The following is a 51,406-nucleotide window of genomic DNA, read 5'->3' on the forward strand; positions in this document are numbered from 1 at the left end:
ACCTGAAACTAGTGCGTCTACCAATTCCGCCACCTGGGCATTTCAGGAAAGATTTAGATTGTATATCAAAAAAAACACCCCCGGCGCTGCGCCCGCACACCTGTCTGACGAAATCGAAGGCAGCATCCAGGGGCACCGTGATGGGCATGGTTTTGTCATTCGTGACGATGGTGAGGGAGATATCTACATCCCCCCGAACGAGATGCGAGCAGTGCTGCACAAAGACCGCGTTCGTGTGCGCATCGTTCGGCAAGATCGCCGCGGCCGTCCGGAAGGCCGGGTGGTAGAGATTATCGAGCGCCCCTCTCAGCCCATGATTGGCAGGCTTTTGCAAGAGAGTGGCGTCTGGCTTGTTGCCCCGGAAGACAAGCGTTACGGGCAAGACATTCTGATTCCCAAGGGTGCAACTGGTGCTGCCAAGCCAGGCCAGGTTGTGGTGGTGGAGTTGACTGAGCCGCCGGCATTGTTTGGGCAGCCCGTCGGGCGCATCACCGAGGTGCTGGGCGAGGTTGACGACCCTGGCATGGAGATTGAGATTGCGGTGCGCAAGTACGGTGTGCCGCATGAGTTTTCTGAAGCGTGTCTGGCCCAGGCCAAGGCGCTGCCAGAAAAAGTCAGGGCTATCGACAAGAAGCGCCGCATTGATCTGACCGATGTGCCGCTTGTCACCATTGACGGGGAAGATGCGCGCGACTTTGATGATGCCGTGTATTGTGAGCCTGCCAAGGTGGGGCGAGGCAAGGGCTGGCGCTTGCTGGTGGCGATTGCCGATGTGAGCCACTACGTGGAAACCGGCAGTGCCATCGACATCGATGCCTATGACCGTGCCACCAGTGTGTACTTCCCACGCCGGGTGATTCCCATGCTGCCCGAGAAGTTGAGCAATGGCCTGTGCTCGCTCAACCCTGAGGTGGAGCGACTGTGTATGGTGTGCGACATGCTGGTCACGGCCAAGGGGGAGGTGCACGCGTACCAGTTCTATCCCGCCGTGATGTATAGCCACGCGAGGTTCACATATACCGAGGTGGCAGCCATCCTGGCGAACACGCGTGGCCCTGAGGCCAGCAAGCGCAAGGATCGCGTGAAAGATCTGCTCAACCTGCACGATGTGTACCGCGCGTTGCAGGTGGCGCGCCAACAGCGTGGTGCGGTGGATTTTGAAACCACCGAAACCCAGATCGTGTGTGATGAAAATGGCCGTATCGAGAAGATCGTACCCCGCACGCGCAACGATGCGCACAAGCTGATCGAAGAGGCGATGCTGGCTGCCAACGTCTGCAGCGCGGACTTCATTGAGCAGGGCGGCCAGCCCGGCTTGTTCCGTGTACACGAGGGCCCCACGCCTGAGAAGCAGGAAATCCTGCGCGGGTATCTCAAGGCCATGGCGGTGGGCATGTCGATCAGCGACAACCCCAAGCCCTCTGAATTCCAGGCCATTGCCGAGGCGACCAAAGAGCGGCCTGACGCGCAGCAAATTCACACCATGCTGCTGCGGTCTATGCAGCAAGCCATTTACACGCCCATCAACAGCGGCCATTTCGGCTTGGCATTTGAGGCCTACACCCACTTCACCAGCCCGATTCGCCGCTACCCAGACTTGCTGGTGCACCGGGTGATCAAGGCCATTTTGGGCAACACCCGGTACCAGTTGCCCGTGTTGCCCACCCCGGGCGAGGCCCATGCCAAGCTGGCCAAACGGCTGGCGGGGCGCGTTGCTGCCCCAGGAGCTAAACCGAAAAAAGACGTCAAACCCCTAAGCCGGGAAATCCAGGCGTGGGAGGCTGCGGGCTTGCACTGCAGTGCCAATGAGCGCCGCGCCGACGAAGCCAGCCGTGATGTGGAAGCCTGGCTCAAATGCAAGTACATGCGCGAGCATCTGGGCGAGGAATACAGCGGCGTGGTCAGTGCAGCCACCAGCTTCGGCATTTTCGTGACCCTGGATGCGATGTACGTCGAAGGCCTGGTGCACATCACAGAGCTGGGCGGCGAATACTTCAAGTTCGACGAGGCCCGACAAGAGCTGCGTGGTGAGCGCACTGGCATTCGCTATGCCATCGGCACGCGCGTGCGTGTGCAGGTCAGCCGTGTGGACCTGGATGGGCGCAAGATCGACTTCCGCTTGGTGCGGGAGAACGAGGAACTGCTCGGGCGGGCACTCAGGGACAAGGGCGTAAGTGCCGATTCCGGCGCGCGAAAAGGTCGCTCGGACACTGGCCGAAAAGAGACTGTGGCAGCCAAGGGGCGCAAGTCCAAGCCGGAAGCGGTCGTTGATGCGGACCCTGCGGGGCGTGGTCGCGCGGCGCGCTCTCCCATCCAGTCGCTCAAGGCTGCGGTCAAGCAGGCGGCGACCTCGGGCAAATCATCCAGGGGCAAGGCCCGCAAACCCCGGCGAGGTTGAATGCTCAGCAAGCCTGAAAGCCGCTGAGAGGGCTGATGGAGTCAGCCCCTGCATGGGTGAAGTTGGCTGGGCGCCTGGCCTTACCCGATTCTGATCCTCCGTGCCAAAGCCCCGGCAGTCAGAGGCTCATAGAGAGGCCACGCATCGGCCACTTCGCCGTGTACAAACACGGCCCGGATAGCCGCCTGCAATGGCGTCATGCCTGTGGCCAGCCCTGCGCCGATGAGCCCCGCGAGCACATCCCCTGTGCCCGCCGTGGCCAGTCTCCCATTGCCGGTGGGATTGATGTGCGGAATGTCGTCGGGGTGGGCAATGACCGTGCCGGACCCCTTGAGAGCCACTGTGCACTGGAATTTTTCTGCCAGTTCGCGGGCCGCCATGAGCCGGTGGGCTTGCACCTGCGCGGATGTGGTGTGCAGCAGCCGCGCTGCCTCCAGCGGATGAGGGGTGAGCACCGTGGGGTGTTGCCTGGCGCTACGCGCTGTCAGCGCCTGTTGCAGGGCACCGTCGGTGCTGATGGCGTTCAGTGCATCGGCGTCCAGCACCAGCGCCTGAGCTCGTTGCAGCACCGCGGGCAACACGGTGCGCACCGCCTGCCCGCCGCCGCAACCGCAAACCACGCTGAGGCTTTCCAGTTCGAGTGCCTCAAATCGGCGCAGCATCAGTTCGGGTTGTGTGTGGATCTCGGTGGCATGGTCTTGGTCCAGCAGGCTGACCAGCACTCGGCCCGCTCCGCCGTGCAATGCGGCGGAGCCCGCTAGCAAGGCGGCGCCGGTCATTCCCATGCCACGCAAGGCCAGACCTTCTCCGCCCACGATGGCTACATCGCCATAGCTGCCCTTATGGCTGGCATGCAGCCTGCTGCCGCGAGGGGATTGGCCGGCCAGCCAGGCGGTGGGGGGCTCGTGGTTTAGCCCGGTCTCAGCGGTAGCTCCCAGGTCGTGCCACCACACCTGCCCTGCGGCGTCCCTGCCGTGGGCGGTGAACAGGCCGGGCTTTAACGTCAACAGGCTCAGCGTGTGCTGTGCTGCGCTGGGTTTCGCCGCCGCAGTGTGATTGGCAGGCTCCAGTCCGGGGGCGTACTGGCCTGTGTCGGCGTCAAGTCCAGAGGGCACATCCACCGCCAGCACGGGGGCCGCGCTACTGCGCAGTTGTGCCAACCACTGGGTCAGCACGGTGTCGTGTGCCGAGCCGGATGGTGTCTGCCTGGTGGATGACCGCACCCCAATTCCCAGCAGGGCGTCAATGCACAGGTCTTGCCCGGTCAGATCGGTGGGAGGTGTGTCGGCCCAGACAATGTTCGCGCAGTGCCGGGCTTTTTCCCAGGATTGGCGCGCGTCGGGTGGTAATGTCTCGGTGGTGCCCAGCCAGCTGATGACAACTTTGCGCCCAGCGCGGGCCAAATGGTGCGCGGCCTCCAGCCCGTCTCCACCGTTGTTGCCTGGGCCGCAGGCAATCCAGATCGTGCGGGCATGCGGAGCAATGGCTTGCGCCAGTTGCGCCACAGCCAGGCCCGCACGCTGCATCAAGGTGTGAGGCGCCAACTGGGCGGCCACGGCTTGCTCCAGGCGGCGAGTGGCTTCGGTGTTGAACAGGGGGTAGGTTTGGTCGGGCGTGATGCGTTGCATGGCAAGGTCTTGCAGTCCCGCAGTTCACGGGAACTGCTGTACCCGACATTGTGCGTGCTGGCTGCGCCCATGGGGTGGGCGCAGCGTGGGCTCAGAAGCGCTGGGCTTCCAGCCCCTGCACGCTGATCTCTGGTGCGCGTTGGCTCAGCATGTCTGCCAAAGCACGAGCGCAACCGCAGGCCAGTGCCCAGCCGCCCGCACCATGACCGGTGTTCAGCCAGATGCCGGGCAGGGCGGTGCTGCCCAGGGCGGGGGCGCCATCGGTCAGGGTGGGGCGGGCGCCGCGCCAGATTTGCAGCGGGCCCGACAACTGCGCCCCTCCCGGAAACCAGTCGTTGACGGTGCGGTACAGCTTTTGGAGCGTGGCGTGGTGGTGGGCAGCCTGGGGCGAGCCCAGTTCAGCGCCGCCGGTGATGCGCACGCGCTGGCCCTGGCGGGTGATGGTGATTTGCTCTTGCACGTCCAGTGCGCTGGTCAGCGGCGCATGGGTGGCTTCGCGCAAGGGGGCGCTCACTGAATAGCCAAACACCGGGGCCATGGGCAGCCGAATGCCGCGCGGGCGCAGCAGTGTGTGCGAGGCTGCGCCTGCGCACACCACCACTGCATCAAAACGGCGCATGTCGGGCTCGCCATCCACCCAGATTCCCGTGGGCTGGCTCGACAAGTTGGTCACCCGGGCATTGAAAACAAATTGCACCCCGGCCCCCTGCATGCCCTGGCGCAGCATTTGCGCGAACAGCCGGCAGTTGCCTGACACGGCGTGGGGCAGCAACACTGCGCTGTGCAGCGGGGCCTCGGGCGAGAGACCGGGTTCTACGTGGCGCGCTGCGTCTGCGTCCATGTCTTGCACTGCCGTGCCCGCCTCGCGCATCCAGTCCAGCAGCGGCTGGTACTGCGCGCGTTGCTTGGCGGTGCGGAAAAACAGCAGTCGGCCCGTGCTGGCTTCAAAGTCCAGCTCGTGGCGCGCAGCAATCGCTTGCGTGCGTTCACGGCTGTATCGGGCCAGGCTCTCCAGGGTAGACAGGGGCGTGTGGCTGCGGCGCCAGCGCCACAGCCAGGCCAGTTCGTGCAGCCCAGCACCCTGGGCCAGACGAATGCCGGTGTGCGTGTGCCAAGGGCGCTGCGCTGTGGGGCTCGGCTTGCCCGCGATGGTGCAAGGGGTGGTCAGGTAGGGCGATAACAGGCCGGCGTTGGCAAAACTGGATTCTTCTGCTGCTGCGCTGCGTTGCTCCAGCACGGTGACTTCATGGCCGTCGTGCGCCAACTCGTATGCAGTGGTGACGCCGATGATTCCGGCGCCCACGATGGCGATCTTCATGGATTAATGGCGAAATTGGGCTCTAGCGCTTTGTAGATAAGCGCCAGCAGCTATTGTTTTTGTAGTAATTCTTCGATGCGTTGGCCAACGTTCAAGACGGCATCGTCACGCCCTGCGGCGTGCCAGACCATCAAGCCCACGGGCAACTCGCCCTGCACATGGCAGGGCAGTGACAAGGCGCACCCATCCAGCATGTTGACCACGCTGGTATTGCGCAGAACCAAGGCGTTGGCCTGGAAGAAGGCTGCGTCACGCGCTTCCCCTGGGGCTACGTCAGACAGCAAGGGCGGCACGATGGCGACGGTGGGGGAGAGCAGGGCATCAAAGCCTGCAACCCGCGCTTCCATTCGCGATATCCACGCTTGCCTTGCGTGCTGCAGGTGGATGTAGTCGGCCGCGCTCATCGCTGCGCCGCGCTCGATCCGGCTGCGCACGCGCGGGTCGTATTGCTCGGCATGCCGGGCCAGCACCGGGCGATGCCAGGCGTAGCTTTCGGCGGCAGCCAGGCTGCCCTGCGCCTGCATGGGGCCCAGCTCGCCCGTTTCTGGCAAATCAATCGACTCGATCTGTGCACCAGCCTGGCGCAGCAGGTCTAGCGTGCGCTGGAAGGCTGTGCTCACGGTGCCATCCAGTGCATCGAGAAATGTATGGGTTGGCACGGCCAGGCGCCAGGCAGACAAGGGGGCCGAGCTGCGGGTGACGCGGCGCGCGGCCAAAACCTCATGCACCACGATGGCATCGCGCACGCTTCGGGTCATGGCGCAGGCGGTGTCTAGGGTGGTGGACAGTGGCACGGCGCCAGTGGTGGGAACCAGGCGGGCTGTGCTTTTGAAGCCTACGATGCCGTTGAATGCGGCAGGAATGCGAATCGACCCCCCAGTGTCTGAGCCCAACGCTGCGTAGCACGCGCCACTGGCGACTGACACTGCGGCGCCGGAGGAAGACCCGCCGGGCACCCGTGCTGCCCCGGGCAGGGGACCAAAGCGGTAGTCGAACGCGGCGGGTGTCGGGAAATGCGGGTTGGTGCCGATGCCGGAGAAAGCGAATTCCACCATGTGTGTGCGCCCGACGATGCTGCCGCCAGCGGCCCGCAAACGCGCCACGGCGGGCGCATCGCTGGTAGCGGCGGGTGCGTCTTGCAAGGCGAGGGAGCCTGCCGTAGTGACTTGCCCCGCCACGTCAAAAAGATCTTTGACAGAAATAGCCAGCCCAGCCAGCGGCAGGTGTGCTGTTTCTGTGTGTTGAAGGCGCTCGCGCTCTGCTTCAAAGTGGGCGGAAACGAAGGCATGGGCAGCGGCGGGGGCTTGCGCCAGGCGCATGGATTCGTCCATCGCCTGGGCGGCAGTCAGGGCGCCCGCCTGTACCAAGGCCCGGGTTGCGATCAGGTCGGCTTGCATGGGTGTGCTAGAATCTTTGGGTTTTGCTGTATGCAGTGGCGCGTGGTCCTTTCGGCCTGAGCGCAGCAGTTGCGGCAAAGCCAATCGCAAACCAGCCCCGTCAAGGTGTTGTCACTTCAGCAGAAGTAACAAATTATGGGGCTGGATTTTAGACCCAACCTTTGGAGTATTTTTATGTCCGTTACCATGCGCGAAATGCTGGAAGCCGGTGTCCACTTCGGTCACCAAACCCGCTTCTGGAACCCCAAGATGGCCCCCTACATCTTCGGCCATCGCAACAAGATTCACATCATCAACCTGGAAAAGTCGCTGCCACTGTTCCAGGAAGCCCAAAAGTTCGCCAAGCAACTGGCTGCCAACCGCGGCACGATCCTGATGGTCGGCACAAAGCGCCAAGCCCGTGAAATCCTGGCTACTGAAGCGCAACGCGCTGGCGTGCCTTTCGTGGATCAGCGCTGGCTGGGCGGCATGCTCACCAACTTCAAGACGGTGAAGACTTCCATCAAGCGCCTGAAGGACATGAAGGCCCAGCTGGAAACCGGCCTGGACAACCTGAGCAAGAAAGAACAACTGACTTTCAGCCGCGAAATCGCCAAGCTGGAAAAGGACATCGGCGGCATCCAGGATATGGCTGCTTTGCCTGACGCCATCTTCATCATCGACGTGGGTTTCCACAAGATCGCTGTGGCCGAAGCCAAGAAGCTGGGCATTCCTCTGATTGGTGTGGTCGATACGAACCACTCCCCAGAAGGCATCGACTACGTGATCCCCGGTAACGACGACTCGGCCAAGGCTGTGACGCTGTACGCCCGCGGCATTGCTGACGCGATCATCGAAGGCCGCGCCAACGCTGTGAACGAAGTCGTGAAGGCTGCTGCTTCGGAAAGCACCGACGAATTCGTGGAAGTGCAAGAGTCGGCTGCCTAAGCACCCGACTGCGCGACTGCGGTCGCGAAGGAAAGCGGGGCTCCTGGTTAGCCCCCTTTTTTTATCCCGAGTTTTGAATACTTTGAACTGAATACGGAAGGAACACAGATGGCTGCAATTACCGCAAGCATGGTTGCTGAACTGCGTGGCAAGACTGACGCCCCCATGATGGAATGCAAGAAGGCTCTGACGGAAGCTGATGGCGACATGGCCAAGGCGGAAGAGCTGCTGCGCGTCAAGCTCGGCACCAAGGCAGGCAAGGCCGCTTCCCGCATCACCGCTGAAGGCGTGGTCGCCAGCTTCATCGACGGCACCACGGGTGCCCTGGTGGAAGTGAACAGCGAAACTGACTTCGTGTCCAAGAACGACAGCTTCATCGCCATGGCCAAGGCCGCAGCGGAGCTGGTCGCCAAGCACAAGCCTGCCAGCATTGAAGCCCTGGGCGCTCTGGCCTACGAGCAAGACGGCTTCGGCCCCACCCTGGAAGACGTGCGCAAGGGCCTGATCGGCAAGATCGGCGAAAACATGTCGTTCCGCCGCTTCCAGTACTTCTCTGGCTCCAAGCTGGCTTCTTACCTGCACGGCTCGCGCATTGGTGTGGTCGTCGAGTTCGAAGGCGACGAAGTGGCTGCCAAGGACGTGGCCATGCACATCGCAGCCATGAAGCCCGTGGCCCTGACCAGCGCTGACGTGCCTGCTGACCTGATCGCCAAGGAGCGTTCGGTGGCCGAAGGCAAGGCTGACGAAGCCAACAAGGAACTGATCGCTGCTGGCAAGCCGGCCCAAAGCGCTGAAATCACCGCCAAGCGCATCGATGGCGCAGTGCAGAAGTACCTGAAGGAAGTCTCGCTGGCTGACCAAGTCTTTGTGAAGGCTGCTGACGGCAAGCAAACTGTGGCCCAAATGCTCAAGGCCGCCAACACCACCGTGAAGAGCTTCACGCTGTACGTGGTGGGTGAAGGCATTGAGAAGAAGGTGGACGACTTTGCCGCTGAAGTGGCTGCACAAGTGGCCGCTGCCAAGGCTGCTGCCTAATCTTCCGACCCCGCTCAACCCCCAAACACCATCAACCATTGGAGAAACTGCCCATGACCACCGCCGCGCCAGCCCACAAGCGTATCTTGCTCAAGCTGTCCGGTGAGGCGCTGATGGGCGATGACTCCTTTGGTATCAACCGCGCCACCATCGTCCGCATGGTGGAGGAAATTGCTGATGTGACCCGCCTGGGTGTCCAGGTCGCGGTGGTGATTGGGGGGGGCAATATTTTTCGTGGTGTGGCGGGTGGCTCAGTCGGTATGGACCGAGCAACCGCTGACTACATGGGTATGCTGGCCACCGTGATGAACGCGCTGGCCCTGGCCGATGCCATGGACAAGCAGGGCCTCACCGCTCGCGTGATGTCTGCCATTGCGATTGAACAGGTGGTGGAACCCTATGTCCGCCCCAAGGCACTCCAGTACCTCGAAGAGGGCAAGGTGGTGGTGTTTGCGGCAGGCACGGGCAACCCCTTCTTCACCACGGACACGGCCGCCGCTCTGCGTGGTGCCGAGATCGGCGCTGAAGTGGTACTCAAGGCAACGAAGGTGGACGGCGTTTATACTGCCGACCCTCACAAGGATCCCACTGCCACGCGTTACACGAAGCTCAGCTTTGACGAGGCCATGTCCCGCAATCTGGGCATCATGGACGCTACCGCATTTGCCTTGTGCCGTGATCAAAAACTGCCAGTGCGAGTGTTCTCCATCATCAAGCATGGCGCCCTGCGGCGCGTGGTGATGGGTGAGGACGAAGGTACGTTGGTGTACGCCTGACCTTCCCCAAGAACCCCAGCAGTCTCGCCCCAAGGAACCCATCATGACGATTGCCGATATCAAGAAAACCGCTGAAACCAAGATGGACCAGTCCATCGCAGCGTTCAAGAACAACCTGCAAAAAATCCGCACGGGCCGTGCCAACCCTGCTTTGCTGGACAGCATTCAGGTCGAGTACTACGGCTCCATGGTGCCCCTGAGTCAGGTGGCCAACGTGACCTTGCTCGACTCGCGCACCATTAGCGTCCAGCCCTGGGAAAAGGGCATGGGCGCCAAGATTGAAAAGGCCATCCGCGAAAGCGATCTGGGTCTGAATCCTGCCTCTATGGGCGAGTTGATCCGCGTCCCCATGCCGCCCATGAGCGAAGAGCGCCGCAAGGAAATGACCAAGCTGGCCCGCAATGAGGGTGAAAGCGCCAAGATCGCCGTGCGCAACCTGCGCCGCGACGCCAATGAAGGGGTCAAGAAGCTGGTCAAGGACAAACTCGCTTCTGAAGACGACCAAAAGCGCGCAGAAACCGACGTTCAGAAGTTCACAGACAAGCATATTGCCGAGATCGATACTTTGGTGGCGGCCAAAGAACAAGAAATCATGGCGGTCTGAGCTCCCCCCGCTGGAGCTGGCTGATCGTTGACATGTCTGATTCCCCGGTGGTGCCACACCACATTGCCATCGTCATGGATGGCAACGGCCGCTGGGCCAAACGTCGTTTTCTGCCGCGTTTGGCGGGGCACAAGCAAGGGGTGGATTCGCTTCGTCGCTGCGTACGTGCGTGCGTGCAACGGGGCGTTTCCGTCCTGACCGTTTTTGCTTTCTCTTCTGAAAACTGGAACCGCCCGGCCGATGAGGTCTCGGGCCTCATGGAGCTTCTCGCGATGGCCCTGGGCCGAGAGGTTCCCCAGCTCAAAAAGGATGGCGTGCAGTTGCACTTTGTCGGGAGCCGCGAAGGTCTGTCTGCCAAAGTGAGTGAGGGCCTGGCCCAGGCGGAGGCGGCCACGGCTGACAACCACCGCCTCATCCTGAACGTGTGCTTCAACTACGGTGGCCGCTGGGACATCGCGCAAGCTGCTGCTGGCTTGGCCGCGAAGGGTATGCCGATTACCGAAGCAAGCCTGCACGCCGCCATGGGCATGTCCCACGTGCCTGACCCTGATCTGATCATCCGTACCGGCGGCGAGATGCGCATCAGCAATTTTCTGCTGTGGCAGGCCGCATACTCCGAGCTGTTTTTCAGTGACCGTCTGTGGCCCGACTTCGATGAAGCCGCCTTGGACGAGGCATTGGACTCCTTCCAATCGCGTGAGCGCCGTTTTGGCAAAACCTCTGAACAAATAGCGTCCGCGCATCGTGATCCGATGCCGGGCTGAAAGGCCCCATGCTGCTACAGCGCGTCATCACTGCCCTGGTCCTGCTGGCCATCCTGCTGCCAGCGTTGTTCTATCCCTCCATCACCCCCTTTGCCCTGGTGGTTCTGGTCTTCATGGCGGCTGGCGCCTGGGAGTGGGGGCGATTGAATGGGCGCGGCAATGCAGCCGCCTTGAGCTTGTCGGCTGTGTGCTTGGTCCTGTGTGCTGGCAGTTGGTGGGCTGGCTGGCTGGATCGCCCGTTGCCGCTGTTGTGGACGCTGGGCGGCGGGCTTTGGGTGGCATGCACCGCTTGGTTGTTGCGCGCCGGTGTACCCGGCTGGCCGCTCATTCCGGCGCCTGTGCGCATCGTTTTGGGTGTGCTGGCGCTATGGCTGGCGTGGCTTGCCGTGGTGCAGGCACGCATCCTCGGTATCAATTTCTTGTTGTCGGTGCTCACCCTGGTGTGGGTGGCTGACATCTTTGCGTATTTTGCCGGCCGGGCTTTTGGCCTGCGCTTTACCCGCAACAAGCTGGCACCCTCCATCAGTCCTGGCAAAAGCTGGGAGGGGGTTTGGGGCGGTCTGGCGGGGGTGTTGTGCCTGGCCGTGGCCTGGGTTGCGGCTGACCGTTACTTCCAGGCAGACGTCGCCAGTTTTTATACCCGCCTGTATTCCGCGGGCTGGTGGTTCTTGGCCATCGCCGTGGTGTTCATGGTGGCCATGAGTGTGGCGGGTGATCTGGTCGAATCGCTGATCAAGCGCAGCGCGGGCGTGAAGGACAGCAGCGGGCTGCTGCCCGGCCATGGGGGCGTGCTTGACCGGGTTGACGCGTTGCTGCCAACGCTTCCCCTGGCGCTGATGCTCACCCGACTTATTTCTGTATGAAGCAAAAAATCACGGTTCTGGGCTCCACAGGGTCCATCGGAAAAAACACGCTCGACGTGGTGGCGAGGCATCCGGATCGCTACGAGGTCTTTGCGCTCAGCGCGGCGACCCAGGTCGATTTGATGCTGCAGCAGTGCGCCCAATTCAAGCCCCGCTTCGCTGTCATGGCGAGCGCTCCCCATGCGCAGTTGCTGGCAGAAAAAATCAAGCAAAATAGGCTCCCAACGTCCGTCCTGCAAGCGCAAGGTGCTCTTGAAATCATAGCGTCGCACGAAGAGGTGGATGCCGTCATGGCTGCCATCGTGGGGGCTGCGGGCTTGTCGCCTTGCCTTGCTGCTGCCCGCGCGGGCAAGCGCCTGTTGCTGGCCAACAAAGAGGCGCTGGTGGTGGGGGGTAATGTGTTCATGCGCGCTGTGCGCGAGGGCGGCGCCACCCTGCTGCCCATCGACAGCGAGCATTCAGCCATTTTTCAGTGCCTGCCTGAAGATCCTGCGTGTTGGGCTGAGCGGGTGGACAGCATTTTGCTCACCGCTTCTGGCGGCCCGTTCCGTACCCGTGCGCCAGAGACCTTGGCGCAGATCACCCCCGAACAGGCCTGTGCGCATCCCAATTTCTCCATGGGAAGAAAAATCTCGGTGGACTCCGCCACGATGATGAACAAGGCTTTGGAAGTCATCGAGGCACGCTGGCTTTTTGATTTGGCGCCTGAGCAGATCAAGGTGGTGATCCATCCGCAGCAGATCATCCATTCCATGGTGCAGTTCAAAGATGCGTCCATCCTGGCGCAACTGGGCACGCCCGACATGCGTGTGCCTATCGCTTGCGGTCTGGCCTGGCCCGAACGCATCGAGAGTGGTGCCAGCCGACTGGACTTTGCAGCGCTGGCGGCCCTCACGTTTGAAGAAGCGGATGTCCGGCGTTTTCCAGGATTGCATCTGTCGTGGCAGGCGTTGAACGCCCCAGAAGGCACCACGGCAGTGCTGAACGCCGCGAATGAGGTGGCTGTGGACGCCTTCCTGACGGGCAAACTGCGTTTTGACCATATCCATGCGGTCAACCTTGCAACTTTGGACGCGGTGCAGCCCTCCAAGCCGGATTCGCTGGAGTCCTTGCTGGCGCTGGATGCCGCCGCTCGTGTGGCAGCGCAACGTGCGGCCGCTGCTCTGGCGCTTTGACTGACTGTTTTTTCAGGAGCGTCTCATGCTGACCGTTGTTGCTTTTTTCGTGGCTCTGGGGTTTCTCATCGCCATCCATGAATATGGGCATTACCGGGTGGCGGTTGCCTGCGGTGTCAAGGTGTTGCGCTTTTCGGTGGGGTTTGGCAAACCGCTGTTCACCTGGAAGGGCAAGGGCTCCGATACGGAGTTTGTCATTGGCCTGTTCCCTTTGGGGGGGTATGTCCGCATGCTGGACGAGCGTGAGGCCCCTGTGGATCCTCACGAGCGCCACCTGGCGTTCAATACCCAGCCGTTGCGCTCCCGCGCTGCGATTGTTGCTGCGGGTCCTCTGGCCAACCTGCTGCTGGCTGTGTTGCTGTATTCCATCGTCAATTGGGGTGGCGTGCAAGAGCCCAAAGCCGTGTTATCGAGCCCTGTTGCCGGTTCGGTGGCGGACAAGGCTGGTTTGGTGGGGGGTGAGCTGGTGCGCCGGGCTGCGACGGGCGACGACGAGCTGGTGCCGATACGTTCGTTCGAAGAGCTGCGTTGGGTATTGACCCAAGGTGCTCTGGACGGCGAGCGTGTTCGCCTGGAGTTGCAAAACACGCCCAGCAGTTCCCCGCGCGAAGTGGTGATGGATCTGTCTGTGCTGGATGTGCGCGATGCCGATGCCCAGCTTTTTAGGAAAATTGGAGTGATTGCCCCATGGACGCGCCCATCCATCGGCGAAGTCATGCCTGGTGGAGCTGCTGAGCGTGCGGGGCTGCGCAACGGCGATGTGGTGCGCCGGGTTGGCAATACCAATGTGGTGGACGGGATGCAGCTGCGCGAGCTGATTCGCTCGTCGGTACAAGAGGGCAAAGTGGCTCCGCAGATCTGGATGGTGGAGCGCGGTGGGCAGATGCTGGAGTTGGAGGTGGTGCCCGATAGCGTCATGGACGGCAGCGTCTCCGTGGGGCGGATCAATGCCTATGTGGGGGATAGCCCCGAAATGGTCGAGGTGGACTACGGACTGTGGGAGGGCCTGGCCCGGGGCTTTGAGCGTACCTGGGATGTGTCAACTCTCACCTTGCGCATGATGGGGCGCATGCTGACTGGCGAGGCCTCCCTCAAGAACCTCAGCGGCCCTTTGACCATTGCTGACTATGCAGGTCGCTCCGCCGAGATGGGATTGATGCAGTACCTGGCCTACCTCGCGCTCATCAGCGTGAGCCTGGGCGTGCTGAACCTGTTACCTCTGCCAGTGCTCGATGGAGGGCACCTGATGTATTATCTTTGGGAGGGAGTCACTGGCAAAAGTGTCTCCGACACCTGGATGGAGTACCTCCAGCGTGGCGGCGTGGCAGTGCTTGCCTTGATGATGTCTATCGCTCTTTTTAACGATATCTCCCGATACCTCGCCAAACTTCTGGCCGTATTTGCCTAGCCATATCGGCTTCAGTTCCATTCATGAAAAAACACATCACTCGCCTTGGCGTGCGCACCGCCTCTGCCGTTGCCGCCATGGTATTTGTTGCCAACGCTGCGTGGGCCCTGGAGCCTTTCAAGGTTCAGGACATCCGCGTGGAAGGCCTGCAGCGCGTGGAACCGGGAACCATCTTCGCTTCCATGCCGCTGCGCGTGGGCGACGATTACAACGATGACAAGGGTGCTGCGGCCATCCGCGCGCTGTTTGCCCTGGGGCTTTTCAAGGACGTGCGCCTGGAAGCGTCCGGCAACGTTCTCGTGGTGGTAGTGGAAGAGCGCCCCACCATTGCCGACGTAGAGTTTGCGGGCACGCGTGAATTCGACAAGGAAGTCCTCAAGAAAGCCATGCGGGATGTGGGTCTGACCGAGGGTCGTCCATTCGACAAGGCGCTGGCCGACCGCGCGGAGCAGGAGCTCAAGCGCCAGTACATCAACCGCAGCCTGTACGGCGCTGAAGTCGTCACCACCGTCACGCCCATTGAGCGCAATCGGGTGAACCTGACATTCACGGTGGTGGAAGGCGAGCCCGCACGCATCAAGGAAGTTCGCGTCAACGGCAACAAGGCCTTCAGTGAGTCCACCCTGAAGGGTTTGTTTGACCAGGATACGGGCGGCTGGCTCAGCTGGTACACCAAGTCTGACCGCTACTCGCGCACCAAGCTCAATGCTGACCTGGAAACGCTGCGTTCCTACTACCTGCAGCGCGGCTATCTTGAGTTCCGCGTGGATTCCACACAGGTGGCGATTTCTCCCGACAAGCAGGACATCACCATCACCGTCAACGTCACGGAAGGTGAGCGGTTTGTGGTAGCAGGCGTCAAGCTCGAAGGCAATTACCTGGAGCGTGAAGACGAGTTCAAGTCGCTGGTTTCCATTCGTGCGGGCGAACCTTACAACGCTGACCAGGTCGCAGAAACCACCAAGGCGTTTTCGGAGTACTTCGGCCGTTTTGGGTTTGCATTTTCGCGTGTCGAGGCGGTGCCAGAAATTGACCGTGAAAACAACCGTGTGACCCTGGTATTGCAGGCCGAGCCTTCACGCCGCGCCTATGTGCGCAAGATCAACGTGAGCGGCAACAACCGCACGCGTGATGAAGTGATTCGCCGTGAATTCCGCCAATATGAAGCAGCTTGGTATGACGGTGAGCGCATTCGCTTGTCCCGCGACCGCGTGGACCGTCTGGGCTTCTTCACTGAAGTGAACGTGGAGACCCAGGATGTACCAGGCGCTCCCGACCAGGTGGATCTCGTGGTCAACGTGACCGAGAAGCCCACCGGTTCGCTGCAATTGGGCGCAGGTTTCTCCAGTGCCGAAAAGGTTGCGTTGTCGTTCGGTATCAAGCAGGAAAATTTCTTTGGCTCGGGCAACTACCTGGGTATCGACGTCAACACCAGCAAGTACCGCCGTACCCTGGTGTTCAGCACCACCAACCCCTATTTCACCCAGGACGGCATTTCGCGCACGGTGGATTTGTACTACCGCACCGACAAGCCTTATGAAGACCAGGGCGGTAACTACGAGCTGGTGACCACGGGTGCGTCGATGCGCTTTGGTATCCCGTTCAGTGAGACGGACACGGTCTTCTTTGGTGGTGGTTTTGAGCAGACCCAGATCAAGGCAGGTACCAATATCCCCGCCACCTATCTGGCCTATGCCAATACGTATGGCGCTACCAGCAACGCCATTCCCTTGACCGTTGGCTGGTCGCGCGACGACCGTGACAGCGCCTTGGCTCCCAACTCCGGGCGTTACCAACGTCTGAACTCGGAGTGGTCCGTGGCGGGTGATGCGCGCTATGTGCGGGGCAACTACCAGTACCAGCAGTACATCCCGCTGAACAAGCGCTTCACCGTGGCGTTCAACGGGGAACTGGGCTACGGCAAGGGGCTCAATGGCCGTCCGTTCCCGGTGTTCAAGAACTTCTATTCGGGCGGCTTGGGTTCGGTGCGCGGCTTCGACCAGGGTACCCTGGGCCCGCGTGACGTGACCGGTGCTTCCTTGGGTGGCCCGAAGAAGGTGACCCTCAATGCCGAGGTGATCGCACCATTCCCAGGCGCTGGCAATGACCGTACGCTGCGTGTGTTCACATTCGTGGACGTGGGCAATGTGTACGGTGAAAACCAGAAGGTGACTTTCAGCGACATGCGAGCCTCTGCAGGGCTCGGTTTGAGCTGGATCTCGCCTTTAGGTCCGCTGCGCCTTGCCTTTGCCCAGCCAGTGCGTAAGTTCGCTGGCGATAAAATCCAGAAACTGCAATTCCAGATTGGAACGTCTTTCTAATGAAATCCCTTTTCCGTCAGACATCTTTGGCCCTGTTGATCGGTACTGCTGCGTTGGCCACTTCGGTCCAGGCGCAAGAGTTCAAGGCAGGTTTTGTCAATACGGATCGCATCTTCCGTGAAGCCAACACAGCCAAGACAGCGCAAGCCAAGCTGGAGCAGGAATTCGCCCGCCGCGAGAAAGAACTGGTGGACATCGGCAATTCCCTGAAGTCCGCCACCGAGAAGTTCGAGCGCGAAGCGCCCACGATGGCTGAGAGCCAGCGCACGACGCGTCAGCGCCAGCTGGTGGACCAAGACCGCGACTTTCAGCGCAAGCGCCGTGAGTTCCAGGAAGACCTGAGCGCCCGCAAGAATGAAGAGCTGGCACAGGTGCTGGAACGCGCCAACCGGGTTGTCAAGCAGGTGGCCGAGGCTGAGAAGTACGACGTCATCCTGCAAGAAGCCGTCTACATCAACCCCAAGCACGACATCACCGACAAGGTGATCAAGGCTTTGAATGCGGCCAAATAGTTGGACGCAGCAGGTGGTGGCGTGAGCTTGCTACTGGGGCACATCGTTGATGTGCTGGGGGGCTCGCTGGAGGGCGGTGCAAATGACACCCCCATCCACCGCATAGCGCCACTGGAGTTTGCGGGGCCGGGTGACATCAGTTTTCTGAGTCACCCGCGCTACCAACAACAACTGGCCGCCTCACAGGCGGCCTGTGTCATTGTGGCGCCCGCCATGCGCGATGCCGCCTTGGCGCGTGGCGCATGCATTGTGGTGGACAACCCCTACGTGTACTTCGCACGGGTCACGCAGCTTTGGAAGCAGCGGCACATGCCTGCGCGTAGCGCGGGGGTCCACCCCAGTGCGGTGGTAGATCCCTCGGCGCAGATTCACCCTACGGCGACTGTCGGGCCCCTGTGCGTGGTCGAACGCGGCGCTGTGGTGGGCGAAGGCTCGGTGCTCACGTCCCGGGTCACGCTGGGCGAAAACTGCCAGGTCGGTGCGCGTTGCCTGCTGCATCCGGGGGTGGTCATCGGCGCAGATGGTTTCGGCTTTGCTCCCCACCAGGGGGCTTGGGTCAAGATCGAACAGCTGGGGGCCGTGCGCATTGGTGACGATGTGGAAATTGGCGCCAACACGTGCATTGATCGTGGAGCCCTGCAGGACACGGTGATTGAAGATGGTGTGAAGCTCGACAACCTCATTCAGATCGGGCACAACGTGCGCATCGGTCGCCACTCGGCCATGGCCGGGTGCGTGGGGGTGGCGGGCAGTGCAACGATTGGCGCCCACTGCACCGTGGGTGGGGGCGCCATCGTGCTGGGTCATCTGGAGCTGGCGGACAACGTGCACGTGTCGGCGGCAACGGTGGTGACCCGCTCGCTCACGCGGGCAGGCCAGTACACGGGCATGTTCCCCATCGACGACAATGCGAAGTGGGAAAAGAACGCTGCAACACTGAAACAACTGCACAGTCTGCGCGAGCGCATCAAGGCGCTTGAGCAGGCTCTTAAAGCAGCATGAACGGAAGAACAACTCGATGATGGATATTCACGCAATTCTCAAGCAACTGCCCCACCGCTACCCGTTTTTGCTGGTGGACCGTGTGCTTGAGCTCCAGCGCAATGAGCGCATTCTGGCCATCAAGAATGTGACCTTCAACGAGCCATATTTCATGGGCCATTTCCCAGGCCGCCCTGTGATGCCCGGGGTGCTGATTCTGGAAGCCCTGGCCCAGGCTGCGGGCCTGCTGGCGTTTGATGCCATGGGCCAGGTGCCGGATGAGAACAACATCTACTACTTCGTTGGCATTGATGGTGCGCGCTTCAAGCGGCCCGTGGAGCCCGGTGATCAACTGCACCTGGAGATCACCATTGATCGCGTGCGCGCCGGTATCTGGAAGTTCAAGGGCGTGGCCCGCGTGGGCGACGAAGTGGCTTGCGAAGCCGAGCTGATGTGCACCATGCGTGCCGTGGGTTGATGTTGACCGACCGTGAGCAATATCCACGCAACCGCCATCGTTGACCCCGCCGCCCGTATTGACCCGACGGCGACGATTGGGCCCTATGCGGTGATTGGCCCTGAGGTTTCCATTGGTGCGCGCACTACGGTGGGCGCCCACTGTGTGATCGAGGGGCGCACCACCATCGGTGAGGACAACCGGATCTTCCAGTTCGCTTCGCTGGGCGCGCAACCTCAAGACAAGAAATATGCAGGTGAGCCGACCGAACTGGTCATCGGCCACCGCAACACCATTCGCGAGTTCTGTACCTTCAACACCGGCACCGTGCAAGATCGTGCGGTCACGCGGGTGGGCGACGACAACTGGATCATGGCCTACGTGCACATTGCGCACGATTGCCAGGTGGGGAACCAGACCACCTTGGCCAACAACACGACCTTGGCAGGCCATGTGGACGTGGGCGACTGGGCCACGGTGGGCGGCCTCACGGGCGTGCTGCAACGCATGCGCATTGGCGCCCACACCATGATTGGCTTTGCAAGCCACGTGGGCAAAGATGTGCCGCCCTTCATGGTGGTGGACGGCAACCCGCTGGCTGTGCGCGGTGTCAACTTGGTGGGTTTGCGCCGCCGCGCTTTCTCCGATGAGCGCATTGCGGCCATCCGCGAAATGCACAAGCTGCTGTACCGCCAGGGCCTGACGCTGGAGCAGGCGCGCGCCGCCATCATGGCGCTGCCCGAGAAGATGCCGCAGGCGCGGGACGATGTGGCGTTGATGGACGCCTTCATCGCGGGCTCCAGCGCAGGCATTGCCCGCTGAGGGAGTGTTGATGGCATCCCATCCTCGCATCGCAATGGTGGCGGGCGAGGCCTCTGGCGATTTGCTGGCAGGCCTGCTGCTCGATGGCCTGCAGGCCCGCTGGCCCGAATTACAAGCCAAAGGTATTGGCGGCCCTCAGATGGCCCGCCGGGGCTTTGAATGCCTGTGGCCCAGCGAAAAGCTGGCCGTGCACGGCTACAGCATGGAAGTGCTGCGCCGCCTGCGCGAGTTGGTGGGCATTCGCAAACAACTGCGTGACCAATTGCTGCGTGAACGCCCAGGGGTATTCATTGGCGTGGACGCCCCGGATTTCAACCTGGGGCTGGAGGCAGACCTGCGCGCCGCGGGCATCAAAACGGTGCACTTTGTGTGCCCTTCGATCTGGGCCTGGCGCGCCGAGCGGGTGGAGAAAATCCGGCGCAGTGCCGACCACGTGTTGTGCATCTTCCCTTTCGAGCCTGAATTGCTGGCCAGGCACGGTATTGCGGCGACCTACGTGGGGCATCCGCTGGCCAACGTCATCCCCCGGGTGCCAGACCGCGCTGGTGCGCGCGCCGCACTGGGCTTGGCCCCTGATGACGAGGTGCTGGCCATTTTGCCGGGCAGCCGCTCTGCCGAGGTGCAGTACATTGCTCCACCCTTCTTTTCGGCTGCAGCGCTTATCCATCAAGCGCGGCCAGCTACAAAATTCATAGTACCTGCCGTTCCGTTGTTGCAGGCGCGTATCGAGCAACTGGTGCGCTCTGCCGGGCTGGAGGGGGCCGTGCGCGTAGTCACCGGGCAGTCCCACACGGTGCTGGCGGCATGCGATGCGACCCTGATTGCCAGCGGCACGGCCACGCTGGAGGCCGCGCTGTTCAAGCGCCCCATGGTGATTGGCTACCACATGCACCCGTTGAGCTGGTGGCTCATGCGCCGCAAGCAACTGCAGCCGTGGGTGGGCTTGCCCAACATCCTGTGCGGTGAATTCGTGGTGCCCGAGCTGATCCAGGACGCTGCTACCCCCGAGGCCCTGTGCGCGGCCACCCTGCAATGGCTGCAGGCCCGTGAACAACAGCCCGAAAAAATCCAGGCCCTGGAGCAGCGCTTTGATGCCCTGCACGAAAGCCTGCAACGCAACACCTCCCAACTAGCCGCCCATGCGATCGAAAAAGTCCTCGCTGCCTGAGCAGGTCAGTTTGCCCTGGCACCCGCCCGGCTTGGTTGCGGGTGTGGACGAGGCTGGGCGTGGTCCGCTGGTGGGCCCCGTGGTCGCCGCGGCCGTCATCCTGGACGATCTGCGTCCGATTGCCGGCTTGGCGGATTCGAAAAAGCTCACCGAAGCCCGACGCGAAAAGCTGTTTGATGAAATCCGTGCCAAGGCCTTGTGCTGCAGCATTGCCGAGGCCAGCGTGGAAGAAATCGACCAGCTCAACATCCTTCAAGCCACCATGCTGGCCATGCGCCGTGCGGTGCAGGGCCTGCGCCTGAAGCCCGTGATGGTGCTGGTCGATGGCAACCGCATTCCCACCCTCGATATTCCGGCCGAGGCCATCGTCAAAGGCGATGCGTTGGTGCAGTCCATTTCTGCGGCGTCCATCTTGGCCAAGGTGCACCGTGACCGCTGGTGCCGCCAGGTGCACGAGCAGTACCCGCAATATGGTTTTGCCGGACACAAAGGTTACGGCACCGCAGCCCACATGGCGGCGCTGCAAGCCCATGGGGCTTCGATCTATCACCGTCGCTCCTTTGCGCCAGTGGCCAAGGTGCTGGCTTCGGCCGCAGAAAGAACGCCTGCATGACATCCTCCGCCGTCACCCTGATCCAGTCGCGCGACAACGCGTTGGTCAAAGACCTGCGCCGCCTGGCACAAGACACCACGGCTTACCGCAAGCAAGGCAGGGTCTGGCTGGAGGGTGACCACCTCTGCCGCGCCGCGCTGGAGCGCTCCGTGCGCCCGGCCATGGCCGTTTTTTCAGAGTCTTATTGGCCGCAATGGCAGCATGAGAAAGCGCTGACAGCTATCAAAATCGTAGTGATGCCAGATGCGCTTTTCAAGGACATCAGCGGGCTGGAATCGCCGGCGGGCATGGGCTTTCTTTGGGATCTGCCTGCTGCGCAGCCGCTGGACGCGATGGCCGCCACGGTCGTGCTGGATCGCGTGCAGGATGCGGGCAATGTGGGCTCCATCTTGCGCAGCGCCTCTGCGTTTGGCTTTCGGCAGGTGCTGGCCGTCAAAGGCAGTGCGGCCCTGTGGTCGCCCAAGGTGTTGCGCGCCGGCATGGGCGCCCACTTTGCACTGAACCTGGTCGAAGGCGTGAGCGAGGAAGACCTGGCTGCGCTGCAGGTGCCACTGGTGGTGACCAGCTCCCACGGCGGCAGCTACCTGCACCAGGCCGATCTGCCCTGGCCCTGTGCCTGGGTCATGGGGCACGAAGGGCAGGGCGTGGCCCCGTCGCTGGAAGCCCGCTCATCCTTGCGCATCCGCATCGCGCAACCTGGCGGTGAAGAGTCTTTGAACGTGGCGGCTGCGGCAGCCATCTGCCTGCACGCCAGCGGGGCTGCGCGTTGAGGTAACCGCCCTTGCCCAGGCAGCCCGTGGGGCAAATCACGGTTTTGTTACCGGAAATCCATGTTGCGGCGCATCATTTTGCATCGTGGTTTAGAGGTGTGCGGGTATAATCGGGGGCTTTTCTCGCAACAGCGTCGCCCGACCGCACCCAAAGCAATAACCCATCTGAGAGCAGCCAGTGGCACTCGCCCTGCGAGTGGCTAGCAGGCGCCGGGCGACCGTAACCATCCGGAGAACCCAGTGCTTTTGTCTATCCAGGGAACCTTCCCGCCCGCCATCCTGGCGCTCGCAGACGGCACGGTCTTTATCGGCAATTCGATCGGTGCCACCGGCACCACCGTCGGCGAAGTGGTTTTCAACACCGCTATCACCGGCTACCAGGAAATCCTCACTGACCCCAGCTACTGCCAGCAGATCGTCACCCTGACGTACCCGCACATCGGCAATTACGGGGTCAACGCAGAGGACGTCGAAGCTGACAAGGTCCACGCCGCAGGCCTCATCATCAAAGATCTGCCATTGCTGGCCAGCAACTTCCGCCAGACGGAAACGCTGTCGCAGTACTTGGTGCGCGAGAACACCGTTGCCATCGCCAACATCGACACCCGTAAGCTCACCCGCTTGCTGCGCAGCAAAGGCGCGCAAAACGGCGCTATTGTTGGTCTGGCTGCCGGTCAGGCGGTCACGCAGGCGCTGATCGACGAAGCGGTTGCCAAAGCCAAGGCCGCTCCCAACATGGCGGGCCTGGACTTGGCCAAGGTGGTCACCACTGCCCAGCGTTACGAGTGGACGCAGACCGAGTGGAAGCTCGGCTCGGGTTACGGCGAGCTGACTGCCCCCCAGTTCCACGTGGTCGCATACGACTTCGGCGTGAAGAAGAACATCTTGCGCATGCTGGCCGAACGTGGCTGCAAGGTCACTGTGGTGCCTGCAAAGACGCCCGCTGCCGACGTGTTGGCGCTCAACCCCGATGGCGTGTTTCTCTCCAACGGCCCTGGCGACCCAGCGCCTTGCGACTACGCCATTGAAGCTGCTCGCACGCTGATGGACAGCGGCGTGCCCACCTTCGGCATCTGCCTGGGCCACCAGATCATGGCGCTGGCCTCCGGCGCCAAGACTTTCAAGATGGCCAATAGCCACCATGGTGCCAACCACCCTGTGAAGGATCTGGACACCGGCCGCGTCAGCATCACCAGCCAGAACCACGGTTTTGCGGTGGACATGGATTCGCTGCCTGCCACGCTGCGCCCCACCCACATCAGCCTGTTTGACGGCACGCTGCAAGGCCTGGAGCGCACCGACAAGCCCGCTTTCTGCTTCCAGGGTCACCCCGAAGCATCGCCCGGCCCGCACGATATCGCCTACCTGTTTGACCGCTTCACCCGCGCGATGCAGGCTGCAAAAGCCGCGTAAGCGGATCGCTCCGAGAAGGTCCTGTCCTATGAAGTTGTTCAGTTTTCCGGCGGCGTCGCTTGAAAAAGCGATCCACAAGCGCATTCTGACCTTGCCCTCTCCTCACAAGGAGTGGTTCACCGAACGCTGGGCGCAAAAGCCCTACAAAAAGGCGTTTGTGGAAAACAAGGCCATGCCGCTCGTGACCTTGGTGGCCAAAGGCAAAACCTGGGACGACGCCACGTTTGCCGAAGCCATGCAGGACTGGGACGTCACCTTTTATGAGGCCGAAGCCGAGGTGCTGCGCCCGCTGATCCAGGGCGACGGTCTTTTGCAGCTGATGCAAAAGAACCTGCCGCCCGAGCGCGTGCAGGCCCTTCTCGACAAGCTGACACTGCGGCGCGACGCGATTGCCGCCGCCTCCACCACCAGCCCGGAGGCCCCTGCCTCCCAGGGCCAATGAACGCCGCACCATGCCAAAACGTACCGACATAAAAAGCATTCTCATCATCGGCGCTGGCCCGATCATCATCGGCCAGGCCTGTGAGTTCGACTACTCCGGCGTGCAGGCCTGCAAGGCCCTGCGCGAAGAAGGCTACAAGGTCATCCTGATCAACAGCAACCCTGCCACGATCATGACCGACCCGGCCACCGCCGACGTCACCTACATCGAGCCCATCACCTGGCAGACGGTCGAGAAGATCATTGCCAAGGAACGCCCCGATGCCATATTGCCCACCATGGGTGGCCAGACCGCGCTGAACTGCGCGCTGGACCTGTGGCGCAACGGCGTGCTCGACAAGTACAAAGTCGAGCTGATCGGTGCCACACCCGAAGCCATCGACAAGGCCGAAGACCGCCTGAAGTTCAAGGACGCCATGACCAAGATTGGTCTGGGCTCTGCACGTTCGGGCATTGCGCACAGCATGGAAGAAGCCTGGGCGGTGCAGAAGAACGTGGGTTTCCCCACGGTGATCCGTCCCAGCTTCACGCTGGGTGGCACAGGCGGCGGTATTGCCTACAACCCCGAAGAGTTTGAGACCATCTGCAAGCGCGGCCTGGAAGCCTCGCCCACCAACGAGCTGCTGATCGAAGAGTCGCTGCTCGGCTGGAAGGAATACGAGATGGAAGTGGTGCGCGACAAGGCGGACAACTGCATCATCATCTGCTCCATCGAGAACTTGGACCCGATGGGCGTGCACACGGGCGACTCGATCACCGTGGCCCCAGCGCAGACGCTGACCGATAAGGAATACCAGATCATGCGCAACGCCTCTTTGGCGGTGCTGCGTGAAATTGGTGTGGACACCGGCGGCTCCAACGTGCAGTTCTCGGTGAACCCGAAGGACGGCCGCATGATCGTCATCGAGATGAACCCACGCGTGTCGCGTTCGTCGGCGCTGGCCTCCAAGGCCACGGGCTTCCCGATTGCCAAGGTCGCGGCCAAGCTGGCCGTGGGCTACACGCTCGATGAACTCAAGAACGAAATCACGGGCGGCGCCACGCCTGCATCGTTCGAGCCATCGATCGACTACGTGGTCACCAAGATCCCGCGCTTTGCGTTCGAAAAATTCCCTACAGCCGACAGCCGCCTGACCACACAGATGAAGTCTGTGGGTGAGGTCATGGCCATGGGCCGTACCTTCCAGGAATCCTTCCAGAAAGCCCTGCGCGGCCTGGAAGTGGGCGTGGACGGCATGAACGAAAAGACCCAGGACCGCGAGACGCTGGAAAAGGAACTGGGCGAACCCGGTCCCGAGCGCATCTGGTACGTGGGCGATGCGTTTGCCATGGGCCTGTCGGTGGACGAGGTGCATGACCTCACCAAGATCGACAAGTGGTTCCTGGTGCAGATCGAGCAGATCGTGAAGATCGAACTCGATATCGACAAGCTCGTCGCCGAGAAGGGTGAGGGCGCCCTGGCTGCGCTGGACGCTGCCACGCTGCTCACTCTCAAGCAAAAGGGCTTCTCGGATCGCCGCTTGGCCAAGCTGCTCAAGACCACCGAAAAAGCGGTACGTGAAGCACGCCGTGCACACCAGGTGCGCCCTGTGTACAAGCGCGTGGACACCTGTGCCGCCGAGTTCGCCACCAACACGGCGTACCTGTATTCGACCTACGAGGCTGCGCCTTACGGCGCCGCCGCGGAGTGCGAAGCCGCACCTACCGGCAACAAGAAGATCATGGTGCTGGGCGGTGGCCCGAACCGCATCGGTCAGGGCATCGAGTTCGACTACTGCTGCGTGCATGCCGCGCTTGCCATGCGCGAAGACGGCTATGAAACCATCATGGTCAACTGCAACCCTGAGACCGTGTCCACCGACTACGACACCTCCGACCGCCTGTACTTCGAGCCCGTCACGCTCGAAGACGTGCTGGAGATCGTGGACAAGGAAAAGCCGGTCGGCGTGATCGTGCAGTACGGCGGCCAGACGCCGCTCAAGCTTGCTTTGGGTCTCGAAGCCGAAGGCGTACCAATCATCGGCACCACGCCCGACATGATTGACGCCGCCGAAGACCGCGAGCGCTTCCAGAAGCTGTTGCACGACCTGGGTCTGAAGCAGCCACCGAACGCCACGGCCCGCACCGAAGCCGAAGCCCTGGAAAAAGCAGCCGCTTTGGGCTACCCCCTCGTGGTGCGCCCCAGCTATGTGCTGGGTGGCCGTGCGATGGAAATCGTGCACGAGCAGCGTGACCTGGAGCGCTACATGCGTGAAGCCGTCAAGGTAAGCAACGACTCGCCCGTGCTGCTGGACCGCTTCTTGTCCAACGCCATTGAGTGCGATGTGGACTGCGTGCGCGACTCCGCTGGTGTCACCTTCATTGGTGGCGTGATGGAGCACATCGAGCAGGCAGGGGTGCACAGCGGCGACTCCGCCTGCTCGCTGCCCCCGTACTACCTGTCGCAGCCGACCATCGACGAGATCAAGCGCCAGACTGCAGCTATGGCTGCCGGCCTGAATGTGGTGGGCCTCATGAACGTGCAGTTCGCCATCCAGGAAGTGGATGGCAAGGACGTGATCTACGTGCTGGAAGTGAACCCCCGCGCTTCGCGCACGGTGCCGTTCGTTTCCAAGGCTACGGGCATTCAGCTGGCCAAGGTGGCGGCACGTTGCATGGCCGGCCAAACCCTGGCTTCGCAAGGCATCACCAAGGAAGTCACACCGCCGTACTTCAGCGTGAAGGAGGCCGTGTTCCCCTTCGTCAAGTTCCCTGGCGTGGACACCATCCTCGGCCCCGAGATGAAGTCCACCGGTGAAGTGATGGGCGTGGGCAAGACCTTTGGCGAAGCCTTCGTGAAGAGCCAGCTGGGCGCGGGCACCAAGCTGCCTACCTCAGGCAAGGTGTTCCTCACGGTGAAGAACAGCGACAAGCCACGCGCGGTGGACATCGCCCGCCAGCTGGTGGCTCTGGGCTTTGAACTGGTGGCCACCAAGGGTACTGCAGCCGCGATTGCCGAGGCTGGCGTGCCTGTGGCAGTGGTGAACAAGGTGACTGAAGGCCGTCCGCACATCGTGGACATGATCAAGAACAACGAGATTGTCATGGTCATCAACACGGTGGAAGAGCGCCGCAACGCGATTGCTGATTCGCGCGCGATCCGTACCTCGTCGCTGCTGGCCCGCGTGACTACCTTCACCACCATTTTTGGTGCCGAGGCGGCGGTCGAGGGCATGAAGTACCTGGACAAGCTCGACGTGTATTCGGTGCAGGAACTGCACGCCCAGCTGGCAGCCTGACCGGGTTTTCGCGGTGGCTTTTGCCGCCGCAAACACGGCATAATCGCCGCTGAACAAACACCGCCGCGCGGCAACGTGCGGCGGTTTCCTTTTTAGGGTCGTCCATGTCTGCAGGCTGTTGGGCCTTGCGGGCAGAACCTATTGCTGCAGCCCATTCAATTGGGCTGCATTTGACTTATGGAGAGTGACAAGAATGGCCACCATTCCAATTACCAAGCGCGGCGCTGAAAAGCTCAAGGAAGAGCTGCACCGCCTCAAGACCATCGAGCGTCCCGCCGTGATCACGGCCATTGCCGAAGCCCGTGCGCAAGGCGATTTGAGCGAAAACGCCGACTACGATGCCGCCAAGGATCGCCAAGGCTTCATTGAAGGCCGCATTCAGGAGATTGAAGGCAAGCTCTCCGTCGCCCAGGTGATCGACCCCAGTGCCGTGGATGGCGGCGGCAAGGTGGTGTTTGGTGCCACGGTCGAGCTGGAGGATGAAGATACGGGCGACCTGGTGAAGTACCAGATCGTGGGGGAAGATGAGGCGGACCTGAAGCAGGGCCTCATCAACATTTCAAGCCCCATCGCCCGCGCGTTGATCGGCAAGGAAGAGGGCGACACCGCCGAAGTGCAGGCGCCCGGCGGTATCCGCCGCTACGAGGTTGTGGCGGTCAGCTACGTGTGAGGCCAGGGCTGTGACAGGGCGCCTTTCATTCCTGGCCGCCGCCTTGTGGTGGGGCAGCCTCACCACCGTGGGGCTGCTGGTGGTGCCCATGTTGTTTGCACACCTGCCCACGCCCGCGATGGCGGGAACCATGGCTGCCAAGCTGTTTGCGGCGCAGACCTGGGTGTCCGTCTGCTGCGCTTTGCTCCTGTTACTGCTTTCAAGGCCAAAAGGGGTTGTAGCGCTCTATCCATGGGCGCAAGCAGCTATGCTTTTCATAGTGGGTGGCATGCTGCTTGCCTTGGTGTCGCAATACGGTGTGGCCCCTCGCATCGTGGCGAGGCAGGATTTGCGGCTTTGGCACACCGTGGGTTCGGTGCTGTATGGCTTGCAGTGGATGTGTGCTTTGGTGGTGCTACTGAAGATGCGACTGCTGGGTGCGGTATTGCACGACAGTGCCCTGCTGCCGTCGGGCAGCCCCGATGACCCGGCTGGTGCTTGATACACCTTTGCACCAGTAGGCTTGGAGCCATAAAAAAACCGCCGTTCAGGCGGTTTTTTTGGTGAGTTTCATCAACTCATTCTTTCCAGTGCTCTGCAACCCAGGTGGCAGGCTTGATGTAACGGAACCTGCGGTTGCGTCGCCCTGCCAGTGCGTCAGGCGGGTTGCATTCACCATGAAAAATCACGATGCGCGCATCCGGTGGCACAAACGGCGCCTTCCAATAGTTGGTGGGCCAGGCAGGAATGCCGTGGTATTTGAAGCTGGGACACCAGCTTGCAGGCCAGTACTGCAACTTGCCTTGCTTGTGCAAAAAGTCCGACAGGTAGGCCTGCTCATTGCGGAACTTCTGGCGAATTTCGGCAAAGTGGCCGCGAAAGTATTCAAGCACGTCGGGGTGCGCGCCCAATTCAAAACGGTACACCGACGAATTGCCGGTAATGCGCCATGGGCGCTTGTAATCGTGAATGATCAGGAACTCGCCCGGCTGGGTAAAAAAGTCATCCAGGCTTCCGGTGACGACCACGTCTACGTCCAGGAACAGGGCGGTGCCTCGCAGGCCGTAAAGGTCTGCGCTGAAGGTGACGAGCTTGGTCCAGCCACGCTCTGGAATGCCGGGGGGCAAATCCAGAGGAGGAATGGGCTTGCATTCCACTTCGCTGCGAATGCCGCTGGCATCATCGGTCAGGCATACAAACCGAAAGTCGCCGCTCAGGTGGCGGCGAACCATGGCGTACAGCCGGTTGACGTATTCGGGGCCGTACTTCTTGCCCCACTTCATGCAGATGATGTGGCGCTCGTGACCCGCTTGTCCGTGTCCTGGCATGGGGTCAGTCGGCTTGACGCTTTTTGATGGACTTCTGCTTGGGCTTTGCGCGCTTGATCTGGCCGCCAGACGTCAGGCGTTGGTTGCCCAGCACGCGCAGCTGTTTGATTTCAGGGCGCTGGCCGCCACGTTTGCTGAATTTGAGCACCTTCACATCGCGGGGGCCGGGCATACGGTCTTCGTCCACGGTGCGTTCCTTGGGAGGAATGGGGCGCCAAAACACTAGCAGCTTGCCGATGTGCTGGATGGGGGCGGCATTGAGTTCAGCGGCCAGTTCCTGGTACATCAGTTCGCGGGCGGCGCGGTCGTCACCAAACACGCGAACCTTGATCAAACCATGGGCATTCAGGGCTGCATCGATTTCTTTTTTGACCGCAGGGGTCAGGCCATCTCCACCGACAAGGACCACAGGGTCCAGATGGTGGGCATTGGCGCGGTGTTCCCGGCGCTCTGCGGGAGTCAATTGAATTTGGGGCATGGCCGTATTATCGAGGCAGGAAGAAAAATGCAATGAAAGTAAAAACCCAAAGCAAGAAGGTCAACAAGGCATGGCTCAACGACCATGTCAACGACACCTATGTCAAATTGGCCCAGAAAGAGGGTTACCGTGCCCGTGCGGCCTACAAACTCAAGGAAATTGACGAGCAGCTTGGCCTGATCAAACCCGGGTACACCGTGGTCGATCTGGGCTCTACCCCCGGGGCCTGGAGTCAATATGTGCGTCGCCGCTTGTCCCCGTCAGGTGCGGCGGCGGGGCAACTCAATGGGTGCATCATTTCGCTGGACATCTTGCCCATGGAGCCCATTGAAGGTGTCACGTTCCTGAACGGCGATTTTCGTGAGCCCGAAGTCCTAGAAAGACTGGAGCAGGCGCTGGCTGGGCGCGTGGTGGATGTGGTGGTGTCTGACATGGCTCCCAATCTGTCCGGCATCGAGTCGGCAGACGCGGCGCGCATTGCGCATCTGGTGGAGCTGGCGGTGGATTTTGCCTGTGCCCACCTCAAGCCCGATGGCGCTTTGGTGGTGAAGCTGTTTCATGGCAGTGGGTACAGCGATCTGGTCAACTTGTTCAAGCAGACCTTCAAGGTGGTAAAGCCCTTGAAGCCGAAAGCATCGCGGGATAAATCCTCCGAAACTTTTCTGGTGGGTATGGGGCTCAAAGCCAAGTCATAGCAGTTGGTGCGTTTCCGGTCTTGAGGCATGGGGCTTGGGAACAAAATGGAGCTCCAACTTGCCTCAGGTCAATTCAGGGCGCAGACTTCACCCAATTTCCACACGGCGCCCATGGGTCCAGGGGGGGATAAACAGGTGGCCGCGCCTTGAAAGACCTAAAATCACCCAAAGCTACTGCCGTACTGGCAACTAGCCATTCTTCTCCCTTGTAACTGGAGTTCCGCTTGAACAATCAGTGGTTTTCGAAATTTGCCGTGTGGCTGGTCATCGCCATGGTGTTGTTCACGGTATTCAAACAGTTTGATACCCGAGGCAGCGCCGGTGCGACGACGGTGGGCTATTCCGAATTTCTGGATGAAGTTCGCAATAACCGTATCAAGAGCGCCGTCATCCCGGAGGGACTGAGCGGCGGCGAAATCATCGCCACCACCACCGATGATCGAAAGATCCGCACCAATGCTTCCGTGCTGGATCGCGGACTCGTGGGTGATCTCATTGAGCACAAGGTCAAGTTCGACGTGAAGCCTCGCGAAGAGGGTTCTCTCTTGATGACGTTGCTGGTCAGCTGGGGGCCGATGCTGTTGTTGATCGGCGTATGGATTTACTTCATGCGCCAGATGCAAGGCGGTGGCAAGGGTGGTGCGTTCAGTTTTGGCAAAAGCAAAGCCCGCATGCTCGACGAAAACACCAACCAGGTCACTTTTGCGGACGTGGCTGGCTGCGACGAGGCGAAGGAAGAAGTCAAAGAAGTTGTGGATTTCTTGAAAGACCCACAGAAATTCCAGAAGCTGGGTGGCCGTATTCCGCGCGGTTTGCTGCTGGTGGGCCCTCCCGGTACAGGTAAGACTTTGCTCGCCAAGTCCATCGCTGGCGAAGCCAAGGTGCCGTTCTTCAGTATTTCGGGCTCCGATTTCGTGGAAATGTTTGTCGGCGTGGGTGCTGCCCGTGTGCGCGACATGTTCGAGAACGCCAAGAAGAATGCGCCTTGCATCATCTTCATCGATGAAATCGACGCCGTAGGCCGCCAGCGTGGTGCGGGCCTGGGTGGCGGTAATGACGAGCGTGAGCAGACTCTGAACCAGATGCTGGTCGAGATGGACGGTTTCGAAACCAACCTCGGCGTGATCGTTGTGGCTGCGACCAACCGCCCCGACATTCTCGATGCCGCATTGCTGCGCCCCGGCCGTTTTGACCGCCAGGTCTATGTCACGCTGCCCGACATTCGGGGCCGTGAGCAGATTTTGAACGTGCACATGCGCAAGATTCCAGTGGGTCAAGATGTGGCTCCTGCCATCATTGCCCGTGGCACTCCCGGTATGAGCGGCGCTGATTTGGCCAACCTCTGCAACGAAGCTGCCCTTATGGCTGCGCGTCGCAACGCGCGCACTGTAGAAATGCAGGACTTTGAAAAGGCCAAGGACAAAATCCTGATGGGGCCAGAGCGCAAGAGCATGGTCATGCCAGAGGAAGAGCGTCGCAATACGGCTTACCATGAAGCGGGTCACGCGCTGATCGGCAAGTTGCTGCCCAAGTGCGACCCCGTGCACAAGGTCACCATCATTCCCCGTGGCCGTGCGCTGGGCGTGACGATGAGCCTGCCAGCCCAAGACCGCTACAGCTATGACCGCGAGTACATGCTCAACCAGATCAGCATGCTGTTTGGTGGTCGTATCGCCGAAGAAGTGTTCATGAACCAGATGACCACTGGTGCCAGTAACGACTTCGAGCGAGCCACTCACATTGCGCGTGACATGGTGACCCGTTACGGTATGACGGAAGCGCTGGGCCCCATGGTCTATGCCGAGAACGAAGGCGAAGTGTTTCTCGGTCGCTCGGTGACCAAGACCACCAGCATGAGTGAGCAGACCATGGAAAAGGTGGATAGCGAGGTGCGTCGCATCATTGACGAGCAGTACAACCTTGCACGTCGTCTCATTGAAGAGCACAGCGACAAGATGCATGCCATGGCCAAGGCCCTGTTGGATTGGGAAACCATCGACAGCGAACAACTGGACGACATCATGGCTGGCAAAGAGCCACGTCCGCCGAAAGACTGGACGCCCCGAACTCCCTCCTCGGGCGGTGATGGGTCTGGAGGCGGAACTCCTGCCGTAGCGACAGACACGGCACCCACCGTAGCCTGACGGGCTACTGAATCCACGAACGGGGCTTTTGCCCCGTTTCTTTTTTGGTTGTTACATCACAGTCGTGAACGAATGAACTGGCAAACTTCCCGCTTCTCCATTGCTCTGGATCGCCCCTTGGTCATGGGTATCGTCAACGCGACGCCTGACTCTTTTTCGGACGGGGGGCGTTACGCGCAGTCCGCTCGGGCGTTGCTGCATTGCGAGCAATTGATCAAGGACGGGGCAGATATCTTGGATATCGGAGGCGAGTCCACGCGCCCCGGCAGTCCAGCAGTGGGTTTGGAAGAAGAGTTGTCGCGGGTATTGCCTGTGGTGCGCGGTGCGGTCTCGATGGGTGTTCCCGTTTCCGTTGATACCTACAAGCCTGAGGTGATGCAGGCGGTGCTGGACCTGGGCGCCGACATCATCAACGACATCTGGGCGCTGCGTCAGCCAGGTGCACAGGCGGTCGTGGCTTCGCACCCTGCTTGCGGTGTCTGCCTGATGCACATGCACCGCGATCCCCAAACCATGCAAGCCTCGCCCATGGATGGCGACATTGTTCTTCAGGTGCGGCGCTTCCTGCAGGAGTCTGCGGAGTCACTGTGCGCGATGGGCGTACAGCCAGATCGCATCGTGCTGGACCCTGGAGTGGGTTTCGGTAAAACAGTAGAGCAAAATTTCTCGCTGCTGGCACACCAGGCGGAGTTTTTGGCTGACGGTTACCCCTTGCTGGCAGGGTGGTCGCGCAAATCTTCGTTGGGTGCCGTGACTGGCTTGGAGGTCGATCAAAGAATGGTGCCCAGCGTTGCCGCAGCCCTGCTGGCGGTAGAGCGTGGCGCGCACATTGTTCGCGTGCATGATGTCCGGGAGACTGTCGCTGCCCTGTCTGTATGGAAGGCCGCGCGTCCGTCAGCGAGTTTGGCGAGGTGAGGGGAAGGCATTGCACAATGCCTTCAAGCACAAGGAAAGCAAAAAAATGACACGCAAGTATTTCGGCACTGACGGTATTCGTGGAACGGTGGGCCAGTACCCCATCACCCCAGATTTTGCATTGCGGCTCGCCCACGCTGTGGGCCATGTACTGCGCCGCACGGAAGAGCGCCCAACGGTGCTGATCGGAAAAGACACACGCATTTCCGGCTACATGCTGGAAAGTGCTTTGGAGTCTGGATTCAACTCCGCTGGCGTGGACGTCGTGTTGCTGGGGCCGTTGCCGACCCCAGGAGTTGCCTACTTGACGCGTGCGCAGCGTGCAAGCCTGGGTGTGGTCATCAGTGCCAGCCACAACGCCTATCCAGACAACGGTATCAAGTTCTTCAGTGCCCAGGGCACCAAGTTACCCGACGCTTGGGAGCTGGATGTAGAGGCTGCGCTGGATGAGGCGCCTGTTTGGGCAGATTCTTCCAGCCTGGGCAAGGCGCGCCGACTGGACGATGCAGCAGGGCGATATATCGAGTTCTGCAAAAGCACGTTTCCTCAAGACCTCACCCTGAAGGGTCTCAAAATTGTGGTGGATGCCGCGCATGGCGCTGCGTACCAAGTGGCACCCAAGGTGTTCCACGAGTTGGGTGCCGAGGTGATCTCCATCGGCTGTGCACCCGATGGCTTGAACATCAACCACGAAGTCGGCGCCACCCACCCTGATGCACTCGTACGCTCTGTGCGCGCGAACCATGCCGATTACGGTGTGGCACTGGACGGAGATGCCGACCGACTGCAGATGGTGGACGCCACGGGGCGGCTTTACAACGGTGACGAACTGCTCTACTTGATGGCTGCTGACCGTATGGGGCGTGACGAGCACGTGCCAGGGGTTGTCGGTACATTGATGACGAACATGGCGGTTGAGGTCGCGTTAAAGCAACGTGGAGTCCGGTTGGAACGAGCCAAGGTGGGTGACCGCTACGTTTTGGAAGAGTTGGCCAAACACCGTTGGATTCTGGGCGGTGAAGGCTCGGGCCACTTGCTGGCTCTGGACAAGCACACCACCGGAGACGGCTTGGTGAGTGCCTTGCAGGTACTGCAGGCCTGCGTTCGTAGCGGCAGCAGCCTGCCCCAGCTTTTGCGGGAGGTTGTCCTCTTTCCGCAAGTGCTTCTCAACGTTCGACTTTTGCCTGGGCAGGACTGGAAGAGCAACCCATTGTTATCCGCTGCCATTCGCGAAGTGGAAAACGAATTGGGCGAGTCAGGGCGGGTTCTGATTCGTGCCAGTGGAACCGAGCCCCTGCTGCGCGTAATGGTTGAGGCGCGTGATGCGGAGCAGGCCAACCGCTGCGCTCAGAAACTCGCCGATGCGGCGAAGGCCGGGTGAGTGAGCTGGACTGGGATACGCACTGGGTATGCGCTGCTGGACGGTTGGACTTCGCGGCCGCGCTCGCATAGCACGTGGTGACCATCTACCGCTAAAGCAGTATTGCAATGCTTCAGGGATGACCACCGACCGCGTGAAAATTCTCGTCTTGCTGTAGTCGGCAGTTTCCCTCCTGCTCACGGTTCAGTCTGTCATCATTCCGCCTCGATATTGCAACAGCGATGTCACGAGGCTCTTTCACACTCAAGTTCAGACATGTCAGGTTGGTGCTCCAGCCTGGCTTCAGATTCTTGGGTCGAACGAAGGAGCCTACTCATGCAAGAGCCCTCACTCAAAGGCTTGTTGTCTATTTCAGATACTGCCACCAGTGGCTCCGTTTCTTCCTCTGGATCCAGTAGTGCCACATGGGGTATCGCAAAGCCTGCGTCTGCGGGCATCCAGGTCCGGTGGGCCCGTCACCTTGATGAGGTGAGGCAGGCTCAAAAGCTGCGTTTTGAAGTCTTCGGACTGGAAATGGGGGCCCGGCTGTCCACTACCGTCCCGGGGCATGACATTGATTTGTTTGATGACTTTTGCGAGCACCTGCTGGTGCTTGACGAAGCCAGCCAGGCGGTGATTGGAACCTACCGCGTCTTGACTCCAGCGCAGGCTCAGCGGGTAGGCAGCACCTATAGCGACACCGAGTTTGATCTGACACGCTTGCGCAGTCTGCGCTCCCGGATGGTGGAGCTCGGGCGTAGCTGTGTGCATCCAGACCATCGCCATGGGGGCGTCATCATGGCATTGTGGGGGGCGCTGGCTGACTTCATGGTTCGCAACCAATTGGACACCATGATTGGTTGCGCCAGCATTCCCATGCTGCACAACGGTGTGGTCAGCGGGGATGTGGCCGCGAGCATCTGGCACCAATTACGCCAAACGCATCTGGCCCCCATCGAATACCACGTTCGGCCTCGCCTGCCTCTGCCGGTGGAGCGGCTTGACAGCTCCGTTGCCACAGAACCTCCCGCATTGATCAAAGGGTACCTGCGTCTGGGCGCTCGTGTGCTGGGTGCTCCTGCCTGGGATCCCGATTTCAACACAGCCGATTTGCCCATGCTAATGCGCTTGGGTGATCTGCATCCCCGGTATCGCAAGCACTTTCTGGGTGCCTGATGCGTGCGCCCTGGGATTTGCTGGGTGGCTGGGATTCGGGTATGGCATTTCGGCAGCACCAGCTCCCGGACGAGTCGAGCAAAGAGTGCGAACCGGGTCCCCGATATCGGGCCGTGTTCATCTCAGACTTGCACTTGGGAACGCCTGGCTGTCAGGCGGCAGCATTGCTTGAGTTTTTGCGCCACCACACTTGTGATTCTCTGTACTTGGTGGGAGATATCGTGGATGGCTGGCAGGTGCGCCGTCGCTGGTTTTGGCCGCAGTTGCATAACGACGTTGTGCAAAAGTTGCTCAGGCAAGCAAGAAAAGGCTGTCGCATCGTATTTGTGCCCGGAAACCACGATGAGTTTGCGCGTGCGTTCGAGGGGCACTCCTTTGGGGGCATCCAGGTGGTCAACGAAGCAGTACACACCACTGCCGATGGGCGCAGCCTGTGGGTCATCCATGGCGATTATTTCGACGGGGTGATTCAGTGCGCGAAGTGGCTGGCCTATCTCGGTGACAACCTTTACGAGTTTTCTCTCAAGCTCAACCGTTATCTCAATAGCTTGCGAGCAAGGGCGGGCTTGCCTTATTGGTCCTTGTCTGCGTACCTCAAAGGCAAGGTAAAGAAGGCGTTGAATTACGTGACTGATTTTGAGGAAGCCGTCGCTGCCGAAGCGCTTCGCCGAGGTCACCAGGGTGTCGTTTGCGGCCATATTCACCGCGCGGAGATGCGTGAAATTGGCGGTGTGCTCTATTGCAATGATGGCGACTGGGTCGAGAGCTGTACGGCTTTGGTAGAGCACCGTGATGGACGCCTGGAGTTGGTGCATTGGCATCAGCACCTGGCGGGCGGATTCACAGCCCCTGTGGGGCAAGGGGTGTCGGTATGAAAATCGCTCTGGTCACAGACGCATGGATGCCCCAGGTCAACGGCGTGGTGACCACGCTGGTGGAGTTGGTGCGACAGCTACAGCAGCGTGGGCATGAGGTGCTGGTCATTCATCCGGGTCTCTTTCGTACGCGCCCATGCCCAGGCTACGCGGGAATTGATCTTGCCGTGCGACCGTTCAAAAAATTGGCAATCCAATTGAAGGAATGGCGCCCTGATGCCATCCACCTGGCCACAGAAGGACCCTTGGGGTGGGCCGGGCGCAAGTTCTGCATACGCAACGGGCTTTCGTTCACCACGGCTTTCCACACCCGATTCCCCGAAATTTTGCACGCCGCTTTGCGGATTCCGCTTGCCTGGGGCTATGCGTTATTTCGACACTTTCATCGTCCGTCTGCAGGGGTTATGGTTCCCACACGGGAGGTAATGAGCATGCTGGCGCGGCGCGGCTTTCGCCACTTGCGTTCATGGACGCATGGGGTAGATACCCAGTTGTTTCCTTTTGAGCCAGCCACTAAGGTGTCTACGTTGACTGGTCCGCTCGCACATCCAGTCTGTTTGTATGTTGGGCGGGTTTCGTACGAAAAGAACATTGAAGCTTTTTTGCAAATGGAGACGCCCGGTACGAAGGTGGTGTGTGGTGTGGGCCCCCTCGAAGGAGGGTTGCGTGCCCGCTACCCCCACGTGCGGTGGCTGGGAATTCTTGATCGGACAGCGCTGGCTCAGGTGTACGCGAGCGCCGATGTCTTTGTCTTTCCGAGTCGGTCTGAAACCTTCGGCCTGGTGATGCTGGAGGCCATGGCCTGCGGAACGCCCGTGGCAGCTTTTCCCGTAGAAGGGCCCAGGGAAGTCCTTGGCGCTCACGAAGGCGCCAAACCCCAGGGTGGGGTGTTAGACGAAGACCTGCTTCAAGCATGTCAGCAAGCGCTGCGGGTACCGCGCCATGAAGCCCGTCAGCGTGCCATGCATTTCACCTGGGAGACTGCGGCAGAGCAGTTTGTGGATCATCTCGTGCCAGCAAATGGCTTTGTGACACCCAAAAAATTCGTCACAAAACCTGTCACGCCTTTGTCATCTGAATAGCCAATACTGCGCTGGATTGACTGCTTCAGATTGCCTTCGCCATGCTTCCTCTGCCCTTGGACAAGCCTTTGAATCAACCCAGACACACAGGTGAGGTAGAGACAGGGGTGCCGGGCGATGGAGGTATGCCAGCGGCAAGCCGTAAAACTTCCGATCTTTTGCCTGTGCTTTTGGATCGGGATCAGAGCATTCTGGCGTTCAATGAACGTGTCTTCGATTGGGCAGCGCGTGCCGACGTACCGCTTTTGGAACGGCTGCGCTATCTGTGCATAGTTTCATCCAACCTGGATGAGTTTTTTGAGGTGCGGGTGGCCCCGCATGTCACGGCGGCCAAGACCGGTGACACCAAAGGCATCTACAGCCCGGCTTCTCTGGAGTCGCTTTCGGCAGCTGTTCACCAACTGGTCATGCGTCAATATGCGCTGTACAACGATGTATTGAGCCCTTCGTTTGCAGCCCAGGGAATTCGCATCGTGCCCCACGGGGAGCGCAGCGCAGTGCAGCGGCGGTGGGTGCAGGAGTACTTTCAAAAAGAGGTACGTCCTCTGCTGATTCCAGTGGGGCTGGATCCCGCCCATCCTTTCCCGCAGGTTGCCAACAAGTCCTTGAATTTCATCGTGCGCCTGCGAGGCCCTGATGCTTTTGGGCGCGAGAACGAGGTCGCCATTGTGAAAGTGCCTCGCTCCCTGCCGCGGCTGGTTCGTCTGCCTGACAAGGTGACACCCACTGGCATGTGCTTTGTCAGTCTGTCCAGCATCGTGCGCGCCCATCTGGATGATTTGTTCCCTGGTCGTGAAGTGACCGAGTTTTCACAGTTCCGTGTGACCCGTCATTCAGACATGGCGCTGGACGAAGAAGACGTGCGCAACCTGCGAACCGCCTTGCGGCAAGGGCTGCAGCAGCGGCATTATGGTCAGGCCGTGCGCCTGGAAGTGTCGGCAGGCTGCTCCGCCTTTTTGTCAGACTTTTTGCTAGAGCAATTTGCGCTGCCACCAGCTACTTTGTTTCGCGTCCCTGGGCCTGTCAATCTGGTGCGGTTGAGTCAGTTGGTGGATTTGGTCAACGATCCAGCATTGCTGTTCCCTCCCTGGAGCGCCTCATGGCCTCGCCAGTTGCAATCGGGCGTATCTATTCTGGAGCAATTGCGTCAGCGAGATGTGCTCATCCACCAGCCCTTCGAGAGCTTTGACGGGGTGCTAGCGTTCCTTCGCGAGGCGGTGAACGACCCCCATGTGCTGGTGATCAAGCAGACGATCTACAGAACGGGCGCTGATTCCGAGTTGATGGAACTGCTGGCGGAAGCGGTGCGCAGGGGCAAGGAAGTCATGGCGGTGGTGGAGCTGAAGGCGCGTTTTGACGAGGAAGCCAACATCAACTGGGCGGAGGCGTTGGAGTCGGTTGGCGCCCAGGTGGTCTACGGTGTCGTCGGGTTGAAGACGCACGCCAAGATGCTGTTGGTGACCCGCCGCGAGGGCAACCGTTTGCGCAGGTATGGGCACCTATCTACCGGGAACTACAACGTGCGCACGGCGCGTCTGTATACGGACCTGAGCTATTTGACGGCCGATGAGGAAATCACTGCGGACATGGATGGCGTCTTCAGCCATCTGGCCAGTCAGAATCGTCCGCCCAAGTTGCGCCAGCTGATCTTGGCGCCTTTTCATCTGCAGCGGCGCATGCTGGAAAAAATTGATCAAGTGGCCCAGGCAGCCAGCCGTGGCGAGGATACGCGCATAGTCGTCAAGATGAACGCCTTGACGGATGAGGCTTTGATCCGTGCTTTGGTGAGGGCAGGGCAATGCGGGGTCCGCATTGATCTTATTGTGCGGGGCGCCTGCATGCTGGCCGCCCAGGTTCCGGGCCTGACCGACAACATCCGCGTGCGATCTGTCATCGGTCGTTTTCTTGAACACACCCGGGTGTTCTATTTCAGGGTGGCTCAGCAAGAAGACCTGTACCTTTCCAGTGCTGACTGGATGAACCGCAACATGATGCGGCGGGTGGAGCTGGCGTGGCCTGTCAACGATCCGGCGTTACGCCAGCAGATCATTGACGAGTGTTTGGTGGCCTATTTGCACGATGACCGCGATGCCTGGACACAGGCGGCCAATGGTGTGTACCAACGGGCGCCACATCCCACGACAGGGCGCGGGGCGCAGAACGCGCTGATGGGGCGCTATGGCCCTGCAGCGTCTGCTGCAGCATGAAGGAGCGCGAATGGACCTGATTTTGTGGCGCCATGCCGAAGCGGAAGAACTGGGTGAGGGCATGGATGACCTGACCCGTGCGTTGACCCCTCGCGGTGAAAAGCAGGCGGCGAAGGTGGCGGCTTGGCTGGATCGGCAGTTGCCAGAAGGCCTGAGGGTCATTGCAAGCCCTGCACGCCGTACGGAGCAAACCGCGGCCGCACTAGGCCGTAAATTCAAAATGCGTGCAGAACTGTTGCCAGGTGGCACCGCGCAAGACCTGCTCGACTTGGCCCAATGGCCCAACGCCCGGGGCTCGGTTCTCATCGTGGGCCATCAGCCTATGCTCGGGCAGGTGATTGCGCAGTTGCTGGGCATGCAAGCGCCAGAATGCGCTGTGCGAAAGGGGGCGGTGTGGTGGCTGCGCCAGCGGCAGCGCCTTGAGCAGAGCCAGACCGTGCTGATGACAGTGCAGTCGCCGGAGTATCTTTGAGTGCAAAGGGCCCGGAAAGACCTCAAAGGCCGGTGAGTCCTCTTTTTCGCCCAACGCCCGTCAGTGCGTGAACAGGACTGGAGTGCCGGGCCAGCTTTTTAACTGGCCCAGACCAGCCCTCGTTACTTCGAGCGCGCTTTGGATGGCGCCTTGGCTTTGGCGGGGGCCTTGCCAGGCTTGACTTGCGCTGTGGCCTCTGGCTCTTTGGTAGGGCGACCGGTCTTGATGGATGGCACAGACTCCAGTGCGGTAAACAGCGCTGTGTCTGAAAGACCTGCCAGCAGCTTCAGTCCAGCGCGAAGCAGTTCGCTTTTTTTGACGGGGCGGGAAAGACGCACTGCGCGCTCTTTCAAAGCATCGATGACCGCGTATTCGTCTTTGGGAATGGTGAAGCTGTCCCGCACTAGCTTGGGCTTCTTGGCTTTCACATCCTTGGCAGGACTTTCCTTGGCTTCTACCGACGGCTTCTTGGCGGTAGTCACCTTGCTGCTTGCTGCTTTGGTAACTTTGGGCTGCGTGGTGACCGGTGAAATGTGCTTTGGCTTGGCCGCAGCGACGGGCTTCGCCACCTTGACGGGCTCCTTGTCAGCAATTGCGGGTGCTGTCGCAGGCGTAGTAGTCATCTTATTCTCCTTAAACGGTATAAACAGTTTATACCGTTTAAAGCTTCGCATCAATCAGCCTGCACGCGCAGCTCCCACGGCGTTTTCTGCCAGGCCACCATTTCCTCCTGCAACAAATGCGCTGACTGCGGGAATGCCTGGGGCCATCGCGAAGGTATCTTCAGGGTGAAGGTCCCTGGCTCCATGAGCAACTGCATCTCTGTGATGTCGGGCGCGCGCCTGGCGTGGCACAGCGCTACTGCCAGTCGCAGGCAGATCAATTGCAAAGCAAAGGAGGCGTCCGAAAGATCTGCTTCCAGCTTGCGCACCTTGCCGCGCTGCCCCAGCACCAGGATGCCCAAACGGTGCAGTTCCGGCAAGGCAAAGCCTGCCGCATCGGTGTTGTCCAGGATGTAAGCGCCATGCCGGTGGTAGTCGCTGTGCGAAATGCGACACCCCACTTCGTGGAGCTTCGCTGCCCACTCCAGTTTTCTTTCTGCCCTTTCGCTGCCTGCGGCGGCAGCTTGCCTGAACAGTGCGCACGCCGTGGCTGCCACGCGCTCAGCATGGGCGGTATCCACTGCGAATTTCTGCATGAGCGCATTCACGGTGGCGGTGCGCAGGTCTGTTTCCGGCTGCTCGCGATCCAGCAAGTCGTAGAGTGCGCCTTGGCGCAATGCTCCTTGAGCCACTTGCATTTCTTCGATTTCGAGCAAATCAAACACGGCGCGGAGCACACTGATACCCCCGCCAATCACCGCGCGTCGATCGTCTTTTAGCCCTTCCATGCGCACGCGGTCGGCACTTTGGGCGCGTAGCAGCTTATCGTGCAGAGCATTTAAACCCGCTCGGGTGATCAGTCCTTTGGGGCCACCCATGGCCGTCAGGATGTCCCCAACCGCACCTGCTGTGCCCGAAGATCCGTAAGCAACCTCCCAGGCATCTCTTTGGAAAACGGAAAGTGCTTCGTCCATTACCGCCTTGGCAGCAATTTCTGCAGCCAGGAAGGCCTGCGGGGTGAATGCTCCGTCAGGAAAGTACCGCGAAGACCATGCCACGCTACCCACCCGGTAGGATGCAACGGCATTGGCTGAGAACTGCTGTCCCAGAATGAACTCCGTGGAGCGTCCCCCGATGTCCACCACCAGACGGCGTTCGTCAGACTGAGGCAGCATGTGGGCCACCCCTTGGTAGATCAGGCGTGCTTCCTCCACACCCGAAACCACATCAATCGGGTAGCCCAGAAGGGCGCTGCCGCGTGTCAAAAATTCCTCGCGGTTGCGTGCCTCGCGCAGGGTTTGCGTGGCCACGGCTCGAACGTGCTCTCGGGGAAAACCTGCCAGTCGCTCCGCGAACCTTGCGAGGCATGCCCATCCACGCTCCATGGCGTCTTGCGTGAGATTGCGGTTTTCATCCAGTCCGTTGCCCTGGCGAACGGTTTCCTTGAGGTATTCCACACGTTGTATGTGGCCGTGCTCGAAGCGGCCAATTTCCAGGCGAAAGCTGTTGGATCCAAGATCCACAGCGGCGAGCAGTGTTCCGTTTTGCATGGGGTGGCGCAGTGCGCGAAGTCTCTCTGGCGTTGATGTCAGCCAGCATAGCACCTGGGTTGTACGAGCGTCCCTGGCTCAGCCCACAATGCGGCCGTCAGACGACAGCATGCTTTGGGTGACAAATGCTGCCGAGCGTTTTTTGTCTTGGTAAGGGGGTATCCACCCGCCCACATTGAGTGCTTTACGCTGCTGCAAGGCAGCCAGAACATTCGCCCTGGTAAGAGGTGCTGTCATTTGTTGCAGCACCTCCGCCGTGTACCGCGCTGCAATGAAGCCTGCCAAGCCTTGGGGCGAGGGGGGTTCGTCGTACAACTTGGCCAGCGCTTCGCGGTAGGCGCGTACCACGGGCAGGCTGGCCGAGACCAGAGGAACGGCTTGCGTGGCGATGATTGACACCCGCTTTGGCAGGTTGCCCATCTGCGCCAGCACCTGCAGATTGACGTCGGCCAGCGCAATCACGTAGCACTGCCGCCCTGCTGGCAATTTCAGTTGCCCCGCAAAAGCATGCAGTTCTGGGGTCCCCCCGACAAAGAGCACGATGGGCTGCGTCAGTTGAGCTGCGCTGTGGACGCGCTGGACCTTGACAGACTGCTCCTGTGCCGCCTGCCGAACGGCTGCCTGCGCCAGGGCTGTATCCTGGCCTGTCGCATAAGCCACGCCCAGCTCTGGTACGCCCATGGAGGCCACAGACTTCAATGCATGGGCGATTTGGGCCCGCAGGTCGGCAAAGACATCGAAAACAGTGTCTGTCGATTTTTCCTCCACGGCCTGGTGCAGCCACGGGGCAACCAAGGGCAGTGGGGTGGCTGTTTCGCTCGCGAGTTGATAGCGTGCCAATGTCTGCGCCGCTGCGTTACCCACGCAGCCCGACAAGGCAACGCATGAGGCTTGCTGGTGTGCCGTTTTCCATGCCGATTGCAGTTGGGCCGTGGTGCCGTCGGTTTCTAGCACCAGATGCTGCACGGGCTTGCCCTGTACCCCGCCTCGGGCGTTGAGGTCCACCCATGCCGCACGCGAGCCCGTCAGAAAGTCACGACTGATGTCCTGCTGGGTGGCAGACATATCCACCACCTGCGCCACGGTAATACTGCGGGTGCCCTCGCTTTGGCTCCAGGCACTGCTGCCAAAAGTGCTGGTTCCTATCGCTAAAGTGCTGCGCAGCCAGTCTCGTCGCCCCCAAAGGGGTGCGCGGGTGCCTGCGTCTTTTCCCTTGGGCGCGGGGGTGTTCCGGTCGTTCAAGCGTTTTCGCGATGCAGTGTTCTGCGCGGCGGCGCAAGGAAGAGGGCGCTCAACGTGGGGCATGGGGTGGCGTGCTTTGGAAGAGCCGAAGGAGGGTTGGGTGTTCTTGATGGGCCGCGCAAGGCCTTCCGCTGCGGGAGGTCTTGGCTGTCGGCGGCAGGTTAGTGAGGCTTTGTGTCAGTAGCGTGACGCCTGCCGTGGCTGTAGAAGAGGGCTGGCGGTGCGCGGTTGAGTGGGGTGCGAGCTTTCGACCGATAGGGCTGCAGGGCAATACACCGCAGCGAAGGTGTGTGACATTCATTTTTTATGTCACAACACTGTCATAGAGCGCACCTAGAGTACGGACATCCCAACTTACCTACTCTAGAGGTTTATCCATGAAACTGTCCGCGATTCGAGTTCTGGTTGCCGGTGTGGTTGCTGCAGGTGCTTTTTCCAGCGCATTCGCGCAACAAGAGGCAACAGGCGCGGGAGCCAGCTTTCCTGCCCCTCTGTATTCCAAGTGGGCTTCTGATTACAACAAGGCCACCGGTGTGAAGATCAACTACCAATCGGTGGGCTCTGGTGCTGGTCTGCGTCAAATCGAGGCGAAGACAGTGGACTTTGGCGCCTCTGACGCTCCTCTGACGGACGAAGACCTGAACAAGAAGGGTCTGGTTCAGTTCCCTACGGTGATCGGTGGTGTTGTGCCCGTGGTCAACATCAAGGGCATTGCTCCTGGTCAGATCAAGCTCAGCGGCCAAGTGCTGGGTGACATTTACCTGGGCAAGATCAGCAACTGGAGTGATCCTGCTATCAAGGCGCTCAACCCTGGCGTGGCTCTGCCAGACGCTTCGATCGCTCCGGTTCGCCGCGCTGACGGTTCCGGCACCAGCTTCATCTTCACGAACTACCTGAGCAAGGTGAACGCCGAGTGGAAGTCCAAAGTGGGTGAGGGCACGGCTGTGAACTGGCCTACCGGCGCGGGTGGCAAGGGCAACGAAGGCGTGGCTGCATTTGTGGGCCGTCTGCCCAACTCCATTGGCTATGTGGAGTACGCATACGTCAAGCAAAACAAGATGACTTACGTGCAGATGCAAAATGCTGAAGGCCAGTTTGTTTCGCCTGATGACTCCGCATTCAAGGCTGCCGCTGCGGGCGCTGATTGGGCCAAGAGCTTCTATCAGATCCTGACCAACCAGCCTGGCAAGGAATCGTGGCCCATCACTGGTGCTACGTTCATTCTGATGCAGAAGTCACAAGAAAAGCCTGTGCAAGCCGCTACATCGTTGAAGTTCTTTGAATGGGCTTACAAGACAGGTGACAAGACCGCTTCTGACCTGGACTATGTGCCCATGCCTGACAGCGTGAAGGAAACCATCCTGAAGTCTTGGACAGCTATCCAGGATACTTCTGGCAAGGCTATCGCTTACAAGTGATCTGTGCGGGCTGGCTGGGCATTGAGTTCAGCCAGTCCCTTGATTGCGTTCATAGAAGGCTCTCAACGTGTCCACTATCTTGCCGGTCCCGCAAACCCCCCCGTCTCAGGCGGAACGTGTTGCTCAACGGACCACTCCACCCCGCCCACGCCCCCTGATTTCCGGCATGCTGGCCGACCGCATTTTTGGCTGGTTGGCCCGTGGCGCTGCCGTGCTGACCCTGTTGCTGCTGGTTGGCATTCTTGTCTCGTTGGTGCTTGGGGCCTGGCCATCGATTGAAAAATATGGTCTGAGCTTTTTGACCCGAAGCGTCTGGGACCCCGTACAAAATGAGTACGGTGGCCTGGTGATGATTTACGGCACCTTGGCCACCTCGGCCATTGCTTTGCTGATTGCGGTGCCGGTGAGTTTCGGTATCGCGCTTTTCTTGACAGAACTCTCGCCCGCCTGGCTCAAGCGCCCCCTGGGCACAGCCATTGAATTGCTGGCGGCGGTGCCCTCCATCGTGTATGGGATGTGGGGGCTCATGGTGTTTGGCCCGATTTTGGCGCGCTTTGTCCAGCAGCCATTGCAAGCCGCTTTCAGCGGTGTTCCGTATTTGGGTGCCTTTGTCTCTGGTCCACCGGTGGGCATCGGCATTTTGTCGGCCGGCATCATCCTGGCCATCATGATCATTCCCTTCATTGCGTCGGTGATGCGTGATGTGTTCGAGGTCACGCCCGCTCTCCTCAAAGAATCTGCCTATGGCCTGGGTGCGACCACCTGGGAAGTGGTGTGGAAGGTGGTGCTTCCCTTCACAAAGACGGGTGTGCTCGGCGGCATCATGTTGGGCTTGGGGCGCGCATTGGGTGAAACCATGGCCGTGACATTCGTCATTGGCAACATGAACCAGCTCGATTCCTTGTCGGTGTTTGAAGCTGCCAACAGCATCACGTCCGCGCTGGCCAATGAGTTTGCTGAAGCTGGCGAGGGTCTCCACCAGGCCTCGCTCATTTACCTGGGTCTGGTTCTTTTCTTCATCACCTTCGTGGTGCTGTCTTTGTCAAAGTTGTTGCTCTCGCAGCTCAAGAAGGGTGAAGGGGCGCGCTCATGAGTACTTCTCAACGCCTGATTTCTGCGGCAGAGCTGTCGCAAACGCGCTTGGCTCGCTATAACAGCCGCAAGCGTGTCAACCAGATCGCCTTGACCTTGTCGCTGGCCGCCATGCTGTTCGGCGTGTTCTGGCTGGTGTGGATTTTGTGGGAGACGATTCGCCTGGGTCTGGGTGGTCTGAGCGTGGCGCTGTTCACGCAGATGACGCCGCCGCCCAATGAGGTCGGCGGTATCTCCAATGCGATCTTCGGCTCCGTGGTCATGGTGCTGCTGGCCACATTTGTGGGCACGCCCATCGGCATCATGGCCGGCATCTACCTGGCCGAATACGAGTCGCGCAGCTGGCTGGCGGCCACGACCCGGTTTGTGAACGACATTCTGCTGTCTGCACCCAGCATCGTGATCGGCCTGTTCGTCTACGCCGTGGTGGTAGCCCGTTTCAAGAGCTTTTCAGGCTACGCAGGCGTTCTCGCCTTGGCGCTGATCGTGATTCCGGTGGTCATCCGCACCACCGAGAACATGCTGTTGCTGGTGCCTGCCAGCCTGCGCGAAGCGGCTTACGCCCTGGGCACACCCAAGTGGCGCGTCATCACCATGGTCACTTTGCGTGCCGCACGCGCTGGCGTGATCACCGGGGTGTTGCTGGCTGTGGCACGTATTGCGGGGGAGACAGCGCCTTTGCTGTTTACTGCCCTCAACAACCAGTTCTGGAATGCTGACCTGTCCAAACCCATGGCCAGCTTGCCGGTCACGATTTTCAAATTTGCGATGAGCCCGTATGAGAACTGGCAGGAGCTGGCATGGGCCGGCGTGTTCCTGATCACGGTTGCGGTTCTCGGTCTCAACATCCTGGCGCGCGTCTTGACCCGCCAGAAATAAACAAGGAAGACATTCATGCCCTCCACCATCCAAGCATCCGCTCCTGCCAACTCCAAGATCACGGTACGCGATCTGAATTTCTATTACGGCAAGTTCCACGCCCTCAAGGGCATCAACCTGGACATCCCCGAAAACAAGGTCACGGCTTTCATTGGCCCATCGGGCTGCGGCAAGTCCACCTTGCTGCGCACCTTCAACCGCATGTTCGAGCTGTACCCCGAGCAGCGCGCTGAAGGCCAGATCGTGCTGGACGGCGAAAACCTGCTCACCAGCAAGCAAGACGTGGCTTTGGTGCGCGCCAAGGTGGGCATGGTGTTCCAGAAGCCCACGCCGTTTCCCATGTCCATCTATGACAACATCGCGTTTGGTGTGAAGCTGTTCGAAAGCCTCAACGCCACCGACATGGATGACCGCGTGGAGTGGGCCCTGCGCAAGGCGGCACTGTGGAATGAAGTGAAGGACAAGCTCAACCAGAGCGGCTCCAGCCTCTCGGGCGGCCAACAGCAGCGCCTGTGCATTGCGCGCGGCATTGCCATCAAGCCCGAAGTGCTGCTGCTCGACGAGCCTTGCTCGGCGCTGGACCCGATCTCTACCGCCAAGGTGGAAGAGCTGATTGCCGAGCTGAAGAACGACTACACCGTGGTCATCGTGACGCACAACATGCAGCAAGCTGCGCGTTGCAGCGACTACACCGCCTATATGTACCTGGGCGATCTGGTGGAGTTTGGAGAAACAGAGCAGATGTTCTTCAAGCCCCAGCGCAAGGAAACCGAAGACTACATCACCGGCCGTTTCGGCTGAGGAGACACCATGCCAGAAAAACATCTCTCCAGCCAGTTTGACAGCGAGCTCAACAGCGTTTCTTCCCGCGTGATGGAGCTGGGCGGCCTGGTGGAGTCGCAAATTCGCCAGGCGATTTACGCCTTGTCCCAGTTCAGTATGGAAGCCGTGGAGCAAGTGGCCTCCATAGAGCAGCGTGTGAACGCGATGGAAGTGGAGATCGACCACGAACTCTCCTCCATCATTGCCCGCCGTCAGCCCACTGCGCGCGATCTGCGTTTGCTGATTGCCTTCTCCAAGGCCACGGCCAACCTGGAGCGCATGGGCGACGAAGCGCACAAGATGGCCCGCATGGTCAAGTCCATCATCGAAAGCGGTGCCGCCCGTTCGTTGCCCTCCAGCGACCTGCGCATGGCAGCTGATCTTGCCTCCGGCCTGTTGCGCAAGGCGCTCGATGCCTTTGCTCGCCTCGATACCAAGGCGGCGCTGGACATCCTGAAAGAAGACGACCTCATCGACAAGGAGTTCGACGGGTTTGTGCGCAAGCTGGTCACCTACATGATGGAAGACCCCCGCACCATCTCGGCCAGCCTGGACCTGCTCTTTTTGGCCAAGGCCATTGAGCGCATTGGCGATCACTCGAAAAATGTGGCCGAACTCATCATTTATCTGGTCAAGGGCAAGGACGTGCGCCACGCCGCGATGAACGATATTGAATCGGCTGTGCTGCAGTAAGGGAAGGGCGTCGCCATGAAGAAAATGCCCCGGGTCTTGATCGTTGAGGATGAACCCGCCATTGCCGAGCTGATTGCCGTGAATCTGCGGCACAACGGTTTTCAGCCCATCTGGTCGGAAGACGGCGAATCGGCCCAGCGCGAGCTGGACGCCGTGCTGCCCGACGTCATCCTGCTCGATTGGATGCTGCCCGGCCAAAGCGGGTTGCAGCTGGCCCGCAAGTGGCGTGCTGACAGCCGCCTCAAGCCCATTCCCATCCTGATGCTCACCGCGCGCGGCGATGAACCCGACAAGGTGGCTGGGCTCGATGCGGGTGCGGACGACTACATCACCAAGCCGTTCTCTACGCAGGAACTGCTTGCCCGCATTCGCGCCGTGCTGCGCCGCCGTGCGCCTGAGCAGGTCAACGACAGTGTGACGATTGGTGAGCTGGTGCTGGACGCGGCCACCTACCGCGTGACTTACCAGGGACAGCCCCTCAAGGTGGGCCCCACGGAGTTCAAACTGCTGCACTTTCTGATGAAGCACTCCGAGCGTGTGCACAGCCGTTCGCAGTTGCTCGACAAGGTGTGGGGTGACGACGTTTTCATTGAAGAGCGCACGGTGGACGTTCACGTCAAGCGTCTGCGCGAGGCCCTGGGCGCCGCAGGGGCCATGGTGGAGACGGTGCGGGGCGCGGGTTACCGTTTGACCGCCCAACCCCAGGCGTTATTGCGCGCCTGAGCAGGCCCCGCGGTCTTTGGGGTGCGCATCACCACGGCTGGGCGCATGGCTTGCCAGGGGCGTGACTCCTTGGCGCGCTGGAATTGGCGGGCCTGAGTCGTGGACCGTGGAAGCGCCCCTCTAGAGGTTGTGCGTATTTTTGAGAAAGCTGTGCGTCCCCCATGTTCTGGCGTTTTGTATTTTTTCTGACTTGGCAGCTGGCAGGTGGTGCTTTGGGCTGGTGGCGCGCGGGGCCTTGGGGTGCGGCCCTGGGGGCTGCCGTGGCCGCATGGGCCTGGTTTGTGTGGGACTTGTCGCGCGGCGCCCGGGTGCTGCGGTGGCTGCGTACGGGTGACTTGGCTACGGCGCCCTCCATGCGCGGCATATGGGGCGAGGCTGCAGACCGCGCTCGCCGCCTGCTGCGCCAGAGCGAGGCCAAGGAGCAGGACAGCCACAGCCGCTTGCAAGAGATTCTGGCGGCCCTGCAGGCCACGCCCAACGGGGTGGTGCTGCTCGACAGCGAAGGCCACATCGAGTGGTGCAACCAGATTGCTGCCAGCCAGTTTGGCATCGACGCGCAGCGCGATGTGATGCAGTCCATTGGCAATCTGGTGCGCGATCCTGACTTCAGCGCCTACTACGCGGCGCATGATTTTTCTCGCGACGTGGTGCTGCAGGGGCGCGACAGCAAGCCTTCCAGACCGGTGCGCATTTCGGTGCATCTGCATCCGTATGGCGACGGGCGCAAGCTGCTGCTCTCACGCGACGTCACCGCCCTGGAGCAGGCCGACGCCATGCGCCGCGATTTCGTGGCCAACGTGTCCCACGAGATTCGCACACCTCTGACGGTGCTCATCGGCTTCATCGAAACCCTGCAGACGCTGCCGCTTTCCCCGCAGGAGCGCAACCGCTACCTGGGCATGATGTCGCAGCAAGCCTCGCGCATGCAAAGCGTGGTGCAGGACTTGCTCACGCTCTCCCGGCTGGAGGGCAGCCCGTTGCCGGGCATGACTGAATGGACGCCCGTGCAGGCGCTGATGCAGCGCTGCGAGGACGAGGCGCGTGGGCTGTCCGCATTGCTCACACAGAGCCAGGCGCGCCCGCATGTGCTGGAATTTCCGCCAGCCGAACAGTTGCGTGCGCTGGGAGAGATCGCTGGCGTTCCCACAGAGCTGCAAAGTGCGCTGTCCAATCTCATCAGCAACGCCCTTCGCTACACACCTGCGGGTGGCACCATCACCGTGGCCTGGGAGCGGGCCCATGACGGGGCGGTGCGGTTTTCCGTGCGCGACACGGGCCCGGGCATTGCGCCAGAGCACATTCCGCGTTTGACAGAGCGCTTCTATCGCGTGGACCGCAGCCGCTCCCGCGAAACGGGCGGCACTGGCCTGGGGCTGGCCATCGTGAAGCATGTACTGCAACGCCATGGCGCATCGCTCGATATCACCAGCGAGCTGGGCAAAGGCTCCACCTTTACGGTCACCTTCCCGGCAAACCGCCTACGCTGATGCGTGGTGCGTTGAACGCGCTGCTGCTTTGGCCAGCATCGCCATAAACGCCGCTGCGGTGACGAGCAGTGCCAAGGCACTGCACGCCCAAAACGCAGCGGGTGATGCGGCCATGCTGCTCCACACGCCCGTGTCGCTGTAGGCCACCAGGTAGCCGCCGCCCAGCCCCAGCCCCCACAGCAATACGCAATACACCACCAAGGGGGCGACGGTGATGCGATAGCTTCGCAGCACGAAGACGCACAGCGTTTGCGACGCATCTGCCAGGTGATAGGCCGCCACCCACAGCAGCAGCCCTGACGCCACACCTGCCACGGCGGGGCTGTCGGAATAAACAGACGCAACTTCTTGGTTTGCTATAAATAATATAGCTGCCAGCGCAATTCCAGTAAGGGCGGATTCAAGTCCAAGTGCAACATTTATTGTTGTTGCTCAGTGCACAGACTCA

At 60.7% G+C, this 51,406-nt stretch carries 47 protein-coding genes; 38 read left to right on the plus strand and 9 right to left on the minus strand.

Features of this window, described 5'->3' with window-relative positions; all coding sequences use genetic code 11:
• Positions 1 to 58 precede the first annotated feature (58 nt).
• A complete protein-coding gene (rnr, locus tag IHV84_RS14655; RefSeq protein ID WP_198847408.1) occupies positions 59 to 2,398 on the plus strand; it encodes a ribonuclease R in 2,340 nt (779 codons plus the stop codon).
• Between the two features lie 80 nt (positions 2,399 to 2,478).
• Here the strand turns inward: rnr and IHV84_RS14660 are convergent, their stop codons facing one another.
• The 3 genes from IHV84_RS14660 to IHV84_RS14670 all read right to left on the minus strand — a co-directional run bounded on the left by IHV84_RS14660 (position 2,479) and on the right by IHV84_RS14670 (position 6,741).
• Entirely contained in the window at positions 2,479 to 4,026 is a 1,548-nt protein-coding gene (locus IHV84_RS14660; protein WP_198847409.1) for an NAD(P)H-hydrate dehydratase, read from the minus strand.
• A 91-nt stretch (positions 4,027 to 4,117) separates the two neighbouring features.
• A complete protein-coding gene (locus IHV84_RS14665) occupies positions 4,118 to 5,344 on the minus strand; it encodes an FAD-dependent oxidoreductase (protein WP_198847410.1) in 1,227 nt (408 codons plus the stop codon).
• Between the two features lie 50 nt (positions 5,345 to 5,394).
• The gene (locus IHV84_RS14670; RefSeq protein ID WP_198847411.1) at positions 5,395 to 6,741 is read right to left on the minus strand and encodes an amidase; all 1,347 of its coding nucleotides are present in this window, start codon (positions 6,739 to 6,741) and stop codon (positions 5,395 to 5,397) included.
• A 174-nt stretch (positions 6,742 to 6,915) separates the two neighbouring features.
• Between IHV84_RS14670 and rpsB the strand changes: the two genes are divergently transcribed.
• The 21 genes from rpsB (at position 6,916) to IHV84_RS14775 (ending at position 28,220) form a co-directional block, all read left to right on the plus strand.
• On the plus strand, positions 6,916 to 7,668 hold the full coding sequence (gene rpsB, locus IHV84_RS14675; protein WP_044396879.1) for a 30S ribosomal protein S2: 753 nt from the start codon (positions 6,916 to 6,918) through the stop codon (positions 7,666 to 7,668).
• 108 nt (positions 7,669 to 7,776) lie between these two features.
• On the plus strand, positions 7,777 to 8,703 hold the full coding sequence (gene tsf, locus IHV84_RS14680; RefSeq protein WP_066695164.1) for a translation elongation factor Ts: 927 nt from the start codon (positions 7,777 to 7,779) through the stop codon (positions 8,701 to 8,703).
• A 53-nt stretch (positions 8,704 to 8,756) separates the two neighbouring features.
• Positions 8,757 to 9,479: a UMP kinase gene (pyrH, locus tag IHV84_RS14685; RefSeq protein WP_198847412.1), complete on the plus strand. Its 723-nt coding sequence runs from the start codon at positions 8,757 to 8,759 to the stop codon at positions 9,477 to 9,479.
• Between the two features lie 43 nt (positions 9,480 to 9,522).
• Entirely contained in the window at positions 9,523 to 10,083 is a 561-nt protein-coding gene (gene frr, locus IHV84_RS14690) for a ribosome recycling factor (RefSeq protein ID WP_198847413.1), read from the plus strand.
• A 32-nt stretch (positions 10,084 to 10,115) separates the two neighbouring features.
• Positions 10,116 to 10,847, plus strand: a complete 732-nt coding sequence (uppS, locus tag IHV84_RS14695) for a polyprenyl diphosphate synthase (protein WP_142081505.1) — start codon at positions 10,116 to 10,118, stop codon at positions 10,845 to 10,847.
• An 8-nt stretch (positions 10,848 to 10,855) separates the two neighbouring features.
• Positions 10,856 to 11,710 (plus strand): phosphatidate cytidylyltransferase, encoded by an 855-nt coding sequence (locus IHV84_RS14700; protein ID WP_198847414.1) that lies wholly within the window; start codon positions 10,856 to 10,858, stop codon positions 11,708 to 11,710.
• Positions 11,707 to 12,885 carry a 1-deoxy-D-xylulose-5-phosphate reductoisomerase gene (gene ispC, locus IHV84_RS14705; protein WP_198847415.1) on the plus strand — a complete coding sequence of 393 codons (1,179 nt, stop codon included), beginning with the start codon at positions 11,707 to 11,709 and terminating at the stop codon, positions 12,883 to 12,885. The genes IHV84_RS14700 and ispC overlap by 4 nt, the downstream gene beginning before the upstream one ends.
• Positions 12,886 to 12,910: 25 nt before the next feature.
• A complete protein-coding gene (gene rseP / locus IHV84_RS14710; RefSeq protein WP_198847416.1) occupies positions 12,911 to 14,293 on the plus strand; it encodes an RIP metalloprotease RseP in 1,383 nt (460 codons plus the stop codon).
• A 23-nt stretch (positions 14,294 to 14,316) separates the two neighbouring features.
• Positions 14,317 to 16,614 carry an outer membrane protein assembly factor BamA gene (bamA, locus tag IHV84_RS14715; RefSeq protein WP_198847417.1) on the plus strand — a complete coding sequence of 766 codons (2,298 nt, stop codon included), beginning with the start codon at positions 14,317 to 14,319 and terminating at the stop codon, positions 16,612 to 16,614.
• On the plus strand, positions 16,614 to 17,126 hold the full coding sequence (locus tag IHV84_RS14720; RefSeq protein ID WP_198847418.1) for an OmpH family outer membrane protein: 513 nt from the start codon (positions 16,614 to 16,616) through the stop codon (positions 17,124 to 17,126). The genes bamA and IHV84_RS14720 overlap by 1 nt, the downstream gene beginning before the upstream one ends.
• Positions 17,127 to 17,147: 21 nt before the next feature.
• Entirely contained in the window at positions 17,148 to 18,128 is a 981-nt protein-coding gene (lpxD, locus tag IHV84_RS14725; protein ID WP_066695209.1) for a UDP-3-O-(3-hydroxymyristoyl)glucosamine N-acyltransferase, read from the plus strand.
• A gap of 16 nt (positions 18,129 to 18,144) precedes the next feature.
• Positions 18,145 to 18,585, plus strand: coding sequence for a 3-hydroxyacyl-ACP dehydratase FabZ (gene fabZ, locus IHV84_RS14730; RefSeq protein ID WP_044396868.1), 441 nt, complete (start codon positions 18,145 to 18,147; stop codon positions 18,583 to 18,585).
• Between the two features lie 12 nt (positions 18,586 to 18,597).
• Positions 18,598 to 19,386, plus strand: a complete 789-nt coding sequence (gene lpxA, locus IHV84_RS14735) for an acyl-ACP--UDP-N-acetylglucosamine O-acyltransferase (protein WP_044396866.1) — start codon at positions 18,598 to 18,600, stop codon at positions 19,384 to 19,386.
• A gap of 10 nt (positions 19,387 to 19,396) precedes the next feature.
• Positions 19,397 to 20,554, plus strand: a complete 1,158-nt coding sequence (gene lpxB, locus IHV84_RS14740; RefSeq protein ID WP_198847419.1) for a lipid-A-disaccharide synthase — start codon at positions 19,397 to 19,399, stop codon at positions 20,552 to 20,554.
• Entirely contained in the window at positions 20,526 to 21,167 is a 642-nt protein-coding gene (gene rnhB, locus IHV84_RS14745) for a ribonuclease HII (RefSeq protein ID WP_044396863.1), read from the plus strand. Before lpxB ends, rnhB begins: the two co-directional genes overlap by 29 nt.
• Positions 21,164 to 21,937, plus strand: a complete 774-nt coding sequence (locus tag IHV84_RS14750; protein WP_066695183.1) for an RNA methyltransferase — start codon at positions 21,164 to 21,166, stop codon at positions 21,935 to 21,937. The genes rnhB and IHV84_RS14750 overlap by 4 nt, the downstream gene beginning before the upstream one ends.
• A gap of 240 nt (positions 21,938 to 22,177) precedes the next feature.
• Positions 22,178 to 23,350 carry a glutamine-hydrolyzing carbamoyl-phosphate synthase small subunit gene (carA, locus tag IHV84_RS14755; RefSeq protein ID WP_198847420.1) on the plus strand — a complete coding sequence of 391 codons (1,173 nt, stop codon included), beginning with the start codon at positions 22,178 to 22,180 and terminating at the stop codon, positions 23,348 to 23,350.
• A gap of 28 nt (positions 23,351 to 23,378) precedes the next feature.
• A complete protein-coding gene (locus IHV84_RS14760; protein ID WP_066695187.1) occupies positions 23,379 to 23,792 on the plus strand; it encodes a hypothetical protein in 414 nt (137 codons plus the stop codon).
• Between the two features lie 10 nt (positions 23,793 to 23,802).
• Positions 23,803 to 27,069, plus strand: coding sequence for a carbamoyl-phosphate synthase large subunit (carB, locus tag IHV84_RS14765; protein WP_198847421.1), 3,267 nt, complete (start codon positions 23,803 to 23,805; stop codon positions 27,067 to 27,069).
• A gap of 193 nt (positions 27,070 to 27,262) precedes the next feature.
• Positions 27,263 to 27,739, plus strand: coding sequence for a transcription elongation factor GreA (greA, locus tag IHV84_RS14770; protein ID WP_044396857.1), 477 nt, complete (start codon positions 27,263 to 27,265; stop codon positions 27,737 to 27,739).
• Positions 27,740 to 27,749: 10 nt separating this feature from the next.
• Positions 27,750 to 28,220, plus strand: coding sequence for a DUF4149 domain-containing protein (locus IHV84_RS14775; protein ID WP_066695191.1), 471 nt, complete (start codon positions 27,750 to 27,752; stop codon positions 28,218 to 28,220).
• A gap of 76 nt (positions 28,221 to 28,296) precedes the next feature.
• On the opposite strand, the gene IHV84_RS14780 is transcribed toward IHV84_RS14775, so the two are convergent.
• A complete protein-coding gene (locus IHV84_RS14780; protein WP_066695193.1) occupies positions 28,297 to 29,046 on the minus strand; it encodes a glycosyltransferase in 750 nt (249 codons plus the stop codon).
• A gap of 4 nt (positions 29,047 to 29,050) precedes the next feature.
• On the minus strand, positions 29,051 to 29,524 hold the full coding sequence (locus IHV84_RS14785; protein ID WP_044396853.1) for a YhbY family RNA-binding protein: 474 nt from the start codon (positions 29,522 to 29,524) through the stop codon (positions 29,051 to 29,053).
• 32 nt (positions 29,525 to 29,556) lie between these two features.
• Between IHV84_RS14785 and IHV84_RS14790 the strand changes: the two genes are divergently transcribed.
• From IHV84_RS14790 to IHV84_RS14830, 9 genes are all read left to right on the plus strand, one after another.
• Entirely contained in the window at positions 29,557 to 30,219 is a 663-nt protein-coding gene (locus tag IHV84_RS14790) for an RlmE family RNA methyltransferase (protein ID WP_198847422.1), read from the plus strand.
• 224 nt (positions 30,220 to 30,443) lie between these two features.
• Positions 30,444 to 32,363 carry an ATP-dependent zinc metalloprotease FtsH gene (gene ftsH / locus IHV84_RS14795; protein WP_066695197.1) on the plus strand — a complete coding sequence of 640 codons (1,920 nt, stop codon included), beginning with the start codon at positions 30,444 to 30,446 and terminating at the stop codon, positions 32,361 to 32,363.
• Between the two features lie 72 nt (positions 32,364 to 32,435).
• Complete coding sequence (folP, locus tag IHV84_RS14800; RefSeq protein WP_198847423.1) at positions 32,436 to 33,278, plus strand: dihydropteroate synthase; 843 nt, start codon at positions 32,436 to 32,438, stop codon at positions 33,276 to 33,278.
• A 46-nt stretch (positions 33,279 to 33,324) separates the two neighbouring features.
• Positions 33,325 to 34,659: a phosphoglucosamine mutase gene (gene glmM / locus IHV84_RS14805; RefSeq protein ID WP_198847424.1), complete on the plus strand. Its 1,335-nt coding sequence runs from the start codon at positions 33,325 to 33,327 to the stop codon at positions 34,657 to 34,659.
• Between the two features lie 315 nt (positions 34,660 to 34,974).
• The gene (locus IHV84_RS14810; RefSeq protein ID WP_198847425.1) at positions 34,975 to 35,814 is read left to right on the plus strand and encodes a GNAT family N-acetyltransferase; all 840 of its coding nucleotides are present in this window, start codon (positions 34,975 to 34,977) and stop codon (positions 35,812 to 35,814) included.
• A gap of 41 nt (positions 35,815 to 35,855) precedes the next feature.
• Entirely contained in the window at positions 35,856 to 36,689 is an 834-nt protein-coding gene (locus IHV84_RS14815; RefSeq protein ID WP_370541293.1) for a UDP-2,3-diacylglucosamine diphosphatase, read from the plus strand.
• On the plus strand, positions 36,686 to 37,771 hold the full coding sequence (locus IHV84_RS14820; protein WP_198847427.1) for a glycosyltransferase family 1 protein: 1,086 nt from the start codon (positions 36,686 to 36,688) through the stop codon (positions 37,769 to 37,771). The genes IHV84_RS14815 and IHV84_RS14820 overlap by 4 nt, the downstream gene beginning before the upstream one ends.
• Positions 37,772 to 37,896: 125 nt before the next feature.
• Entirely contained in the window at positions 37,897 to 39,978 is a 2,082-nt protein-coding gene (ppk1, locus tag IHV84_RS14825) for a polyphosphate kinase 1 (protein ID WP_198847428.1), read from the plus strand.
• 10 nt (positions 39,979 to 39,988) lie between these two features.
• Positions 39,989 to 40,450 carry a histidine phosphatase family protein gene (locus tag IHV84_RS14830; protein ID WP_198847429.1) on the plus strand — a complete coding sequence of 154 codons (462 nt, stop codon included), beginning with the start codon at positions 39,989 to 39,991 and terminating at the stop codon, positions 40,448 to 40,450.
• A gap of 122 nt (positions 40,451 to 40,572) precedes the next feature.
• On the opposite strand, the gene IHV84_RS14835 is transcribed toward IHV84_RS14830, so the two are convergent.
• The 3 genes from IHV84_RS14835 to IHV84_RS14845 form a co-directional block, all read right to left on the minus strand.
• A complete protein-coding gene (locus tag IHV84_RS14835) occupies positions 40,573 to 41,124 on the minus strand; it encodes a hypothetical protein (protein WP_370541292.1) in 552 nt (183 codons plus the stop codon).
• On the minus strand, positions 41,124 to 42,602 hold the full coding sequence (locus IHV84_RS14840; RefSeq protein WP_198847430.1) for a Ppx/GppA phosphatase family protein: 1,479 nt from the start codon (positions 42,600 to 42,602) through the stop codon (positions 41,124 to 41,126). Before IHV84_RS14840 ends, IHV84_RS14835 begins: the two co-directional genes overlap by 1 nt.
• 78 nt (positions 42,603 to 42,680) lie before the next feature.
• Positions 42,681 to 43,844 carry an ABC transporter substrate-binding protein gene (locus tag IHV84_RS14845; protein ID WP_370541294.1) on the minus strand — a complete coding sequence of 388 codons (1,164 nt, stop codon included), beginning with the start codon at positions 43,842 to 43,844 and terminating at the stop codon, positions 42,681 to 42,683.
• 377 nt (positions 43,845 to 44,221) lie between these two features.
• Here IHV84_RS14845 and pstS point away from each other — a divergent pair, with 377 nt between their 5' ends.
• The 7 genes from pstS (at position 44,222) to phoR (ending at position 50,958) form a co-directional block, all read left to right on the plus strand.
• On the plus strand, positions 44,222 to 45,262 hold the full coding sequence (pstS, locus tag IHV84_RS14850; protein WP_198847432.1) for a phosphate ABC transporter substrate-binding protein PstS: 1,041 nt from the start codon (positions 44,222 to 44,224) through the stop codon (positions 45,260 to 45,262).
• A gap of 166 nt (positions 45,263 to 45,428) precedes the next feature.
• Entirely contained in the window at positions 45,429 to 46,355 is a 927-nt protein-coding gene (gene pstC / locus IHV84_RS14855; RefSeq protein WP_233100041.1) for a phosphate ABC transporter permease subunit PstC, read from the plus strand.
• On the plus strand, positions 46,352 to 47,233 hold the full coding sequence (gene pstA, locus IHV84_RS14860) for a phosphate ABC transporter permease PstA (RefSeq protein WP_044396838.1): 882 nt from the start codon (positions 46,352 to 46,354) through the stop codon (positions 47,231 to 47,233). Before pstC ends, pstA begins: the two co-directional genes overlap by 4 nt.
• 15 nt (positions 47,234 to 47,248) lie before the next feature.
• Positions 47,249 to 48,034 carry a phosphate ABC transporter ATP-binding protein PstB gene (gene pstB / locus IHV84_RS14865; protein ID WP_198847433.1) on the plus strand — a complete coding sequence of 262 codons (786 nt, stop codon included), beginning with the start codon at positions 47,249 to 47,251 and terminating at the stop codon, positions 48,032 to 48,034.
• Positions 48,035 to 48,043: 9 nt separating this feature from the next.
• Positions 48,044 to 48,748 carry a phosphate signaling complex protein PhoU gene (gene phoU / locus IHV84_RS14870; RefSeq protein WP_198847434.1) on the plus strand — a complete coding sequence of 235 codons (705 nt, stop codon included), beginning with the start codon at positions 48,044 to 48,046 and terminating at the stop codon, positions 48,746 to 48,748.
• Positions 48,749 to 48,763: 15 nt separating this feature from the next.
• Positions 48,764 to 49,471, plus strand: coding sequence for a phosphate regulon transcriptional regulator PhoB (gene phoB, locus IHV84_RS14875; RefSeq protein WP_198847435.1), 708 nt, complete (start codon positions 48,764 to 48,766; stop codon positions 49,469 to 49,471).
• Positions 49,472 to 49,632: 161 nt separating this feature from the next.
• Positions 49,633 to 50,958, plus strand: a complete 1,326-nt coding sequence (gene phoR, locus IHV84_RS14880) for a phosphate regulon sensor histidine kinase PhoR (RefSeq protein ID WP_198847436.1) — start codon at positions 49,633 to 49,635, stop codon at positions 50,956 to 50,958.
• Here the strand turns inward: phoR and IHV84_RS14885 are convergent.
• The gene (locus tag IHV84_RS14885; protein ID WP_198847439.1) at positions 50,950 to 51,381 is read right to left on the minus strand and encodes an MATE family efflux transporter; all 432 of its coding nucleotides are present in this window, start codon (positions 51,379 to 51,381) and stop codon (positions 50,950 to 50,952) included. The two genes, phoR and IHV84_RS14885, sit on opposite strands and share 9 nt — an antisense overlap.
• Between the last annotated feature and the right edge of the window lie 25 nt (positions 51,382 to 51,406).

It is taken from the genome of Acidovorax sp. IB03, assembly GCF_016406015.1.
Lineage (GTDB): Bacteria > Pseudomonadota > Gammaproteobacteria > Burkholderiales > Burkholderiaceae_C > Acidovorax > Acidovorax temperans.

Bases quoted from the DNA above. Each gene is read 5' to 3' on its own strand.
- IHV84_RS14790 (WP_198847422.1), top strand. From the start codon at position 29,557: ATGAAAGTAAAAACCCAAAGCAAGAAGGTCAACAAGGCATGGCTCAAC.
- lpxB (WP_198847419.1), top strand. From the start codon at position 19,397: ATGGCATCCCATCCTCGCATCGCAATGGTGGCGGGCGAGGCCTCTGGC.
- greA (WP_044396857.1), top strand. From the start codon at position 27,263: ATGGCCACCATTCCAATTACCAAGCGCGGCGCTGAAAAGCTCAAGGAA.
- bamA (WP_198847417.1), top strand. From the start codon at position 14,317: ATGAAAAAACACATCACTCGCCTTGGCGTGCGCACCGCCTCTGCCGTT.
- IHV84_RS14840 (WP_198847430.1), bottom strand. From the start codon at position 42,602: ATGCAAAACGGAACACTGCTCGCCGCTGTGGATCTTGGATCCAACAGC.
- IHV84_RS14700 (WP_198847414.1), top strand. From the start codon at position 10,856: ATGCTGCTACAGCGCGTCATCACTGCCCTGGTCCTGCTGGCCATCCTG.
- uppS (WP_142081505.1), top strand. From the start codon at position 10,116: ATGTCTGATTCCCCGGTGGTGCCACACCACATTGCCATCGTCATGGAT.
- rseP (WP_198847416.1), top strand. From the start codon at position 12,911: ATGCTGACCGTTGTTGCTTTTTTCGTGGCTCTGGGGTTTCTCATCGCC.
- IHV84_RS14760 (WP_066695187.1), top strand. From the start codon at position 23,379: ATGAAGTTGTTCAGTTTTCCGGCGGCGTCGCTTGAAAAAGCGATCCAC.
- fabZ (WP_044396868.1), top strand. From the start codon at position 18,145: ATGATGGATATTCACGCAATTCTCAAGCAACTGCCCCACCGCTACCCG.
- pyrH (WP_198847412.1), top strand. From the start codon at position 8,757: ATGACCACCGCCGCGCCAGCCCACAAGCGTATCTTGCTCAAGCTGTCC.
- IHV84_RS14670 (WP_198847411.1), bottom strand. From the start codon at position 6,741: ATGCAAGCCGACCTGATCGCAACCCGGGCCTTGGTACAGGCGGGCGCC.
- pstS (WP_198847432.1), top strand. From the start codon at position 44,222: ATGAAACTGTCCGCGATTCGAGTTCTGGTTGCCGGTGTGGTTGCTGCA.
- phoB (WP_198847435.1), top strand. From the start codon at position 48,764: ATGAAGAAAATGCCCCGGGTCTTGATCGTTGAGGATGAACCCGCCATT.
- IHV84_RS14830 (WP_198847429.1), top strand. From the start codon at position 39,989: ATGGACCTGATTTTGTGGCGCCATGCCGAAGCGGAAGAACTGGGTGAG.
- pstA (WP_044396838.1), top strand. From the start codon at position 46,352: ATGAGTACTTCTCAACGCCTGATTTCTGCGGCAGAGCTGTCGCAAACG.
- IHV84_RS14750 (WP_066695183.1), top strand. From the start codon at position 21,164: ATGACATCCTCCGCCGTCACCCTGATCCAGTCGCGCGACAACGCGTTG.
- IHV84_RS14785 (WP_044396853.1), bottom strand. From the start codon at position 29,524: ATGCCCCAAATTCAATTGACTCCCGCAGAGCGCCGGGAACACCGCGCC.
- IHV84_RS14835 (WP_370541292.1), bottom strand. From the start codon at position 41,124: ATGCGAAGCTTTAAACGGTATAAACTGTTTATACCGTTTAAGGAGAAT.
- pstC (WP_233100041.1), top strand. From the start codon at position 45,429: ATGCTGGCCGACCGCATTTTTGGCTGGTTGGCCCGTGGCGCTGCCGTG.
- IHV84_RS14665 (WP_198847410.1), bottom strand. From the start codon at position 5,344: ATGAAGATCGCCATCGTGGGCGCCGGAATCATCGGCGTCACCACTGCA.
- pstB (WP_198847433.1), top strand. From the start codon at position 47,249: ATGCCCTCCACCATCCAAGCATCCGCTCCTGCCAACTCCAAGATCACG.
- IHV84_RS14720 (WP_198847418.1), top strand. From the start codon at position 16,614: ATGAAATCCCTTTTCCGTCAGACATCTTTGGCCCTGTTGATCGGTACT.
- phoU (WP_198847434.1), top strand. From the start codon at position 48,044: ATGCCAGAAAAACATCTCTCCAGCCAGTTTGACAGCGAGCTCAACAGC.
- IHV84_RS14780 (WP_066695193.1), bottom strand. From the start codon at position 29,046: ATGCCAGGACACGGACAAGCGGGTCACGAGCGCCACATCATCTGCATG.
- rnhB (WP_044396863.1), top strand. From the start codon at position 20,526: ATGCGATCGAAAAAGTCCTCGCTGCCTGAGCAGGTCAGTTTGCCCTGG.
- IHV84_RS14820 (WP_198847427.1), top strand. From the start codon at position 36,686: ATGAAAATCGCTCTGGTCACAGACGCATGGATGCCCCAGGTCAACGGC.
- glmM (WP_198847424.1), top strand. From the start codon at position 33,325: ATGACACGCAAGTATTTCGGCACTGACGGTATTCGTGGAACGGTGGGC.
- folP (WP_198847423.1), top strand. From the start codon at position 32,436: ATGAACTGGCAAACTTCCCGCTTCTCCATTGCTCTGGATCGCCCCTTG.
- IHV84_RS14815 (WP_370541293.1), top strand. From the start codon at position 35,856: ATGGCATTTCGGCAGCACCAGCTCCCGGACGAGTCGAGCAAAGAGTGC.
- rpsB (WP_044396879.1), top strand. From the start codon at position 6,916: ATGTCCGTTACCATGCGCGAAATGCTGGAAGCCGGTGTCCACTTCGGT.
- IHV84_RS14660 (WP_198847409.1), bottom strand. From the start codon at position 4,026: ATGCAACGCATCACGCCCGACCAAACCTACCCCCTGTTCAACACCGAA.
- frr (WP_198847413.1), top strand. From the start codon at position 9,523: ATGACGATTGCCGATATCAAGAAAACCGCTGAAACCAAGATGGACCAG.
- carB (WP_198847421.1), top strand. From the start codon at position 23,803: ATGCCAAAACGTACCGACATAAAAAGCATTCTCATCATCGGCGCTGGC.
- phoR (WP_198847436.1), top strand. From the start codon at position 49,633: ATGTTCTGGCGTTTTGTATTTTTTCTGACTTGGCAGCTGGCAGGTGGT.
- ispC (WP_198847415.1), top strand. From the start codon at position 11,707: ATGAAGCAAAAAATCACGGTTCTGGGCTCCACAGGGTCCATCGGAAAA.
- IHV84_RS14810 (WP_198847425.1), top strand. From the start codon at position 34,975: ATGCAAGAGCCCTCACTCAAAGGCTTGTTGTCTATTTCAGATACTGCC.
- tsf (WP_066695164.1), top strand. From the start codon at position 7,777: ATGGCTGCAATTACCGCAAGCATGGTTGCTGAACTGCGTGGCAAGACT.
- ppk1 (WP_198847428.1), top strand. From the start codon at position 37,897: ATGCCAGCGGCAAGCCGTAAAACTTCCGATCTTTTGCCTGTGCTTTTG.